The sequence below is a fragment of the Actinomadura physcomitrii genome (genome assembly GCF_008923205.2).
In the GTDB taxonomy this organism is placed as follows: domain Bacteria; phylum Actinomycetota; class Actinomycetes; order Streptosporangiales; family Streptosporangiaceae; genus Spirillospora; species Spirillospora physcomitrii.
In genome coordinates this window covers 1-56,701 of sequence record NZ_WBMS02000021.1, presented here as the reverse complement: position 1 = coordinate 56,701, position 56,701 = coordinate 1, and the positions used below count along the sequence as shown (strand labels likewise).

Here is a 56,701-nt window from a genome sequence, read left to right as displayed (position 1 = left end):
GTGCTCATGCTGGCGGCCCAGGCCATGCGCAACGCCCAGATCGGTGAACGGCTGCACATCTCCGAGGAGACCGTGAAGCGACATCTGCGAAACGTTTTCGTTAAATTGGACGCCGAATCCAGGATGGACGCCGTGAACAAGGCGATCGAGGCCGGCCTGATTCAGGGCGGCGGGGTGGCGGTCCGGGCGGGCTAGGGGCCGGCCTAGGGGTACCCCCTATGTTTCCTAAGGAATAGTCGGCTTACTCGTTGGCTGCAAGTGCCTGGCGTGCGGGTAAATGTCGTGGTTAGTCTGATTTCGAGTTCGGTCGGCGATAGTGCTCCTACGACCGGAAAGGAAGAGGACGGCCAATGAGGTTTGGCGTACTCGGAACTCTCGAAATCGTCGATGGGGACGAGGTCTACATGCCGAGTGCCCCCAAGGTGTGCCAGGTGCTGAGCCTGCTGCTCATGAGGGCCAATTCGGTGGTCGGCACCGACGCGGTCATCGAGGAATTGTGGGATCAGGCCCCGGTCCGCAGCGCGGTCACCACCGCGCAGACCTACATCTACCAACTGCGAAAGACGCTCATCGCCTACGAGGTGCCCGGCTCCGGTGAGTCGAAGCTCCTCACCCGCCCTCCGGGGTACGTCCTGCGCGTCAAGGACGACGAGCTCGACGCCCAGATCTTCGGCAGGCTCACCTCCCAGGGGCGGCGGCTGCTGGAGGAAGGGCGTTTCGAAGAGGCGCGGAACCGCCTGGGCGAGGCGCTCGCCCTGTGGCGCGGTCCCGCGCTCGCCAACGTCGCACGCGGCCCGCTTCTGGAGGGGCACGTCGCGCGGCTGGAAGAGCTGCGCGTCGAGGCGCTGGAGATGCGCGTCCGCGCCGACCTGGAGCTGGGCCGGCACCGCGAGCTCATCCCCGAGCTGCGCACCATCGTGGCCTCCCACCCGTTGCACGAGTGGTTCCACGGCCGGCTCATCGAGGCGCTGCACCGCTCCGGCCGCCGCGGCGAGGCGTTGCGGGCCTACGAGGACACGCGCCGCATCCTGGACGAGCAGCTGGGCCTGGAGCCGTCATCGGAGCTTCAGGATTTGCAGCTCCAGGTGCTGACCTCGGAACGACCGCGCTCCACCGGCAGCTTCGCCGGGGTGGGCTGAACCGGCCCGACCGAACCGCCCGCACCCCGCACCGTGATCCCGCGACCGTCCTGGACGGCCGCGGGATCACGGTTTCGGCGGGGGTGCGTCGTACTCGCGGGTCACCAGGTCGTGGGCAGGGCGGCCACCAGGCTCCTGGCCTGGACGTTGAGGTAGTTGCCGTGCCGCAGCAGCCCCATGGCCTGGTCGACGGTGATCCAGACGAAGTCCTCGGGAACGTCCCGCGGAGCGAACCCGGCGGGGGCCTCCACGATCATGTAGCGGTTCTGCGCCCGGTAGAACCGGCCGCCCTCCTCGGACTGGATCGAGTCGTGCCTGATCCGCTCGGCCGGCGCGGCCAGCACCTCGGTGAGGTAGGGCGGTGCCGGGCGCCCCTTGTAGTTGCCCGGGATGCACTGGACGGTCGGTGCCAGCTCGGCGCCCGCCAGCGATCCCGCCTCCGTCCGCGCCTGCATGAGGATGTGCAGCACCCCGTCGATCGGCCGGACCAGGAACGCCGACACCCCGGTCGCGTGCGGGTCCAGCAGCGGTTGCGACCAGCTGGCCACCTCGCGGTTGGTCGCCGTCACCTCCGCGCCGACGATCCGGAAGTACCGGCCGTCCTCGTGCGTGATCTCCTCGTAGGACCGGCGCCAGTGCTCGACCTCGTCCAGCGGGATCGTGCGCTGGACGAGCCGCTGGCGGATCCGCGCCTCGGTGAGCAGGCTGAGCACCTCGTCGTCGGTGTGCCGGCCGGGGGCGCCCAGCATCGACCGGCAGAGGGCGGCCCGGTAGCCGTCCCCGTCCGCACCCCGGTCCGCGCCCGCGGCCGCCGCATCGGAGGGGGGTGCGGCGAACGGGACGCAGGACAGGACCGTGCGCGAGTCCATGTTGACCACATTGTCGGCGGTCAGCAGGCGCCGGATCTGGCCGAAGGTGAGCCAGCGGAAGTCCTCGTGCCCGGGGACGTCCTCCTCGGTCTCCACGACGATGTTGCGGTTCCGCTTGTGCAGGAACCACGAGCCCTGCTCGGACTGGAGCGTGTCGACCAGCACCCGGCCCGCCCGCGGAGCGCGGAAGAACTCCACATAGCGGGTGGGGCGCCCGCCGTGCACCCCGGTGTAGTTGCTGTGGGTCGCCTGCACGGTGGGGGACAGCTGGATAGTGTTGACGTTGCCGGGCTCCATCTTCGCCTGCATGAGGCAGTGCAGGACCCCGTCGAACTCCTTCACCAGGATCCCGAGGATCCCGATCTCCGGCTGGTTGATGATGGGCTGTGCCCACCGCCGCTCGTCCACCTGCACCCGCAGGCCCTCGATGGAGAAGAACCGGCCGCTCTCGTGGGACAGGTCGCCGCGTTCGGGATCGATCCGCCAGCCCGCCAGCTCGGAGATCGGGCCGATCGAGACCTCGAAGCGGTTGGCCTCGGTGCGCTCGGCCAGCCACGCGTCCAGCTCGTCGTTGGGCGTCACGCGGCTGTCCCCGGTGAGCGCCGAGAGCGTGAAACGCCGCGGATCGTCCTCGTTCGCGCCGGGCAGGGTCTGTGCGCCCGGCAGGACTCCGGGAGCGGGCCGGTCGATCGTGGTGGTCGTGTCGTCGGTCATGCGGGGCTCCGAATCACTCGTTCCTCAGGGGCTTCCACCAGGCCGGGTTGCTCCGGTACCACTCGACGGTCCGGGCCAGGCCGGTGGCGAAGTCCATGGCGGGCGCGTAGCCGAGCTCGCGGCGGATCTTGGAGTCGTCGATCGCGTACCGCAGGTCGTGGCCCTTGCGGTCCTCGACGTGCTCCACCCGCTCCCAGCCGGCGTCGCAGAGCTCGAGCAGCAGCCCGGTCATCTCCCGGTTGCTGAGCGCCGTCCCGCCGCCGACGTTGTAGACCTGCCCCGCGCGCCCCCGGGTCAGCACCAGCTGCAGGGCGCGGCAGTGGTCGTCGACGTGGATCCACTCCCGCACGTTCGTGCCGTCCCCGTAGAGCGGGACCGTGCCGCCGCTCAGCAGGTTGGTGACGAAACGCGGGATGAGCTTCTCGATGTGCTGGTAGGGGCCGTAGTTGTTGGAGCACCGCGTGACGCGGACGTCCAGGCCGTGGGTGCGCCAGTAGGACCGTGCCACCAGGTCGCTGCTCGCCTTGGAGGAGGCGTACGGCGAGTTCGGCTCCAGCGGCCATTCCTCGGTCCACTGCCCCGTCTCGATCGAGCCGTACACCTCGTCGGTGGACACGTGCACGACCGTCTCGATCCCGGTGCGCAGGGCGGCGTCGAGCACGCTCTGGGTGCCGAGGACGTTCGTGCGCATGAAGTCGGCCGCGCCCACCAGAGACCGGTCGACGTGCGACTCGGCCGCGAAGTGCACGACGGCGTCGTGCCCGCGCATCGTCTCGCGCAGCATGGCCTGGTCGCAGATGTCGCCGCGGACGAGCCGCATCCGGGCGTCGCCGCCCGGGAGGTTGGCGGTCCTGCCGGAGTAGGTGAGGAGGTCCACCACCGTGATCTCGGCGTCCTCGAAGCCGGCGTAGCCGCCCGCCAGCATCGTCCGCACGTAGTGGGACCCGATGAACCCGGCCCCGCCGGTCACGAGCACCCTCATGCCGACCCCTCCACCCGCGAGTGGTCGCCGACCAGCAACCGCCGGTCCGTTCCGCCGAACCGGCCGGCGCAGGCCTCCTCGGCCTCCGCGCGGACCCGCGCCCAGCGGCCGACGAGGGAGCCCCGCAGGCCCTGCACGCCCTGGACGGACGCGCCCTCGAGGATGATCGAGTCGCCCAGCGAGGAGTCGGTGAGCGCGCAGTCCGGGCCGACGGCGGTGTAGGGGCCGATCCGGCAGCCGCTGATCCTGCTGCCGCGGCCGATCACGGCCGGGCCCGCGACGCGCGAGCCGGTCACGACCGCGCCCGGCTCGACGACCACGGTGCCGGTGAGCACGCTGCTCTCGTCGACCTCGCCGCGGACCTCGGCCTCCAGGCGGTCGAGCACGACGCGGTTGCACTCCAGCAGGTCCTCGATGTTGCCGGTGTCCTTCCAGTAGCCGTCGTAGCGGTGGCCGACGACGTCGCCGCCCCGCTCGACCAGGTGCTGGATCGCGTCGGTGATCTCCAGCTCGCCGCGCGCGCTCGGCGCGATCGCCCGGGTGGCGGCGTGGATCTTCGAGGTGAAGAAGTAGACCCCCATCACCGCCAGGTCGCTGCGCGGCCGCTCCGGCTTCTCCACCAGCGCGCTCACCCGGTCGCCGTCGGTCAGCTCGGCCACCCCGAACGCCTGCGGGTCGGGGACCTTGGTGACCAGGATCAGGGCGTCCGGGCGCTCCTCGCGGAACCGGTCGGCGGCCGGCTCGATCCCGTCGGGCAGGACGTTGTCGCCGAGGTACATGACGAAGTCCTCGTCGCCGAGGAAGTCCTCGGCGATGGTCACGCAGTGGGCGAGGCCGAGCGGCGCCTCCTGGTGGATGTAGGTGATCCGCACGCCGTGCCCGGCGCCGTTGCCGAGGGCGGCCTCGATCTCCGCGCGGGTGTCCCCGACGATGATCCCGATCTCGTCGATCCCGAGCCGCCGGAGGTTCCGCAGCACGTGCACCAGGACCGGCGTGTTGGCCACCGGTATCAGCTGCTTCGGAAGGGAATGCGTGAAGGGACGGAGCCGTGAGCCCGTCCCTCCGGACAACACAAGCGCTCTCATCTGTCCTCTTTCATCTGTCCGCTTTCGCGACCGCCGGAGCGGATGGGAGGGGGAGCACCTGATGGTCGGGCGCCGTGCTGGAGGACCGTTCGAAGCCGATTGGTCCCCGCACCGCACCCGTCCGCGGCGGCCCCCGGGCGACCTTGAGCCGGACCGGACGGGGTCTCGAGCCGGCCGCGTGACGATCTGCGGACACCAGCGACCCCGGCGAACGGAGATCTCGGCATGCGTGCGGTCGTGCTCGGCGCGGGCGGTTTCGTCGGACGCCATCTCTGCGGCGTCCTGGCCGCTCGCGGCGCACCACCGGTGGCGGTGGTGCGGAACGCCCCCGGCACCCCGGTGGAGGGCGCCGCACGGACGAGGGTGCTCGACGCGGCGGCGGCTCCGGGCCCGCTGGCCGACCTGCTGCGGCAGGAGGCCCCGGACGTGATCGTCAACGCGGCCGGCGCGGTGTGGGGGGCGGGCGAGGCCCAGATGCTCGAGTCGAACGCGGTGCTCGTCGAGCGGTTGCTCGCCGCGCTGCGCGGCCTCGACCGCCGGCCGCGGCTGATCCAGCTCGGCACCGTCCACGAGTACGGCGCGGCGCCCGCGGGCGGCGCGCTCACCGAGGACGCGCGCGCGGCCCCCGTCAATCCGTACGGCCGCACGAAGCTCTGCGCCACCGAGGCGGTGCTGACCGCCGTACGCGAGGGCGCGGCGGACGCCGTCGTGCTGCGGGTCGCCAACGTCGTCGGGCCCGGAGGGCCGCCGGGGAGCCTGCTCGGCATGGTCGGCGGACGGCTCGCCGAGGCGCACGCCGAGCACCGGCGCGCCCGCGTGCGGCTGGCCACGCTCGGCGGCCATCGCGACATCGTCGACGTGCGCGATCTGGGGCAGGCCGTCCTGGCGGCGATCAAGGCCCGTCCCGCGCCGCCGCTGGTGAACATCGGAGGCGGCCGTGCCGTCGCGGTCGACGGACTGGTGCGGCGGCTCATCGAGATCAGCGGCGTACCGGCCGACCTCGTCATCGAGGACCGGGAACACGAGGACCGGGAACGCGCGGACCGTGCGGCGCACGCGGCGGGCGGGCTCTCGCCCGGGTCGGGTGCGCGCCGGCAGCAACTGGACATCTCCCTGGCCGCCGAGGCGCTCGGCTGGCGGCCGGTGCACTCGCCCGAAGAGTCGCTGCGCGGACTCTGGGCTTCCCTGGCAGAGCCGACCAAGGCGGCGATATGACCGGTGAGAAGGCAGTGCTCGGAGTCGGCGTGATCGGCTGTGCGGACATCGCCCGGCGGCGCGCGATCCCCGCTCTGCGGACGGATCCGCGCGTGCGGCTGGTGGCGGTGGCGTCGCGGAGCGAGGCGAAGGCGCGGGAGTTCGCGGCCGAGTTCGGCTGCGCGGCGGTCGTCGGATACGCGGACCTCCTCGCGCGGCCCGACATCGACGCCGTCTACGTCCCGCTGCCCAGCGGCCTGCACGACGAATGGGCCGGCAAGGCGCTGCGGGCCGGCAAGCACGTGCTCTCCGAAAAGCCCCTGACGACCGGGGCCGCGGCGACCGGACGGCTGGTCGCGACGGCCCGCGACCGCGGGCTGGCGCTGATGGAGAACTTCATGTTCGTCCACCACGCGCAGCACCGGAGGGTGCTGGGGCTGGTGGCGGACGGGGCGATCGGAGAGGTGCGGGCGCTGCACGCCGCGTTCACCATCCCGCGCCGTCCCGACGACGACATCCGCTACCAGGCGGACCTCGGCGGGGGAGCGCTGCTGGACGTCGCCGGGTATCCGATCCGGGCCGCCCGGATGCTGCTGCGAGGGCCGCTGTCGGTGGCCGGCGCGGTGCTGCGGCACGACCCGGAGCTCGGTGTGGACCTGGGCGGCGCCGCGCTGCTGCGGTCGGTGGACGGCGTCACGGCGCATCTCACCTTCGGCCTGGAGAACGCCTACCGCTGCTTCTACGAGCTGTGGGGCACCGAGGGAACGCTGCGGCTCGACCGGGCCTTCACCCCGCCCGCCGACCACAAGCCGCTGGTCCGCGTCGAACGGGCGGACGGGGTCGAGGAGATCGTCCTGGAGCCGGACGACCAGTTCGCCGGTTCCGTCCGCTGCTTCGCCGATCTGGCGCTGTCGGGCGAGGGCCGTGCCCGGTGGGCGCGGGACGCGCTCGAACAGGCGGAACTGGTGGAGGAGATCCGGCGGTCCGCGACGGTCGTGACCGGCGGGAGGCGGGGCGCCTGATGAGGATCATCGGAAACGGCTTCCTGGCCCGGCATCTCGCGCCGCTCGCCGGCTCCCACCAGGGCGTCACGGTGATCGCCGCGGGGGTGTCGGCCGCCGGGGACACCCCGCAGCGCGCCTTCGACCGGGAGGCGGCGCTGCTGTTCGACGTCATCCACGAGTGCGAGCCCGGGGAACGCCTGGTGTTCTTCTCCACGGCCTCGACCGGGATGTACTCGATCCCGGGCGACGAGCCGGGCACCGAGGACGGCCCCGTCTTCCCCGCCACCGCGTACGGCAGGCACAAGTTCGCGCTGGAGGCGGTGCTCGCGGCCTCGGGCGTGGACTATCTGATCCTGCGGCTCGGGCACGTGGTCGGCCCGCACCAGCCGCCGCACCAGCTGCTGCCCGCGCTGGCCAGGCAGGTCCAGGCGGGGGAGGTGCGGATCTACCGCAACGCCAGCCGCGACCTGATCGACATCAGGGACGTCGTGACCATCGTCGACGCGCTGCTGGCCGGCGCCCCCGAGCGGCTGGTCGTGAACGTCGCGTCCGGCGTCCCGGTGCCGGTCGAGAGCATCATCGACCGGGTCGAGACCCTGCTCGGGACGGCGGCGCGGCACACCTATGTGGACGCGCCCGCCGCCGCCCAGCCGGTGTCGACCCGCCGGCTGCGCCGCCTGGTCCCGGCCGTGACCGGGATGGGCTTCGGCCCCGGCTACTACGAGGGGCTCCTCGACCGGTACCTGCCGTACTACGCCGAGGGCGACCTGAAGCTGGAGGCGACACCCGGCTGAGCGGCGGCGGCGCGGGGCGGGAGCGCGCGAGAAGAGGGCCGGGCGGCGATCACCGCCCGGCCCCTCGCGTCCCGGAGTCCCGGATCAGGAGCGCTACCGGATCAGGTGGCCGCGAACACCGAGTCGGACATGACCTCGAAGACGGCGGGCCTCACCGCGGCCACCGCGGCGGTCTTCTGGACGTCCTCGGCGAACTCCGGCTTCCGGAAGGAGGCCTGGAGGGCGCCCATGTCGCGCCACCAGCCGAGGTTGACGTACCCCCCCGCCTGCGACTTGGACTGCAGGAACTCCTGGGCGACGAAGCCGTCCTGCGCGCGCATGAAGTCGGCCTTCGAGGCGAAGCCGCGCTGGAAGCCCTCGGCGGACGCGGGGTCGTCGAGGGTGAAGTCGGTGTAGGCGACGATCCCGGCCTCCGCCGGGTCGGCGCCGGGCGCGACGTACCCGTCCAGCGTCACCGCCTTCGCCGCGGTGAGGTCGCCGAGCAGCATCAGCTCGCCGGTGACCTCGACGAAGAAGCTGAGCTCGCCGATCACCGAACGGTGCGCGTCGGCGTCGCGCCACCAGGTCAGCAGCGCGTACTCGCCGGGCTGCCCGGCACCGCGCAGCAGCAGCGTCCGCCGCAGGCCCGCCGCGCCCGCGACCGCCGTCCGGAACCGGTCCATGGCCTTTTCGAACCGCTCGGTCTCGGCTCGGTAGGCCTCCTTCAGGGAGAACCTGGCAATCGCGATTATCGGCTCGTCCATCGGTGCGACCTTTCGCTGGCTTGGTTGGGCAGCCGAATCGTCACAAGAGCGCTTGGAATGCGGCTCGAACCGGAATCCAGTGAGGCGGCACGGGCCCACCGGCCCGGCCGGCGCGCCGGGTAGTGCATCTGTCAGGTCGAGGTCCTGATTTTCTGCTCTGTTGAGCGTCGAGCCGCGGTTTATATCGTCTCTGCCATGACCAAGTCTGCTGTTTCCGAGGCGGTCGCCACCGACGCCGGAGCACCGGCGGTGAGCTGCGAAGATCTGGTGAAGTCGTTCGGTCGGGTCGAGGCGGTGCGCGGCGTGCGGTTCGCGGTGCGGCCGGGCGAGACCGTGGCCGTGCTCGGCCCGAACGGGGCGGGCAAGTCCACCACCGTCCACATGATGCTCGGCCTGTTCCCGCCGGATGCGGGCTCGATCGAGTTGTTCGGCATGGCGCCGGAGAAGGCCGTGCGGGCCGGCCGGGTCGGCGCCATGCTGCAGGAGGGCCAGCTCGTGCCGCGGGTGACCGTGGGCGAGCTGGTGGGCTTCGTCGCCGGCACGTACGGCTCCCAGGCTCCCGCCGTCCCGCACACGCTCGAGCTCGCGCAGATCGCGGACCTGGCGGGACGCCGGGTGGACAAGCTCTCCGGCGGCCAGATGCAGCGCGTGCGGTTCGCGCTCGCGCTGGCGGGCGGCGCGCGGCTGGTCGTGCTGGACGAGCCGACGGCGGCGCTGGACGTCGAGTCGCGGCGCCAGCTCTGGAAGGCCATGCGCGACTACGCCGCCAAGGGCAACACGGTGGTCTTCACCACCCACTACCTCGAAGAGGCCGATGACAACGCCGACCGCATCATCGTCATCGCCAAGGGGCAGGTGATCGCGGACGGCCCGGCCGAGGAGATCAAGAAGGCCGCGGGCGGCCGCACGGTCGCGTTCCGCCACGAGGACCAGGACCCGGACGAGCTGGCCGCGCTGCCCGGCGTGAACGAGGTGAAGGTCCTGCACGGCAGGGTCGTGCTGACCACCACCGACTCCGACGCCACCGTCGCGGCGCTCGCCGGCGCCGGCCTCCCGATGCGCGACCTGGAGGTCGCGGGCGCCGACCTGGAGGACGCCTTCGTGGCCCTCACCTCGGCGAGCGCCGAAGGGGGCGCGGGCTGATGCCCGCCTACCTGCGGCTGGAGCTGCGCCGCCTCGCGCGCGACGGCGGCTACCTGATGGCGAGCCTGGTGGTGCCGGTCGCCATCTATCTCTTCCTCGGCCAGGGCTCCCACGGCGACCTGGTGCAGAACCTCGTCGGAACGGCCGGGTTCGGCGCGCTCGGCGTCGTGGTGACCAACGGCACCAGCATCGCCGAGGACCGTTCGCGCGGCTGGCTGCGGCTGCTGCGGCTGACGCCGCTCAGCCCGCTGGACGTCGTCGTCGCCCGCGGGCTGTGCGCGATGGTCCTCGCGGTGCTCCCCATCGCGCTCATCAGCCTGCTCGGCGCGTTCTACAAGCACGTCCCGCTGGGCGCCGGAGAGTGGGTCGCCACCCTGCTCGCCCTGTGGTTCGGCATCGCGCCGCTCGCCCTGCTCGGACTCAGCGTGGGCTACCTGTGCGAGGCCCGTATGGCGCAGGTCGTCGGCACGCTGGTGTACGTGGGCCTCAGCCTGCTCGGCGGGCTGTTCGTCGGGCTGGACTCCTTCCCCGGATGGTTGCGGGCCCTCGCCAAGTTCAACCCGGTCTACGGCTACGGCGAGTTCACCCGGAAGGTCGGCGAGGGCGGTGCCCCGCCCGCGCTCTCCACGTTCGTCCTGCTCGCCTGGACCGCGGCCTTCGCCGCCCTCGCGGCCTTCGCCTACCGCCGCAGCGGCCGCTACAGCTGACCGTGGCGCCCCGGGCCGCACCGGCGGGCACCGGGGGCGGCTCGGAATCAGGTCGGCTCGGACGAGCCTCCAACCGTCCAAGACCGCGCGTTGAGCGGTGACCGTCACGCTCTCTCGGCAAGGGTTACGTCCCATCGAGATGAGGTGACGTCATGCGTGTCCTCGTTGTGGCGCACGGCCCGGCCCACGTTCCCTGGATCATCCCGCTGAGCTGGGCGTGCCGGCTCGCCGGGCACGAGGTCCGGGTCGCGGCGCGGCCGGAGTGCGTCGGGCTGGTCACCCGGTCCGGCCTGCCCGCGGTGTCCATCGGCGACGACGACGCCAGCCGCACCGCCTCGGCGGTGCCGGTGCGGCCCGCCCTGGCGCGCCGCCGGGCGCCGGTGCCGCCGACCCGCGAAGGCCGCCCGGCCGGGCTGACCCCCGAGATCCAGGCCGCGCTGACGGCCAAGATGATCGGCATCGCCGACCTGGTCGCCGACGACCTGGTCGCGTTCGCCCGTTCCTGGCGGCCCGACCTGGTGCTGCACGACACCGCGGCGGCCGCCGGGCTGGTCGCCGCGGCGGTGACCGGGGTCCCGGCGGTCGGCAACTCCTGGGGGCTCGCCGCCGGGGTGGCGGTGGAGAAGCCGGAGGACGTCACCCCCGAGTACGCCCGGCTGTTCGAGCGGTTCGGCGTGGAACCGCTGGTCGGTCCGGCGACCTGGATCGACGCCTGCCCGCCGCGGCTGCGCCCCGACCATCCGGTGCGCCGCGTCGACATGCGCTTCGTGCCGTACGGCGGCCCGGGGATCCTCCAGGACTGGGTGGGCGCCCCGCGCACCCGCCCCCGGATCTGCGTGACCGGCGGCGTGACCACCGCGTCGCTGGAGGGCTTCCTCGGCCGGACGATCCACGCCGTCCAGGAGCTCGGCGCGGAGGTCGTGGTGGCCGGGCACGGCGGCGAGGGGCTGCCGGACGGCGTGCGCGCCGTCGAGTCGTTCCCGCTGGACGTGCTGCTGCCCACCTGCGACGCCGTCGTGCACCACGGCGGGTTCGGCACCGGGATGATCGCGCTCGACGCCGGGATCCCGCAGGTCGTGGTGCCGCAGAACAGCGCGCAGGAGCACTGGGGCGACCTGGTCGAGTCCGCGGGCGCCGGGATCAGCCTGAACGACCCGGAGCTGCCCGGCGCCGCCGCTATCGGCACGGCCGTCTCCGCCGTGATCGGCGGCAGCGGCTACGTCTCGCGCGCCCGCCTGGTGCAGGCGGAGATCGCCGTGATGCCCGATCCGGCCGACGTGGTCGGCTTCCTCGAAGAGCACGCCGGTGAGCCGGCCTAGCGGGCCGGACGGATCGGGACGGAGAGATCAGATGGCTGCCACGCGCTACACGCGGGGTCAGACGATGCACGAGCTGTTCCAGTGGTGCGCGCGCCGCCGGCCCGACGCGACCGCGATCGTCCACGGCGACCGGCACGTCACCTACGCCGAGCTCGACGCCGCCTCCGACGACCATGCCGCGGAGCTGGAGGCGGCGGGGGTCGGCCCGGGCCGGTTCGTCGCCGTGCTGATGAACCGCTCGCCGCAGATGATCGCCGTGCTGCTCGCGATCCTGAAGCGGGGGGCCGCCTACGCGGCCCTCGACGGCCGGTGGCCGCCGAGCAGGCTGGCCAGGCTGGTGGCCCGCCTGGAGGCGCCGCTCGTCGTGACCGACACCGCGACCGAGGCCGCGGTGGACGGACTGTCCGCCGCGGTGGTCGCCGGCCTGCCCGCGCCGGTCTGGCACCTGACCGAGCCGGACCCGGAAGCGGCGGCGGCGCGCGGCCGCAGGCCCGGGCCGGTGCGGGTCGGCGCGGCCGACCCCGCCGTGGTCTTCTTCACCTCCGGCTCGACCGGCACGCCGAAGGGCGTGGTGTGCCCGCACGCCGGAATGGTGCGGCTGTGGGACGACTGCGCCTTCCTCGACATCGGCCCCGGCGTCGTCATGCCGCAGGCCGCGCCGGCGACCTGGGACGGGTTCGTGCTGGACTGCTGGAGCGTGCTGCTCACCGGCGGCACCACCGTGCTGCTGGACGAGCCCGTGCTCGTGCCCCGCATGCTGCGGCGGCTCATCGAGCGCGACGGTGTGAACGCCGGTTTCCTCACGACGTCGCTGTTCAACTCCCTGGTGGGGGCCGACGTCGACGCGTTCGCGGGCCTCCGCTGGCTGATCATCGGCGGCGAGCGCGCCTCCGCCGCGCACGCCCGCCGGTTTCTGGACCGGCACCCGCGGGCGCGCCTGCTGAACATGTACGGGCCCGCCGAGTGCTCCGTCGGCGTGACGATCGGCGACATCCGGCCGGAGGACTGCGCGGACCCGGCGGGCATCCCGCTGGGCGAGACGGTGACCGGCACCGAGATCCACGTGCTGGACGGCGACCGGGTCTGCGCCCCGGGGGAGATCGGGGAGATCTGCCTCGGCGGCGCCGGGCTGGCCCACGGGTACGTGAACGACCCCGAGCTGACCGCCCGCCGGTTCCGGCACGTCGTGCTGGACGGCGAGCCGCGGCGGCTCTACCGCAGCGGCGACCTCGGGCACTGGTCGCCGGACGGGCGGCTCTACTTCGACGGCCGCGACGACCGGCAGGTCAAGATCCGCGGGCATCGCATCGAGCCGGGCGAGATCGAGGAGGCGGCCCTCGGCGTCCCGGGGATCGCCGAGGCGGTCGTCGTTCCGATCGCCGGGCCCGACGGCGCCTACCGGGAGCTGGGCCTGTGCTACGTCGCGGCCGGCTCGGACGCGTCGGGATCCGGCTCGCCGGAGTCGGGCTCGCCGGCGCCCGGTCCGTCGGAGGGGGCCGTGCGGGCCGCGCTGGCCGCCCGCCTGCCCGGCTACCTCGTGCCGGGGCCGGTCCGCGGCGTGGCGGCCCTGCCGCTGTTAACCAACGGCAAGGCCGACCTGACCGAGTTACGAGCTCTGCTGGACGAGGCCCGGGAACCGGTGGAGGCCGGAGCCGCGACGGATCCGGCCGACGGCACGGAGGCGGAGGTCGCGGCCGCGTTCTGCGAGGTCCTCGGCGTCCCCTCGGTGCCGCCCGACGTCTCGTTCTTCACCCTCGGCGGCAACTCGCTGGACGTCGCGCGGCTGTGCACCCGGCTGGATTCGGTCCTCGGCTTAGCCGTCCCCGCGTCGCGCGTGTTCGCCGCCCACACCGTGCGCGAGCTGGCGGCCTGGGCCGACTCGGTCGGCGAGGAGAACCCGCCGGCGGCGCGCCCGGCCGGCGCCGGTGCGGAGATTCCGCTCTGTCCTCAGCAGCGGCTCTTCCTGTGGTCGGCGGACGAGGATCAAAGCGACGAGTCGGATCTCTGCCGGATGGCCTGGTGGATCGACGGGGCCGTGGACACCCGCGCCCTGGAGGCCGCCGTACGCGACGTGCACCGGCGGCACGAGTCGCTGCACGCCGCGTACCGCGGCGGGCCGGATGCCACCGCGCTGCTGCCCGACGACCCCGGCGAGCCGGAGTTACACCATCTGCCCGAGGCGACCTCTCCGGAGTCCGCCGAGAAGCGGCTGACCGAGACGCTGTTCCGGCCGCTGCGCGTGATGGAGGGCAAGGTCTGGCGATGCGCGCTCGTGCGTTGCGGCGAGCGCGCGCTGTTCGGGCTCACCGTGCACCACGTCGCGTTCGACGGGCTTTCGGAGAGCGTCATGGCGCGCGAGCTCGGCATCGCCTACACCGCGCGCCTGCACGGGCGGGAGCCGGAGTTCGCCGGTCCTGGGACCGTTCTGCGCGACCTGTGGGCGGAGTACCAGCGCGGGCTGGACCTGGTGGACCTCGGCGGCCAGCGCCGGTACTGGCTGGACACCGTCCCGCACATGCGCGGCGTCTCCCTGGACTCCTTCCGTACGGGCACCTCCGAGGCGTCGGCCGGACCCAAGGCGGCCGTGCGGCGCGAGGTGGACGCCGGGCGCCTGGAGCCGTGGGACCTGCTCGCACGCAAGCAGGGCACGACCCGGACCGGCTGCCTGCTCACGGTCTTCGGCCTGGTGCTGCACCGGCTCACCGGCCAGGAGGACTTCACGGTCAAGATCCCCGTGGCCCACCGGGGCGGCATCCGGCAGGCCCACTCGGTCACCTGCCGGGTCGACCTGCTCTGCGTCCGGCCGAAGCCGTCGGGCGGCGGTCTCGACCACGCCCTCGCCGAGATCGGCGCGGCACTCGGCGCCCAGGACGTCCCGTTCGTCGACGTGGCGCGGCTGATGGCGGCGTCCGGCCGGATCGGCGAGCTGGCCGGGATGCCGAGCTTCCTCCTCCAGGACGACCCGCCGCCGGTGCTGTCCCTGCCCGGCTGCGAGACCGCGCTCCGGCGGCTGGACACCGCCACGATGAGCACCGAGCTGGAGCTGGACGTCCGGCCGGCCGGCGCCGGCGGGATCGCCGTGACGACCGCGGTCCGCACCGACCGCTTCCCGGCGTCGCTGGCCCGCCGCATCACCGACGAATACGTGCGGATACTGCACCAGAGCCCCGACGGCCTGTAGCCCCCGCCATGCCGGTCGCGGCCCCCACGCGGCCCGAGGCGGCCTTGAGGGGTGCTCGAGGGGCGCTTGAGCGCCGCGGCCGAAGCTTTGGGCACGACACCTTGGGAGGTGCCTGGCGTTGAAAGTGCTCTTCACCGCGGTTCCGATGGTCGGGCACTTCCATCCGCTCGTCGGACTGGCGTGGGCCCTGCGCTGCGGCGGCGACGAGGTGCTCGTCGCGACGCCGGTGCCGGGGTTCGCGCCGGTGATCACCGGTGCCGGGCTGCCGGTGGCGGTCGTGCCGAGCGGCATCGGGGACGGCGAGTACGCCGCCGCCAGCGGGGTGGACTTCGCGTCCGGACCGGTGGACGCCGCACTCGAGGCGAGCGGCCGCGGCTGGGGAATGCTGGCCGGGCGGGCGCTGGCGGGGATGCGCGGGCTCGTCGGCGCGTTCGGTCCGGACGTGGTCGTCAGCGAGCCGTGCGAGTTCGCCGGCCGGATCGCGGCCGCCGAGGCGGGCGTCCCGTGGATCGAGCACGCCTGGGGGCTGCCGCCGCTGGAGCGGCACGCGGCGGGCGGGAGCGAGGCGCTGGGGCGGCTGCCGCGGCCGATCGCGTCCGTCCATCCGTCGCCGCCGAGCCTGTGGCCGGGCGGGACGGCCGGCATGGCGATGCGGCCGACCGGCTACCACGGGCCGACCCGTCGCCGGCAACCGCCGGCGCCGGCGGCCCCGCGGGTGCTGGTGACCTTCGGCAGCGTCGTGGTCGAGCACGGCAGGGCGGGCGACCTCGTCGAGATCGTCCGGCGGCTCGCGGCGGGCGGGCTGGAGGTGATCGTCGGGCTGGCGGACGCGCTCGTCCCGGAGCTCGGGAGGCTCCCGGACGGGGTCGTGCACGCCGGCTGGACCCCGCTGCACCCGACGCTGGACACCTGCGACCTGGTGGTCCACCACGGCGGCACGGGCACGGCGATGGCCGCGGTGGCCGCCGGCGTCCCGCAGGTGATGCTGCCGCAGATGACCGATCACTTCCCCACGGCCGGCCGGGTCGCGGCGCCCGGCTGCGGTGTCGTGCTCGCCTCCCGCGCGGCCCCGGCGGAGGTCGAGCGGGCGGCCCTGCGGGTGCTGAACGAGCCGTCCTACGCGCGGGCCGCGCGCCGGCTCGCCCGGGAGGTGCGGGAGCTGCCGTCGACGGCCGCGGTGGCGGAACGGCTGCGGGCCGAGGCGACCGAGACCGAGGTTCGAGCGGCCGAACCTACGCTCCGCGAGCATGGAGATCACGCCGCTCAAGGTCCCGGACAGCTTCCTGATCGAGCCGCGGCAGCTGCGCGATGAGCGCGGCTGCTTCTACGAGTCCTTCAAGCACGAGGCGCTCGCGGAGGTGGGGCACCGCTTCACGCCCGCCCAGGTCAACCATTCGGTGTCGCGGCGCGGCGTCGTGCGCGGCATCCACGGCGTCCTGATCCCGCCCGCCCAGGCCAAGGTGGTCGGCTGCCCGCGCGGCGCGGTTCGCGACTTCGTCGTCGACCTGCGCGTCGGCTCGCCCACCTTCGGCCACTACGACACGTCGGTGCTGGACGCCGAGTCCGGGCGGTCGGTGTTCATCGCCGAGGGCCTGGGGCACGGGTTCGTCGCGCTCACCGACGACGCGTGCGTGAGCTACCTCTGCTCGACCGCCTACGTGCCCGGCACCCAGCTGGACATCAACCCGTTCGACCCGGCGCTCGCGCTGCCCTGGGGCATCGACGGGGAGCCCATCGTGTCCCCGAAGGACGCCTCCGCGCCCACCGTCGAGGAGGCGATGCGCGACGGGCTGCTGGCCTCATATGAGGAATGCATCGCGCTGTACGGACAGCTTCCCGTCGGTTAGCGCGGCACCACAGTAGTTCTGTCACACGCGATCGGTGACGGACCGATCTGGCGAACAATCCGGCACCCGGCGATGCTGAGAACGCGGGCTTCCACAATGGGAAGGAAATGGGACGGTGGAACCATACTGGTACGTTGTCGTGGTCATCGGGATCGTGCTTTTCCTGTACAGCAATGTCAAGAACAACAGGAACAAGAAATAGCCGGTCCCGCAGAGCCCCTCGGCCACCGCGCCGGTCCCCCCGTCGGGCGCGGTGGCCGAGGTCCGGCGGACGCCGCGGCCTCTGTCGCCGCTCGAGATGACCTCGAGCAGCGGCGGGCAGGGTGGGACGGCAACCCGGCGGAGGGAAGGCGATGACGACCAAGGAGCTCCTGCTGGAGCTGGCCCGCAAGTACCACCAGGAAGTGGCCGCTGAGGACGATTTCAAACCGGGCGTGACGCCGCTGCTGCCGGCCGGGGCCGTGCTCGCCGAGGACGACCGGATCGCGCTCGTCGAAGCGGCCCTGGAGCTGCGCATCAACACCGGCGGCGCGTCCCGGAAATTCGAGAGCCGATTCGCGCGGTACTACGGCCTGCGCAAGGCCCATCTGGTGAATTCGGGATCGTCGGCCAATCTGCTGGCCGCGTCGGCGCTCACCTCGCCGCTGCTCGAGGACCGCCGGCTGGAGCCGGGCGACGAGGTCATCACGGTGGCGGCGGGCTTCCCCACGACCGTGAACCCCATCGTGCAGAACGGGCTCACGCCGGTCTTCGTGGACGTCGAGCTCGGCACGTACAACGCCACGGCCGAGCGCGTCGCCGAGGCGATCGGGCCGCGCACCCGCGCCATCATGATGGCGCACGCGCTCGGCAACCCGTTCGAGGTCGCCGAGATCGCCGCGCTCGCGGAGGAGCGCGAGCTGTTCCTGGTGGAGGACAACTGCGACGCGGTCGGCTCGACCTACCGGGGCAGGCTCACCGGGACGTTCGGCGACTTCGCGACGGTGAGCTTCTACCCGGCCCATCACCTCACGATGGGCGAGGGCGGCTGCGTGCTCACCGACAACCTCGCGCTCGCCCGCATCATCGAGTCACTGCGCGACTGGGGCCGCGACTGCTGGTGCGAGCCGGGCGAGGACAACAAGTGCATGAAGCGGTTCTCGTACCAGATGGGCGATCTGCCGCACGGCTACGACCACAAGTACATCTTCTCGCACGTGGGCTACAACCTGAAGGCGACGGACCTGCAGGGCGCCCTGGGGCTCACGCAGCTGGAGAAGCTCCCCGACTTCGTGGACGCCAGGCGGCGCAACTGGCGACGGCTCCGCGAGGCGCTGGACGGGCTGCCCGGCCTGCTCCTGCCGTCCGCCACGCCCGGCAGCGACCCGAGCTGGTTCGGGTTCGTGCTCACCGTCCGCCCGGACGCCCCGTTCACCCGCAAGGAGCTGGTGGACTTCCTGGAGGCGCGCCGGATCGGCACGCGGCGGTTCTTCGCGAGCAACCTCACCCGCCACCCCGCCTACCTCGACCGGCCGCACCGGATCGTCGGCGACCTGACCAACAGCGACACCATCACCGAGAGCTCGTTCTGGATCGGGGTGCACCCCCGGCTCACCGGCGAGATGGTCGACTACATGGCCGGCTCGATCAAGGAGTTCGTGTCCGGCCGCCACTGATCCGCACGGCCGTGCGGACATGACGCGGGGCAGGAGATGATGCGGGCCGCCCGGGGCGGCCCGCATCATCGTCGTCCGCGCGTTCCTCAGCCGGTGAACGAGGCCAGGAAGCCCGTGTCGTGCGCGGCCTCCTGGAACCGCCGGTCGGCCAGTACCGAGTCGAGGAAGCCGATGGTGGTGCGGACGCCGCGACCCGTCACGGTGAACTCGCCGAGCGCCGCCCGCATGCGCGTCAGGGCCGCGTCGCGGTCCGGGCCCCACACGATGAGCTTGGCGAGCAGCGAGTCGTAGGCCGCCGGGATGCGATAGCCCGGATGGGCGTGCGTGTCCACCCGCACGAACGGCCCCGAGGGCGGCGCGAACTCCTCCAGCGTGCCTGGCGTCGGAGCGAACGCGCGCGCCGGGTCCTCGGCGTTGATCCGGCACTCGATCGCCGCGCCGCGCGGCCGGACGTCCGCCTGGGTGAACGCGAGCCGGTCCCCGGCGGCGATCCTCAGCTGCTCCTGGACCAGGTCGATCCCGGTGACCGCCTCGGTGACCGGGTGCTCGACCTGGATGCGGCAGTTGACCTCCATGAAGTAGAAGCCGCCGTCCGGCGCGACCAGGAACTCGAAGGTGCCCGCGCCGACGTAGCCGGCCGCCAGCGCCGCCCGGACCGCCGCGGCCGCCATCCGCTCGGTGAGCTCGCGCGGCAGCCCCGGGGCCGGGGTCTCCTCGATCAGCTTCTGGTGGCGGCGCTGCACCGAGCAGTCGCGCTCGCCCAGGTGCACGCCGTTGCCGTGCCCGTCGCACAGCACCTGGATCTCCACGTGCCGCGCGCCCGCCAGGTAGCGCTCCATGTAGACGCGGCCGTCCCCGAACAGGGTCAGCGCGTTCGCGGTGGTCTCCCGGTACGCGGCGTCGAGGCCGTCCATCGACTCGACGATGCGCATGCCGCGGCCGCCGCCGCCCGCGACCGCCTTGATGATCAATGGGAGGCCGATCTCGTCCGCGAGCCGCCGGGCCTCGGCCAGGTCGCGCACCGGCTCGACCGCGCCGGGCAGCAGCGGCAGGCCCGCCTCGGCCATGGCGGCGCGCGCGGTCGACTTGTCGCCGAGCCGCCGCATCACGCCGGCGGGCGGCCCGATGAAGGCCAGCCCGCTCTCCGCGCACGCCTCGGCGAAGTCGGCGTCCTCGGACAGGAACCCGTAGCCGGGATGCACCGCCTCGGCGCCGGTCTGCAGCGCCGACTGGATCACCGCGGCGGCGTTCAGGTAGCTGCGCCGGGCGGGCGCCGGGCCGATCTGCACCGTGGCGTCGGCCAGCCGGGTGACGGCCGAGCCGCGGTCCTCGGTCGAGGCCACGGCCACCGTGCGCACGCCGAGTTCGCGGCAGGCCCGGGCGACCCGGACGGCGATCTCGCCGCGGTTGGCGATCAGGACGGAGGAGAACATCTCAGCCCACCTCGACGGGGGCCAGCAGGAACAGCGGCTCGGCGTACTCGACGGCGTCGCCGTCCGCGCGGAGCACCCGGGTGACCGTCCCGGCGCGGTCCGCCTCCACCGGGATCATCAGCTTCATGGCCTCGACGATCCCGAGCTGCTGCCCCGCCGCGACCGTCTCGCCCTCGCGCACGAACGGGTCGGCGCCGGGCGAGGGCGCCCGGTAGAAGACGCCCACGGTGGGCGCCGTCACGGGTTCGCCCTCCTCGGCGGGCTCCGGCTCGGCGGCGGCCTCGGCCTCCGGCGCGGGAGCGGGAGCGCCGGCGGGAGCGGGCACCGCGGCCGGGGCCGCGGCCGAGGCCGCCGCGGCGGCCGGTGGCGGCGGAGCCCAGCCCAGTTCGATCGAGACGTCTCCGATCCGCACGTTGAACGTCGTCGGCCGCTCGCCGCGCAGCGCGAGCAGCTCGGCGACCACGGCGGCGGCCTCCCGCAGGAGCTGCCTGGGGCTCGTCTCGCCGCCCCGGTCGAACACCGGCAGCCATGCGTCGGCCAGTTCCGTGGTCAGTAGCCGGCCGTTGTCGCCGCCGCCATCCACCATCATCGCGCGGGTCCTCCTTCCGTCGGGTTCGCGCCGAACGCGCGAAATCGGGCGTACCTGCGTGCGCCGCGCTCGGCGGCGGGGGTACGGGTCAGGTCGGCGAGGACCGTCAGCAGCGCGTCCCGCAGCCGTTCGGCGGTGGCGAGGGCGTCGTCCGGCGCGCCGGGCCCCGGCTCCGGGATCACCGCGTCGACCACGCCCAGCCGCAGCAGCCGCGCCGAGTCGACGCCCAGCGCGGCGGCGGCGCGCGGCGCCGCGGCCGCGTCGTTCCAGAGGATCGCCGCGCATCCCTCCGGGCTGATCACCGAGTACACGGCGTCGGCGTGCATCAGCACCCGGTCCGCGACGGCGAGCGCGAGCGCGCCCCCGCTGCCGCCCTCGCCGGTCACCACCGCGACCGACGGCACCGCAAGCCCGGCCATGAGCCGCAGGTTCTCGGCGATGGCGAACGCCTGCCCGTTCTCCTCGGCCTCCAGGCCCGGATGCGCGCCCGGCGTGTCGATCAGGGTCACCACCGGCAGGCCGAGCTTGCCCGCCAGCCGCATCAGCCGGGCGGCCTTGCGGTACCCGGCGGGCGAGGCCATGCCGAACTCGCGCGCGGTGAGCTCGCCGACCGTGTGGCCCTTCTGCGTGCCCACCAGCATCACCGGCGTGCCGCCGAGCAGCGCGGGGCCGCCGACGATCGCGGGGCAGTCCTTGCCGAGGCGGTCGCCGTGCAGCTCGAGGAAGTCGTCGAAGGCCAGCCGCGCGTAGTCGAGCGTGCTCGGCCGGCCGAGGTCGCGGGCCCGGCGGACGGTCTCCCACGGGTCGCGTTCGGGCAGCTCGGCGGGGTCGGTCACCAGCGCGGCGGCCCCTGCCCGGCCGGGCCGGGGGACCGGCTCGGGCGACGGCCGCCCCATCTCCACCAGCCGCGCGAGCGTCGCCCGCAGCTCGCCGCGCGGGCAGATCAGGTCGATGAGCCCGCGCTCCAGCAGGAACTCGGCGGTCTGGAAGCCGGTGGGCAGCGGCCGCCGGATGGTCTGCTCGATCACCCGCGGCCCGGCGAAGCCGAGCCGGGCGCCGGGCTCGGCGACGACCACGTCGGCCAGGGTCGCGAACGAGGCGGCCACGCCGCCGAACGTCGGGTCGGTGACCAGCGAGACGGTGAGCAGGCCCGCCTCGTCCAGCCGCCCCAGCATCTGGCTGGTCTTGGCCATCTGCATCAGCGACAGAGCGCCCTCCTGCATGCGCGCGCCGCCCGAGGCGCTCACGATCAGCAGCGGGCGGCGCTCGCGCAGGGCCAGCTCGCCGGCCTGGGTGATCAGCTCGCCGACGCCGCCGCCGAGGCTGCCGCCCATGAACCGGAAGTCCATCACCGCCGCGACCACCGGCCTCCCGCCCAGGGTGCCGGTGGCGCACAGCACGGCCTCCGTCAGCCCGGTTCTGGCCCGCGCCGTCGCGCGCCGCTCGCCGTAGGGGAGCGTGTCGGTGAAGCCGAGCGGATCGGTGTCGGCGAGCTCGGGCTCGAACGTGACGACCGACCCCTCGTCCAGCAGCATGGCGAGCCGTTCCGGGGCCGTGAGCGGCTGGTGCCGCCCGCACTCCGGGCAGACCCGCAGGTTGCGTTCGAGCGTCCGCCCGTACGTCACGCTCCGGCAGCCGGGGCAGCACCGCCAGCCGGCCGCGGGGGAGCCCGCCCCCGCGGCCGGGGGACCGCCCGTCAGCGTGTCGGTCATGGTCGTCTCCGTCCTGCGCAGGGTCGTCCGAGCCGAGCCGGCCACCCAGCGTCCGAGCGGCCGCTCGAAGCCCGATCCACCGCCGGTCGAGCGCCCGTTCGGCGGTGCTCGTCCAGCGTGCTTCTAAGCCCGCTCTAGGCGGCCCGGTGATGCTTCTGGCCGTGACGGCGCCGGCCGGCCGCCCGCCGGTGGGGTGGGCGCGCCGGCCGCAGAGGGAGACGTTGTGCCAGGAATCAGCGAGCAGCGACCCCGCGAGCCGCGGCGGGTCGTGGTGACAGGCGTCGGGGTGGTCGCCCCGGGGGGCATCGGCACCAAGCAGTATTGGGAGCTGCTCACCTCCGGGACCACCGCCACCAGGACGATCTCACTGTTCGACGCGACGCCGTTCCGGTCCCGGATCGCGGCGGAATGCGACTTCGACCCGATCGCGGCCGGCCTCAGCCGGCGGGAGATCCGCCGCTGGGACCGGACGACCCAGTTCGCCGTCGTGGCGGCGCGGGAGGCGCTCGCCGACAGCGGCGCGGTCGGCGAGATGGACCCGCACCGGACGGGCGTGATGCTCGGCACCGCCTGCGGGATGACCCAGAGCCTGGACCGCGAGTACGCCGTGGTCAGCGACCAGGGCGCGACGTGGCTCGTGGACGAGGAGCACGCGGTCCCCTACCTGTACGACTACTTCCTGCCCTCCTCGATGGCGACCGAGATCGCCTGGATGGCCGAGGCCGAGGGCCCGGTGGGCGTGGTCTCCACCGGGTGCACCTCGGGCCTCGACGTGGTCGGCCACGCGGTGGACCTGGTGCGCGACGGCATGGCGGACGTGATGGTGGCCGGGGCGTCCGACGCCGCGATCTCACCGATCACCGTCGCCTGCTTCGATGCGATCAAGGCGACCTCGCCGCGCAACGACGAGCCGGAGAGCGCGTCCCGGCCGTTCGACCGGACCCGCAACGGGTTCGTGCTGGGCGAGGGCGCGGCCGTCTTCGTCCTGGAGGAGTACGAGCACGCCAGGCGCCGCGGGGCGCACGTCTACGCCGAGGTCGCCGGCCACGCCTCGCGCTGCAACGCCTACAGCATGACCGGGCTGCGCTCGGACGGCAAGGAGATGGCCGACGCCATCGGCGCGGCCCTCGGACAGGCCCGGCTGAACCCGCACGACATCGACTACGTCAACGCGCACGGGTCGGCGACCAAGCAGAACGACCGGCACGAGACGGCCGCGTTCAAGCTCAGCCTCGGGCGGCACGCCTACGACGTGCCGGTCAGCTCCATCAAGTCGATGATCGGGCACTCGCTCGGAGCGATCTGCTCCCTGGAGGTGGCGGCCTGCGCGCTCGCCATCGAGCACTCGGTGATCCCGCCGACCGCCAACCTCAACGAGCCCGACCCCGAGTGCGACCTGGACTTCGTGCCGCTGGTCGCGCGGGAGCGCGAGCTCGGCGCGGTGCTGAGCGTCGCGAGCGGCTTCGGCGGCTTCCAGAGCGCCATCGTGCTGACCTCGCCCGGGAGGAAGGCCGCATGACCACGAGCACCCGCACCGTGAGCGGCGACGCCGGAACGGGCTCCGGGCCGGTCGTCGTCACCGGACTCGGCGTCGCGGCGCCGAACGGGCTCGGCGTCGAGGAGTACTGGCGGGCGGCGCTCGCCGGCCGGAGCGGCATCGCACCGATCACCCGGTTCGACCCGGCGGGCTACTCGGTGCGCATCGCCGGCCAGCTCGACATCGAGCCGAAGAAGCACCTGCCCGGCCGGCTGCTGCCGCAGACCGACCACATGACGCGGCTCGCGCTGATCGCGGCCGAGGAGGCGCTGGCGGACGCCGGCGCCGACCCGAAGGAGATGCCCGCCCACGCCGCGGGCGTGGTGACGGCGGCGTCCGGCGGCGGCTTCGAGTTCGGCCAGCGCGAGCTCGAGGCGCTGTGGAGCAAGGGCGGCAACCACGTCAGCGCCTACCAGTCGTTCGCCTGGTTCTACCCGGTCAACACCGGCCAGGTGTCGATCCGGCACGACATGCGCGGGCCGGGATCGGCGCTGGTCGCCGAGCAGGCGGGCGGGCTGGACGCGATCTCCAAGGCGTGCCGGAACGTGCGCGCCGGCACCGCGCTGATGCTGGCGGGCGGCGTCGACGGATCGCTGTGCCCGTGGTCGCTGGTGTGCATGACCAAGTCGGGCCGGCTCAGCAACGCCACCGACCCGGACCGCGCCTACCTGCCCTTCGACGCCGCCGCTTCGGGGCACGTGCCGGGCGAGGGCGGCGCCCTCCTCGTGCTGGAGGCGCGGGCGGCCGCGCGGGAGCGCGGCGCGCGGATCCTCGGCGAGATCGCGGGATACGCCTCGACCTTCGACCCGCGCCCCGGTTCCGGCCGCGAGCCCGGACTGCGCCGCGCCGTCGAGCTGGCCCTCGCCGACGCGCGCATCACCGCGGCGGACGTGGACGTGGTCTTCGCCGACGCGGCCGGCGTCCCCGACCTCGACCGGATCGAGGCCGCCACGCTCGCCGCGGTCTTCGGCCCGCGCGGCGTCCCGGTCACCGCGCCGAAGTCGCTGACCGGCCGGCTGCTCGGCGGCGGCGCCTCGCTCGACGTGGCGAGCGCGCTGCTCGGCCTGAGGGACGGGGTGATCCCGCCGACCGCGGCGGCGGTGCACTGCGCCTACGCCGACGAGATCGACCTGGTGACCGGTGCGCCACGGGAGGCCCGTCTCGGCACCGCCCTGATCGTCGCGCGCGGCTACGGCGGCTTCAACTCGGCGCTCGTCGTGCGCCGCTGAGCGACCCGCAACCCACAAGGAGGAGACACCATGCCCACCACCACGTTCACCATGGACGACCTCACCCGCCTGCTGCGCGAGTGCGCCGGGGAGGACGACTCCATCGACCTGGACGGCGACATCGCCGGGACCGAGTTCGAGGACCTCGGGTACGACTCGCTGGCCCTGTTCAACACCGTGAACCGGATCGAGCGCGACTACGGGATCCGGCTCTCCGACGAGATCGTCGCCGAGGTCAGGACGCCCGGCGAACTGCTCGCCGAGATAGCCGAGCACCTCTGACCGGCATCACACTCCAGAAGGGCTGCGGCAATGTGCGGAATCGTCGGATGGGTCGACTACACGCGCGACCTCACCAGCGAGCGCGCGACGGCACAGGCGATGACGGACACGATGGCGTGCCGCGGACCGGACGCCGAGGGGCTGTGGACGTCTCCGCACGCCGCGCTGGGCCACCGCAGGCTCGCGGTCATCGACCTCGAGGGCGGGCGCCAGCCGATGGCGGCGGAGGCGGACGGCCGCACGCAGGCGGTGATCACGTTCTGCGGCGAGGTCTACAACTTCCGCGAGCTGCGGGCCGAGCTCGGCGGCCGCGGCCACGCGTTCCGGACGGCGAGCGACACCGAGGTGGTGCTGCGCGCCTACCTGGAGTGGGGGGCGGGCTTCGCGGAGCGCCTGAACGGCATGTTCGCCGTCGGGGTGTGGGACCCGCGCTCGCAGGAGCTGCTGCTCGTGCGGGACCGGATGGGCGTCAAGCCGCTCTACTACCTGGTCACGCCGGGCGGGATCCTGTTCGGCTCCGAACCGAAGGCGATCCTGGCCAACCCGATGGCGCCGCGGCGGGTCGACGCCGACGGCCTGCGGGAGATCCTCGACATGGTCCGGACCCCGGAGGCCGCGGTCTTCTCCGGCATGCGCGAGGTGCGGCCCGGGCAGCTCGTCCGGCTGAACCGCGGCGGCCTGACCAAGCGCCGCTACTGGACGCTGGAGGCCCGCGAGCACACCGACGACCGCGAGACCACGATCGCCACGGTCCGCGGCCTGCTGGAGGACATCGTCGCCCGCCAGCTGATCTCCGACGTGCCGCTGTGCACGCTGCTGTCGGGCGGGCTCGACTCGTCGGCGGTGACCGCGCTCGCCGCGCGGACGCTCGCCGCGCAGGGCGGCGGGCCGGTGCACTCGTTCTCGGTCGACTTCGACGCCGCCCAGCGGGACTTCCAGCCCGACGCGGTGCGCGGCGCCGCCGACGCGCCGTTCGTCCGCGAACTGGCCGCGCACGCCGGCACCGACCACACCGAGGTGCTGCTGGACAGCGGCGACCTCGCCGATCCCGGCGTGCGGGACGCCGTCCTGCGGGCGGTCGACCAGCCGCCGGCGTTCTGGGGTGACATGTGGCCGTCCCTGTACCTGCTGTTCCGCGCCGTCCGGCAGCGCTCCACCGTCGCGCTCTCCGGGGAGGCGGCGGACGAGCTGTTCGGCGGGTACCGCTGGTTCCGCAACCCGGGTGCGATCCGGGCGCGGACGTTCCCGTGGCTCACGTCCGGCTCGGCCCGCTACTTCGGCGGGCTCGGCCTTTTCGACGCAGGACTGAAGGAGAAGCTCGACATCCCCGGCCACCGGCAGCAGCGGTACGCCGACGCCGTCGCCGAGGTTCCCGTGCTGCCCGGCGAGGACGCCGTCGAGCGCCGCATGCGCGAGATGACCTACCTCAATCTCACCCGCTTCGTGCAGACCCTGCTGGACCGCAAGGACCGGATGAGCATGGCCGTCGGCCTGGAGGTCAGGGTCCCGTTCTGCGACCACCGGCTCGTGGAGTACGTGTTCAACGCGCCGTGGGAGCTGAAGTCGTTCGACGGCCGCGAGAAGAGCCTGCTGCGCGCCGCGGTCGCCGACCTGCTGCCGCGCGGCGTCCTCGAACGGGTCAAGACCCCCTACCCGGCCACCCAGGACCCGGCCTACGAGCGGGCGCTGCGCGTGGAGCTCGCCGAACTCGCCGCCGACCCGAACGCGCCGGTGCTGCCGCTGCTGGACGGCGAGAAGGTGCGGCGGATCGCGGACCGGCCGCTCGGCGAGGTCAGCCGGCCCTACGACCGCGGGGGGCTCGAGCTGGCGCTCTGGTTCAACCGCTGGCTGACCTCGTACGGCATCACGCTCGACTTGTGACCATCACCGAAAGGGACATCCATGGCACCGACCGGCGGCGCGCCGCTCGACAGGCAGGCGCTCGCGCGACTGAACACGGCCTACGCGCAGTCGAGACTCCTGCATTCCGCCGTCCAGACCGGCCTGTTCGAGTTCCTGCGGCGAGGACCGGCGACCCTCGCGGGGATCTGCGAAGGGCTGGACCTGAACCCCGCCCTCACCGGTGACTTCCTGAACGCCCTGGTCGCGCTCGGGCTGCTGGAGCGGGCGGACGGGGAGCGGTACGGCAACTCGGTCGCCGCCGGCAGATTCCTGGTGCCCGGCGGAGACATCTACATGGGCGCACGGGTCCGCACGACGGCGGACAAGCACTACCACCTGTGGGGCAGGCTGACCGAGGCCCTGCGGGACGGCCTGCCCAAGTCCGGGGGCGGGGCGGGCTCGTTCGACACCCTCTACGACGACCCTGAGCGGGCGCGCGGCTTCCTCAAGCACATGGACGCCAACAACGCGCTCGTGGCCCCGCAGCTCGCCGACGCCGTCGACTGGGCCGCCTACGGCTCGTTCGTCGATGTGGGCGGTGCCCGCGGCAACGTGGCGGGCACCCTGGTCAAGGCGCACCCGCACCTGTCCGGCGGCGTGTTCGAGCTGCCGAAGGCCGAGCCGTTCTTCCACGAGCTGATGGACGAGATGGGACTGACCGGCAAGGTCGACTTCCACCCGGGCGACTTCTTCGCCGACCCGCTCCCGGCGGCCGACGTGCTGGTGTTCGGGCACGTGCTGCACGACTGGTCGGTCGAACGGCGCCGCATGCTCCTCGGGCGGGCCTTCGAGTCGCTCGCCCCGGGCGGGGCCATCGTGGTTTACGACCAGATGCTCGACGGGGAGGACCCCGATCTGGCGAGCCTCATCGGCAGCCTGAACGTCGGCCTGATGCTGGGCGGCTCGGAGTACACGGCCGAGGAATGCCGCGGCTGGGCCGAGGAGGCGGGCTTCCGCTTCCAGTACGCCAAGCGCCTCCCCAAGGGCAACGACACCGTTCTCTACGCGACCAAGGACTGATGCGGGGGTCGGCCCAAGAGGCGAGACAGGCCTGGACCTCCTGACCGCGCATCGCGGCGGGAGGCCCAGGCCTGTTCGTGTCGGTGAAGGTCGGGTCGGGTCGCCGGCCGTCAGGGCAGGGCGTCGAGGGCGTCCAGCGCGGCGGTCCAGAACTCCCACGTGCCCTTGGCCGTGGACGGCAGCATCGGGATCACGGTGCTGCGGCCCGAGCGCAGGGCCGGATGCCTGCGCGCCGGAGTGGACAGGCGCCTGCCGGGGCCGACTTCCACGAGGGTGAAGTCGCCCTCGGCGAGCAGGGCCTCCAGCGCGGGCCAGAAGAGCACCGCCCCGGCGATCTGCCCGGCCCAGAAGCCGGGGTCGGTCGCCTCGTCCGGCCGGACGGTCCGCGCGGTCCTGGTGGACTGGATCCGCAGGGAGGGCGGCCGGAGCGACTCCTGGGCGAACGCGGCGGTGAAGATTTCGGCCGCCTCGGCCATCGCCGGCGAGTGGAAGGCCTGGAGCGCCGGAACCCGGCGGCCCGGGGTGCCCGCGTCCGCGAGCGCCCGCTCCACCTCGCCGAGGCGCGGCTCGGGACCCGCCAGCACGGTCTGGCGCGGCGCGTTGACCGCGCCGACCACCACGCCGCCGGGACGGCCGGGCGGATCGATGAAGCGGGTCAGTTCCCCGGGCGCGGCTCCGACCGCGAGCATGCCGCCCGCGGGGGAGCCGTCCAGCGCCAGCGACCGGGCCTGCATCAGGCGCGCGCTCGCGGACAGGTCGAAGACCCCGGCGAACGCGGCCGCGGCGAGCTCCCCGACGCTGTGCCCCAGCAGGACGCCGGGACGGACGCCGCGCGCTTCGAGCGTCTGCGCCAGGGCGTATCCGAGGATGAACAGCAGCGGCTGGGCACGGCGCCCCTCGTCGAGCGGCACCGCCGGATCGTCGGTGAGCCAGTCGTCGCGCAGCCGCTTCCCCTCGCCCCCGAGCAGCTCGAAGAACTCCTCCAGGACCTCGGTGAACACGGGCTCGCGGCCGAACAGCTCGCGCGCCATGCCCGGGTGCTGCGCGCCCTGCCCGGGGAACAGGAACACGATCTCGCTCATCGCCCGCCGTCCGCCGGGTCCGCGCCGCCGGCGTACCGCTCGCGCATCTGGCGGCGGAGCGGCTTGCCGGTGGCCGAACGCGGGATCGCCTCGACCAGGTCGACGTACTTCAGGTGCTCGTAGTACGGGCATCGCTCGGCCACGAACGCGGCCAGCTCGGCGGCCCGCACGCCGTCGCGCGCGGGCACGACGATCGCGTGCGCGACCGCGCCGCTCACCTCGTCCGGATGGTCGAACACCAGGCATTCGGCGACCCCGTCATGGCCGAGCAGGACCCGTTCGATCTCGGTCGGCGACACCAGCCAGTTGTCGCACTTGAAGACGTCCTTCACCCGGTCGAGCACGAACAGGTGGCCGTCGGCGTCGATCCGGCCGATGTCGCCGGTGGAGAACCAGCCCTCGGCGTCGGTGACCTCGGCCACCGGCCGGTCGTGGTAGCCCTTCATCAGCTGCGGGCCGCGCACCTGGATCTCGCCCTCGGCGCCGGCGGGCAGGACCCGCCGGGTGTCCAGGTCGACGATGCGGCAGTCGGTCCCGGCCACCGGCCGGCCCGAGGAGCGGATCTTCGGATTGTCCAGGTTCTCGAAGTGGGTGGACGGCGAGGTCTCCTGCAGGCCGTACCCCTGCACCACCGGGACGCCGAACCGCTCGGTGAGCGCCCGCGTCGTCGGGGGCGGCAGCGCCGACCCGCCGCACAGGACCGTGCGCAGGGTGGGGACGGCAAGCTCGGCCAGGCGCGGGTGCGCGCCCAGCTTGATCAGCCGCATCGGCAGGCTGTAGAAGTGCGTCGCCGCGTGCTCTGCGGCGACCTCGACGGCGTCCGCCGGGTCGGGTTCGGCGCAGAGCACGAGCGTCGTCGCCGCGGTGACGGCCATCGTCAGGTGCATCAGATGGAACGACGGCAGGTAGTTGAACAGCACCGCCGACCCGTCCACCCGGTGCGCGTGCGCGCTCTGCGCCGCGTTCACGGTGATGTTGCGGTGCGTGAGCAGCACCGCCTTGGCCGGTCCCGTGGTGCCGCTGGTGAACTGGAGGCACGCGACCTCGTCCACGTCGGTGCGCTCGGGGCGGTTGAGCTGCAGGTCGGGAGCCTGTTCGATCAGGTCGCCCAGCACCGGGACGCCGGCCGGGCCGTCTGCGGCGTGGGTGAGGACCACGGTCTCGAGGTCGGGCAGCCGGTCCCGGACCTTCTCCAGGTGCCGGTGCATCGCGGGGGAGACGATCGCGACCCGCGCGCCCGCCAGGCCGAGCACGTGCGCCAGGCCGTCCTCCCGCAGCAGCGGGTTGACCAGCGCGGGGACGTTCCCGGACCGCAGGATCCCGAAGTAGGCCACGGGGAACGCGGGCTCCAGGGCGAGGGCGAGCGCGACCCTGGCGGGCCGCTCGCCGAGCAGGGCCTTCAGCGCGCGGGCGCAGCGTTCGGCCGCCGCCTCCACCTCCGCGTAGGTCAGATCGCCGGACAGCGCGCCGGTGAAGCCGGGGGAGCGCAGGGCGATGCGGCCGGGACGGCGCTCGGCGGCGCGCCGCAGCAGGTCGTCGATGCGGGGGCCGCCGAGCAGGTCGCCGAGCACCTCCAGCGGAGGCCCGGACACCAGGCTGCTCGCCCGGACGTCGAGGTCGGGTGCCGCCATCGTCAGGACCCCTGGAGGTCGTCGCGGCTCACCGACCGGTGCTTCACCTGGAGCCGCCCGTCGACGCGGACGAGCACGTCGTCGCAGGTCGTGCTGAGATGGACGGCCGTCGGCCCGCCCTTGGGCGTGCGCAGGACGAGCGCGTAGGTGCGGGCCTCGACGGACCCGTCCGGGCGCTCGTTCACCTCCAGCATCCCGAGCCAGTGCCGGGTCTGCACGCCCTCCTCGGCCAGCCGTGCGCCGGCCTTGCGCGAGGCCGCCTCGATCTCCTCCCGGCCCCGCTGCGGCTCCGGATGGGCGTTGGCGGCGAAGACCCCGTCCTCGGTGAAGGTCTCGGCCCACGCGCGGTGCTCGCCCTGGTCGAGGTGGCGCATCTGGCGGCCGTAGAAATGCTGGACCTCCTGGTACAGCGATGGCGACATGGCTCTCCCTCTCCGATGGGTGTGTACGCAGGCGAGGGTCATCCCCGCCCCTCGAACCCGGGTTGAGACCGCGTCGAGACCTCTGGCTCCAGTCGCTCTCCGATGAGAATCGAGGGCCCGCGCCCAGGCTGTCGGCATCGCGAAGGGTCCGCCGGGATGGGCGGGCGCCACTGTCGAACCACCGGAGGAGCTGGCGATGACCACAGGCGAGGACGCGATCACCGGGGTCGCGCTGGTCACCGGCGCCACGAGCGGGATCGGCCGGGCCGTGACCGAGCGGCTGGCCGAGCGCGGCATGCGGGTCTTCATCTGCGCGCGCACCGCCGAGGACGTGACGACGACCGTCAAGGAGCTGCGCGACCGGGACCTGGCGGTGGACGGGGTGGACGCCGACGTCCGCTCCGCCCGCTCGGTGCGGCGGCTGGTCGGCGCGGCGCTCGACCGGTTCGGGCCGATCCGGGTGCTGGTCAACAACGCCGGCCGCAGCGGCGGCGGCCCCACCGCGAAGATCACCGACGAGCTGTGGGACGACGTGATCGACACCAACCTCAACAGCGTCTTCCGCGTCACCCGCGAGGTCCTGGCGGGCGGCGGGCTGATGGACGCCGGCAGTGCGGGCCGGATCATCAGCATCGCCTCCACGGGCGGCAAGCAGGGAGTCCCGCTCGGCGCGCCCTACTCGGCCTCCAAGGGCGGCGTGATCGCCTTCAGCAAGGCACTGGCCAAAGAGCTGGCCCCGAGCGGCGTAACCGTCAACACGGTCTGCCCGGGCTACGTCGAGACGCCGATGGCGGTGCGCATCCGCGAGGCGTACGCGTCGACCTGGAACAGCACCCCGGAGGCGGTGCTGGAGCAGTTCGAGGCCAAGATCCCGCTGGGCCGCTACTCCACTCCCGAGGAGGTGGCGGGCCTGGTCGCCTACCTGGCGACCGACACCGCCGCGTCGATCACCGCGCAGGCGCTCAACGTCTGCGGCGGCCTCGGCATCTTCTGACGCGGCCGATGGCAGCTCTGCCGGCATCCTCGACCTCATCTACCGAAGGACGGTTTGCAGTGCCCCCGAAAGGACGCCACACGACCTCGCACGAGGTGGACATCAAGGCTCCCGCGGAGCGGGTGTACCGGATCGTCGCCGACGCCGCCGACTGGCCGCAGCGCTTCGTTCCGACCATCCACGTCGAGCACACCGGCCTCGGCGCCGGCGCCGAGCGGCTGGAGATCTGGGCCACCGGGAACGGCGAGGTGAAGCACTGGACCTCCCGGCGCGAGCTCGACCCCGCCGCGCGCCGGGTGGAGTTCAGGCAGGAGGTCTCCTCGCCGCCGGTCGCCTCGATGGGCGGCACCTGGATCGTGTCGCAGGAGCCGAACGGGGTGACCCGGCTGGTCCTGGAGCACGACTTCGAGGCCGTGGACGACGACCCCGAGGGCGTCGCGTGGATCACCAGGGCGACCGACCGCAACTCCGCGACCGAGCTCGGCAACATCAAGGCGCTCGCCGAGGGCTGGGACCGGCTGGCCGAGCTGACCTTCTCCTTCGAGGACTCCGTCGTGGTGAACGGGGCGCCCGAGGAGGTCTACGACTTCCTCTACCGGGCCGATCTCTGGCCGGAGCGGCTGCCGCACGTGGCGAGCATGAAGTTCGCCGAGGAGGAGCCCGGCGTCCAGGAGATGGCGATGGAGACCCGGACCAAGGACGGGTCCACGCACACCACCGAGTCGGTGCGGGTCTGCTTCCCGCACGAGCGCATCGTCTACAAGCAGCTGGTGCCGCCGTCGCTCATGACCGCCCACCTGGGCGAGTGGACCTTCACCGCCGAGGGCGAGGGGCGGGTGCGCGCCACCTCCCGGCACACCGTGACCGTCAAGGAGGACGCGATCACCACCGTGCTCGGCGAGGGCGCGACGGTCCAGACCGCCAAGGAGTTCATCCGCAAGGCCGCGGGCGGAAACAGCACGGCCACGCTGAACCTGGCCAAGGAGTTCGTCGAGGCCCGCCGCGGCGAGGCCCGCCATGGCTGAGCCGGAGGTCCTGGTCGTCGGCGCCGGCCCGGTCGGCCTCACGGTCGCCCACGAGCTGGCGCGCCGCGGCGTCGCGATCCGCGTGGTCGACAAGGCCGAGGGGCCCGCGACCAGCAGCCGCGCGCTGGCCACGCACGCCCGCACCCTGGAGATCCTCTTCCAGATGGGCCTGGTGGACCGGCTGCTGCCGCTCGGCCAGAAGGTCGAGCACTTCTCGATCCACCAGCGGGGCCGCTGCCTGCTGGCGTTCGACACCAACTACACCAAGATGCCGACGCGCTTCCCGTTCAGCCTCATGGTGGACCAGGTCCGCACCGAGGGCATGCTCCGGGAGGCGCTGTCCGAGCAGGGCGTCGAGATCGAGTGGGGCGTCGCCCTGGTCCGCTTCGACGCCGATGAGGACGGCGTCCTCGCCGAGCTGCGGCACGCGGACGGCGGGACGGAGAAGGTCGCGGTGCCGTGGATGGTCGGCACCGACGGCGGCAGGAGCACCGTGCGCAAGGCGCTCGACCTGAAGCTGCTCGGCGACACCACCGAGACATGGCTGAACGCCGACGTCGTCATCAGCGGCTCCGACCTGCCGCGCGACAGCAACCACCTGCTGCACACCGGCGGCGGCTCGCTGCTGCTGGTGCCGTTCCCCGACCCGGGCAAGTGGCGGGTGGTGGACACCCTCGACATCGAGGGGGCGCACGACCCGGAGATCATCCGGACCCGGCTCGAGCACAAGATCTCCAGAGCGCTGCGCCGCCGGGTGGAGGTCGCCGAGCCGACCTGGATCTCGGTGTTCACCGTGCAGCAGCGGATGATCCAGCGGATGCGGGTCGGCCGCTGCTTCGTCGCGGGCGACGCCGCCCACGTGCACAGCCCGGCGTCCGGCCAGGGCATGAACACCGGCATCCAGGACGGCTACAACCTGGCGTGGAAGCTCGCCGACGTGGTGCGCGGGCACGCGGGCGACGCGCTGCTGGACACCTACGGAGCCGAGCGCGTCCCGATCGGCAGGGTGCTGCTCGGCTCGACCGAGAAGGCCACGGCGCTGGTCAAGCTCCGCAACGCCGCGCTGCCGGTCGTGCTGCCGGTCGGGCTCGGACTGCTGAACGCGCTGAAGCCGGTGAAGCGCAAGGTGGAGGGCAAGGTCATCCGCGGGTTCTGCGGGCTGCCGCTGAACTACGCCGACAGCCCCCTCACCACCTGCGACCCCGGCTACGACAAGGCCGGGATCAAGCCGGGCCACCGGGTGGCCTGCGACGGCGGGAGCGAGCGGGCGTCCGCCGGCTGGCGCGCGATGTGCACCGAGCTGACCGACCGCAGGTGGAGCCTGCTGGGCTTCGCGGGCGACGGCTCCCCGGCCGGCCTCGCCGCGATGCTCGGCAAGGCGGAGGAGCGGCACGGCAGGGCCGTGTCCGTCCGCACCGTCTTCCGCGAGGGCGGCGACCCGGCGGGGCCGAACCCGATGGCCGACCCCGGCGGGGGGCTCGCCGCGGGGCTGGGCCTGCGGCCGGGCGACTACGCACTGGTCAGGCCGGACGGCTACCTGGCGGCCAAGGGCCGGATCGTGGACGCGGAGCAGCTGCTGTCGGTGCTCGCGGACGCGCATCTGATCCCGAGCCGCGAGCCCGCCGACACGCGATCGCAGAGCGGAGAGTAGGCATGCGCGTCATCGATCTGTCGTCCTCGGTGGACGCCGCCGGCTGGGAGCCGAACGAGGTCGTGCACGAGGTCATGTCGGCGGTCGAGGGCGCCGAGCACATGGCGACCCGGATGCGGGAGAACTGGGGCGTGGACTTCGACCCGTCTGTGCTCCCCGGCGGCGAGCTGCTCACCCTCGACACGATCACGCTCACCACGCACACGGGCACGCACGTGGACGCGCCGTCGCACTACGGGACGCCCGCGGGCGGCGGGACGGCGCGGCACATCGACGAGATGCCGCTGGACTGGTTCCTGCGGCCCGGGGTGGTGCTCGATCTCACCGACGCGCCGGTCGGCCAGGTCGGCGCGGACCGGCTCCGCCGCGAGTTCGACCGGATCGGCCACACGCCCGAGCCGATGGAGATCGTGCTGCTGAACACCGGGGCGGACCGGCTGGCCGGGTCGCCGAAGTACTTCACCGACTTCCCCGGCCTGGACGGGCCCGCGACCGAGCTGCTGCTCGACCTCGGCGTCCGCGTCATCGGGACCGACGCCTTCAGCCTGGACGCGCCGTTCGGCCACATGATCGAGGCCTACCGGCGGACCGGCGACGAGGCGGTGCTCTGGCCCGCGCACTTCGCCGGGCGCTCCCGCGAGTACTGCCAGATCGAGCGGCTGAGCAACCTCGGCGCCCTGCCGCCGACCGGCTTCACCGTCTCCTGCCTGCCGGTGAAGATCAAGGGCGCGGGCGCGGGCTGGACCCGCGCGGCGGCGCTGATCGAGGACGGCGCGTCATGACGGGCGCCGCGTTCACCCGCAAGGACCTGGTGGAGACCGCCCAGGCGTTCAAACGGACCGCGCTGCTGCGCGCGGCGGTCGAGCTGAAGGTGTTCGACGCGCTCGCCGGCGGGCCGCGGGACGCGGCGGCCGTGGCGGCCGCGGTCGGCGCCGACCCGCGCGGCGTCCGCGTGCTGCTCGGCGCGCTGGCCGCCGTGGGGCTGCTCGGCTCGGACGGCACGGCGTTCAGCCTCCCCGAGGGCGGCGACCGGCTGCTGGTGAGCACCAGCCCCGACTACGCGGCGGACTCCGTGCGGCTGCTCGCCGGGGACGCGGAGTGGGCGGCGCTCGCCGACCTCGCCGGGGCCGTGCGCGGCGGCGGCACGCTGCTGGAGCACGGCGCCGACTCGCCAGCCTTCGCCTACTGGCAGGACTTCGCAGGCCAGACCACCTTCGTCGCCGAGGCCGCGGCCAAGGCGTTCGTCGAGGCGGTGCTGGACGCCGGACCCGGCGACAGCCCGCGCGTGCTGGACGTCGGCTGCGGCCACGCCCTGTTCGGCCTGCGGCTCGCCGAGCGGATCCCGGGGGCGCGGGTCTGGGCGCAGGACGGCGAGTCCGTCCTGCGACTGGCCCGCGGACGCGCCGCGAGCATGGGCCTGGCCGACCGGGTGACCTACCTGCCGGGCGACGCCTTCGACGTGCCGCTCGGCGGCCCGTACGACGTCGTCGTCGCGGCGAACCTGCTGCCGCTGTTCTCGCCGGAGCGGGGCGCGCTGCTGCTCCGCAGGCTCGCCGAGGTGACCGCGCCCGGCGGCCGCGTCATCACCGTGGGGTTCACCACGGGAGAGCGCCCGCCCGCCGCCGAGCACGCGGCGCACATGCTGTCGCTGATGCTGCTCGCCTGGACGCCGGGAGGCGAGGCCCACTCCGTGGCGGCCTACCGGCGGATGTTCGGCGAAGCGGGCTTCGCCGACGTCGAGGTGCGGCCGGTGGGCGGGGCCCCGCTCCATCTCGTCGTGGCCGGGAAAAGCTGAGGAGGACGATCACCATGCAGTTCGCCCCGCTCGGGAACAGCGGGCTCGTCGTGAGCAGGATCGCCTACGGCAACTCCCTCACGCACGGCGACCAGGTGGACGATGAGACCGCGGGCCTCTGCCTGAAGACGGCCCTGGACGCGGGCGTGAACTTCCTGGACACCGCGGACGTGTACGCGGCGGGCCGGGCCGAGGAGGTGCTCGGCCGGCTGATCGCGGGCATGCGCCGCGAGGACCTGGTGATCGCCACCAAGGTCGGCCGGTCCAAGCGTCCCGGGCCGAACGAGGGCCGCCTGTCGCGCAAGCACATCATGGAGTCGGTGAACGCGTCCCTGCGTCGCCTCGGGACCGAGTACGTCGACCTCTACCAGGCGCACCGCTACGACGCGCGGACACCGCTCCGGGAGACGATGCAGGCGTTCGCCGACCTGGTGCGGGCGGGCAAGGTCCTCTATGTCGGGGTGTCGGAGTGGCCCGCCGGGCCGATCCGCGAGGCCGCCGCGCTCGCCGCCGAGCTCGGCGTCCCGCTCGTGTCGAACCAGCCGCAGTACTCGCTGCTGTGGCGTGTCATCGAGCAGGAGGTGGTCCCCGCCTGCGCCGAGGTCGGCCTCTCCCAGGTGGCCTGGGCTCCGCTGGCCGGAGGGGTGCTCACCGGCAAGTACCCGCCCGGCGGCGCGGCGCCGGAGGGGACCCGCGCCGCGAGCAAGGGCGGCGCCATGTCGATCGGGCGGTGGGACTACCTGAACGACATCGTGCTGAGGGCGGTGCACCGGCTCGTGCCGATCGCGGCCGAGGCCGGGCTCACGATGCCCCGGCTCGCGCTGGCGTGGGTGCTGCGCAACCCGGCGGTCGCCTCGGCCGTCGTCGGGGCCTCCCGGCCCGAGCAGCTGACCGAGACCCTCGCCGCCGTGGACGAGGTCCTGGACGACGACCTGGTCGAGCGGGTCGAGGCGGTGGTCGAGCCCGCGGTCCGGCGCGACCCGAGGCTGACCGAGGACCCGCTGGGCCCCGCCTCCCGGCTCGCCCGTTCCGAGGAGGAGGCGTGATGATCGAACTTTCCCACGAGACCACCGTCGAGGCCGCGCCGGACGCGGTGTACGAGCTGATCGCCGATGTCGTCGCCGCGCCCCGCTACTTCCCGCCGCACCTGCACGCGGAGATCCTCGCCGCCGAGGGGGGCCGGGACCTGGTGGAGCGCTGGGTGCTGGACGGCGGCTCTGTCCGCAGCTGGCGGTTCCACCGGGAGGCGGACGAGGCGGCGCGCCGCATCGTCTTCGAGCACGCGCCGCCCAGGCCGCCGCTCAGCCGCCTGCGCGGGGAGTGGACCTTCGAGGAGAAGGGCTCGGGCACGTTCGTCCGCGTGCGCCACACGCTGGAGGCGCCCGCCGGCGCCGCCGCGGCCGCCGGGCGGATCGGCGCGGACCTGGACGGGAAGGTGCCGATGCAGCTGCGGCACCTGGCGAAGCTGGCCGCGGGGATCGAGGGGCTGCGCACGCGGACGGTCGGCTGCACGGTCGAGGTGCGGACGGACGCCCCCCGGCCGGCGGTGTACGCCGCTCTGCTGGACGGTGCGACGAGCGATGCGGGGATCTGGGCGCGGGCCTGCCTTCCCGAGCACACGCTCGCCTACAAGGCGCGCAAGGCAGGGGAGGACGCCCATTCTCTGACGGGCACCTACCGCCTGACGGACGGTACGGTGATCGCGACGCGTGCGGCCGTCCTCGCGGACGGTGCCGATCTCGAGGCGGCGCGGGCCTCGCTGGCGGACGATCTCGACCGGGAACTGGCGTCATTGCCCGGGCGCTGAAGGGCGCTCACGGGTGTGCCGGCGGCCGGCGGAGCCGGCACGGACCCGACTCCCCGCCCTGACCGGGCAGGAGGGTGGGCGTCGGCCGGGCGATTCATATCTGACGCATTTCCTTGACACGTAAAAGCGCCGGATACGAGGGCGGTGCGAAAACGTGAAAATTCAACTTGTTCCGGCTATTCGAATCGGGGTCGAGTTTCCGTCGCCGTCGTGTTGCGTTCTCATCACACTCTGCAGCGCATGATGTGCGGGACGCCGGTCTTGGCATTTGTTCTGTCCGCTACCGGCCAGCCCGCCGAGTAGGCTTGCGCTATGATCAATCCGGTCTTGTGATCTCGGAGGCTGAATCGGCGGGGGGTAATCGCCTTGTGGGCTCTTGAAAATCGTATCGCGATACTCCTGGTCGACGCTCGGACGCTTTTTCGCGAGGCACTCGCCCAGGTGCTTCTCATGGAGGACGATTTCGCCGTGGTCGGTGAGGCAGGGGATCTGGCCACGGCTCTCGCCATCGTGCTCTCGGTGCGCCCGGAGGTGATCCTCGTCGATGCGGAGTTGCCCGTCGAGGAGGTCGCCGACCGGGTGCGCCGGCTGAGGCAGGCGGCGCCCAGAAGCAGGATCATCTTGCTGTCCATGAATGACAATCCGCGTTTTGTTCAGCAAGTATTGTCCCTTGACATCAACGGATATCTGCCCAAGGACACCAATCGCCACGAGCTCGCGAGCGCGATCCGCGGCGTCTACGGAAACGAGGGCAAGATGGTGCTGTCGGTGTCGGCCGACAGCCTGCTGAGCGTCGAGGAGCCCGAGGACGGGCCGCTGTCGCCGCGGGAACGCGAGGTGCTGGAGTTCGTGGCGCAGGGCCTCAGCAACGCCCAGATAGCCTCGCGGCTCTCGATCGTCGAGGGCACCGTCAAGCGCCATCTGCGCAACATCTTCGCCAAGCTCGGGGCCCAGTCGCGGATCGACGCGGTCAACAAGGCGGCGGCCGCGGGGCTCATCTCCGGCACCCGGGGCGATCCCGCCGATCGCCGGTTCGGCGCGGCGGGCGGGGCCGGCGCCAATGTGGCACGGTCCAAAACCGCCCTGAGCCCGCCTCGGGCGGGCTGACCCGGAGCCTCGCGCGGAAGGGCGGAGGCCTGCCCGGGACCAACGTCCCGGGCAGGCCTCCTCTGGCTCGCCCTGGGGGCGATCAGGCGGCCAGCTCTTCGAGGGCGGGGACCAGCGCCGCGGGGGCGGGCATGCCGCGGGCCGCGACGCCGAGCCGGTGTGCGGCCTCGGCATGGCCGGGGCCCGCGAGCAGGGCGCCGAGCCGTTCCGCGAGGACCTTCGGATCGTCCTGCTCCCGCGCGGTGTCGAGCGCCAGCGCGGCACCGGTCGCCACGAGCCGCCGCGCGGTCGCGAACTGGTCGATGATCTGCGGCAGCACCAGCTGCCGCACGCCCGCGTGGCACGCCGTGAGCGAGGTCCCCGAGCCCCCGTGGTGGACGATGGCGTCGCAGCCTTCGAGGAAGCCGGTGAGCGGCGTCGGCGCGACGACCCTGACGTTGCCGGGGATCTCTCCCAGCTCGGCGTGGTGGTCGGTGGCGGCGGTGACGATCGCCTCGACCTCGGGCAGCGTCGCGAGGGCCGCGACGATGCTCTTCAGCAGCGGCACCCCGTTGAGCGCGAGCGTCTGGTTGCCGAGGCTCACGCACACGCGGTGCGCGCGCCCCTTCGGCTCGTGGATCCAGTCCGGCAGCGGGCCGGTGCCGTTGTAGGGGACGGGCCGGATCGGCCGCGCGGCGGGAAGGCCGGGCAGCTGGAGGCCCGGCGGGCAGGGATCGAGGATGAGGTCCGGGTCGGGCAGGCCGTCGTCCAGCCCCAGGCGCTCGCACATCGGCCCCATGAAGAGCTTGACCAGCCGGTCGCCCGCGCCGGTGTAGGGGTCGACGCCCCAGCGGAACTGGAGCGACGGAACCCCCAGCACGGCGCCGACCACCCGTCCGGAGAACTCCATCTGCTCCGACACCACCAGGTTCGGCCGGTACGCCCGGGCGAACTCCAGGTAGTCGTCGAGGTAGTAGGCGACATGGTTGCGCCAGACCTGAGGGGTGCTGTTCAGCTGGTCCGGCGTGGGCTCCCCGAACTCCTGCAGCGGTCGCCGGCCGGGACGCAGCCCGGCTCTGAAGAGGTCGACGGCGTGGAAGCGGTCGCCGAAGACGGCGGTGGTCAGGCCGGCGGCGTGCGCGGCGTCGGTGACGTCGGGCTGCCCGGCGACCACGACGTCGTGGCCCGCCCCGCGCAGCGCCCAGGCCAGCGGCACCATCGGCGTGAAGTGGGTGGCCAGCGGAGTGCTCAGCATCAGGACGCGCATCAGCGCTCCTCCTCGTGACGGGCGGTCGCAGCGAGCGCCTCGAGCCGCGGCACGACCTGCGCGGGGGAGGGCATCTCGTCGGCGGCGGCCTTCAGCTCCGCGGCCGACGCGGCCCGGGCGGGTTCGGTGAGGAGTTCCGTGAGATGCCCGGCCACGACGTCCGGGTCGTCCTGCAGGGCCGCGGACTCGACCGCGATGGCCGCGCCGCTGTCGGCCAGCCGCTGCGCGTTCGGGAACTGGTCGACCATCTGCGGCAGCACCAGCTGCGGCACGCCCATGGCGGTCGCGGTCAGCGAGCTGCCGGCGCCGCCGTGGTGGACGATGGCGTCGCAGGTGCGCAGGAACTGGTTGAGCGGCGTCGGCGGCACGACCCTGACCCGGCTCGGTACCTCCGCCAGCTCCGGGTGGAACTCGGTGGCCGCGGTGACGATGGCCTCGACCCCGGGCAGGCGGGCGATGCCGGCGATGATGTTCTTCAGCAGCGGCATCCCGTTCAGGGCGATGGTCTGGTTGCCGAGGCTCACACAGACGCGGTGCTCCGCGGCGCGCGGCCGGTGGACCCAGTCGGGCAGCGGCCCCGACCCGTTCGACGGGACGGGCCGGATGGGCACCCCCTCGGGCAGGTCGGGCACCTGCAGCTTCGGCGGGCACGGATCGAGGACGAGGTCGGGATCGGGCAGCCCGTCCTCCAGCCCGAGCCGCGTCGAGGCGCCGTGCAGGAACGCCCGCACCGAGCCCGCCGTGGGGCCGCTGAGCGGATCGATGAACCAGCGGTGCGTCACCACGGGCACGCCGAGCACGCCGCCCATCATGCGGCCGGCGAACTCCATCTGCTCGGTGACGATGAGGTCGGGGCGCCAGTCCCGGGCGAACTCCAGATACCGGGGCACCAGGTAGCGGGCGTGGATCTCCCACATCCGCGAGGTCGACGCCAGCAGCTCGGGCGTCGGCGGCCCCATCAGCTCCAGCGGTCGCTTCCCGGCGGGCAGCTTGCGGCTGAAGATGTCGGACGCGTGGAAGCGATCTCCGATCACGACCGTGGCCAGGCCGGCGGCGTGCGCGGCGTCGGTGACGTCGGGCTGCCCGGCGACCACGAGGTCGTGGCCCGCCCCGCGCAGCGCCCAGGCCAGCGGCACCAACGGCGTGAAGTGGGTGGGGAACGGCGTGCTCAGCATCAGTACGCGCATGTGGACTCCTAGCCGGGCCGGACCGGTCACGACCCGGCGAGCTTCTCGAGCTGGGGAACGAGCTGGGCGGGCGACGGCATGGCGCGGACGGCGTCCCGCAGGGCGGCCGCGGCCTCGGCGCGGTGCGGCTCGCCGAGCACGGCGCGCAGGCGGTCCGCGACGATGTCCGGGTCGTCCTGCTCCTTCGGGTCCCGGAGGCTGACCGCCGCTCCCGTGGCGACCAGCCGCTCGCCCGCCAGGTCCATGACCTGGGGCAGGACGAGCTGCGGCAGGCCGGTGGCGAGGGCGGTGAGCGTGGTCCCGGCGCCGCCGTGGTGGACGATCGCGTCGCAGGTGTGCAGGAAGTGCGACAGCGGCGTCGGCGGGACGATCAGGACGTGCTCGGGCACGGTCCCGATCTCCTCGCGGTACTCGGGCTCGGCGGTGACGACCGCCTGCACGTCGGGCAGCCGGCCGAGCGCGGCGATGATGTTCCTCAGCAGCGGCACGCCGTTCAGCGCGAGGGTCTGGTTGCCGAGGCTCACGCACACCCGGCGGCTCTGCGGGCACGGCTCGTGCACCCAGCCGGGCAGCGACCCGGTGCCGTTGAAGGGCACGGGACGGATCGGCTGCGCCGGGGGCAGCTCGGGCAGCTGCAGCTCGGGCAGGGTCGGGTCCAGGATCAGCGCGGGCTCGGGCAGCCGGGCGAGGCCGAGCCGTTCGCACGCCCCGGCGAGCAGTTCCTCGGCCGCCGGGCGCATCGCCGACGCGAGCATGTCCACGCCCCAGCGGTGCTGCACGACCGGGACTCCGAGCGCCCCGCCGATCACCAGCCCGGCGAACTCGAACTGCTCGGACAGGACCAGGTCGGGCCGCCACGACCGGGCGAACTCCAGGTAGCGGGGGAGCAGGTAGCGGCTGTGCAGCACCCATGGCCGGGTGCCGCCGGCCAGCGACTCGGCCGTCGCGGGCCCGAGGATCTGGAGCGGCCGGGCGCCGCCGCCGAGGAAGGGCAGCAGCAGGTCGAGGGGGTGGAAGGACGGTCCGAAGACCGCGTAGTTCATGCCCGCGTCCCGTACCGCGCCGGCGATGTCGGGCTGCCCGGCGACGACCAGCTCGTGACCGGCCGCGCGCAGCGCCCAGGCGACCGGCACCATCGACGCGAAGTGTGTGGACACGGGCGTGCTCAACATGAGGACGCGCAACGCAGGCTCCTAGAGGTGGGGGGCCGAGTCGGGCTCGGTCATGGTCGGCTCGGGCACGTCCGGCTCGCGCTCGTCCGGCTCGCCCGCGTTCACGCGGATGTCGCGGACCAGCACGGCGAGCAGCACGGCGAGCGCGATCATGACGGCGGAGGTGACGAACACCGCGTCCGAGGCGGCGGCGTAGGCGTGCACGAGCCGGTCGCGCACCGGGCCGGACGCCGTGCGCAGGTGCTCGAACAGCGCGTCCTCGTCCGTCGCGCCGACCGACGTGCCGGCGAGCGCGCTCGCGAACCGGGTGTTCAGGATCGCGCCGAGCACCGCGCTGCCCACCGCCGAGCCCAGCGTCGTGGCGAACCGCGCCGCGGTGGTGATCACGCCGAGCCGTTCGGCCGGGGCGGCGGCCTGGGTGGCGAACAGCGCCACCTGCGTGACCCCGCCCACCCCCACGCCGAGCAGCACGAGGCAGCCGTCCAGGAACAGCGGGTCGGTGTCGATCGGGAGCAGGGCGGCGAGCGCGGCGGCCGCCGCGCTGATCAGCGTGGTCGCCACCAGGACGGGCTTGCACCGGCCGGTGCGGGTCAGCACCCGGCCCCAGATCCAGAAGACCAGCGCGATGCCGATCGCCATCGGGACGATGTGCACGACCACCGATCCGGCCGTGTCGTCGCGGATCACCCGCAGGTAGGTGATGACGAACATGGGCAGCGTGAGCAGCGCGAACCCGCCGATGAACTGCAGCGGAGCCAGCAGCCTGAACACCGGGTCGCGGAACACCGACAGCGAGATCAGCGGCTCCGCCGTGGTCGCCTGGCGCACCACGAAGGCGACCGTCAGGGCCAGCCCCACCGCGCCCGGCACGAGCAGCCCGGACGTCGACACGTGCGGTTCCCCGGCCTCCTTGGCGGCGAGCAGCAGCCCGCTCGCGCCGCCGCCGACCAGGGCGGCGCCGATCAGGTCGAGCCCGCGGCGCGGGCCCTTGGGCGGAGCGAGGCGCAGGGACAGGGCGATGAGGGCGAACGCGCCGACGCAGATCGGCAGGTTGACGTAGAAGATCCACCGCCAGGAGAAGCGGTCGCTGAGCCAGGAGCCCAGCGGCGGCCCCGCGACCAGCGAGATCGCGATGAGCAGCCCGCCGATCCCCGCACCGGTGCTGCGTTCCTTGGGCGGGTAAAGGGTCGCCATGACGATGAGGCCCATGCTCATCAGCCCGCCGCCGCCGAGGCCCTGCACCGCCCGGAAGGCGATGAGCTGCGGCATGCTCTGGGCGAACGCGCAGAGCACCGAGCCGAGCAGGAAGACCCCGAGGGCGCCGAGGTAGATGCGCTTCGGGCCGAGGTTGTCGCTGAGCCGCCCGTAGAGCGGCTGCGCGGTGGTCGCGGCCAGCATGTACGCGGTGATCAGCCAGGGGAACTGCCCGACGCCGCCCACCGGATGCAGGTCGGTGAGGATCTGCGGGGCGGCGGCGGCCACGATGCTCTGGTCCAGCAGCGCCAGCACCATCGTCAGCATCATGCCGATGGTGAACAGCAGGACCCGGACCTCGGTCATCCCTGGCGGCAGCGGTCTGTCCTCGCGGACCTCTTCCTCGGCGGGCGCCTTCGCGTTCATCATTCTCTCCGTCCTGCCACCTCGAGGGAGCCGAGCTGTTCCAGGCGGCGGGTGGTCTCGATGGGACTCGGCATGGTCCGTACGGCGTCCGCCAGCCGGGCCGCGGCCGCCGCGGCGCCGGGCTCGTCGAGCAGGCGGCGAAGGCGGGCCGCGAGGACCGCGGGGTCGTCCTGCTCGGCGGCCGTCGCGACGGAATCGGCGACGCCGGCGGCCACGAGCCGGCCGGCGTTGGCGAACTGGTCGGCCAGCTGCGGGAGGACGAGCTGCGGCAGTCCGGCGACCGTGGCGGTGAGCGCGGTCCCGGCCCCGGCGTGGTGAACGATCGCGTCGCAGCCGTCCAGCAGGTGCGCGAGGGGGGTCGGCGGGATCACCGTGACGTTCCCGGCCACCGGGCCGAGGTCGGCACGGTACGCCTCGTCCACCGTGACGACGGCTTCGACGTCCGGCATCCGGGCGAACGCGGCGAGGATGCCGCGCAGCAGAGGCATGCCGTTGAGGGCGAGGGTCTGGTTGCCCAGGCTGACGCAGACGCGGTGGTCGCGCGTGGTCGCGGGCTCAAGGCCGGTCGGGAAGGGTTCCGTGCCGTTCCACGGCACGGGCCGGATCGCCTGCACGCGGGAAGCGGCGCGGGAGCCGGCGGGAGCCGGGCACGGGCAGGGGTCGAGGGTCAGATCGGGCTCGGGCAGCCCCGCCAGATGCTCGCCGTACGGGTCGGCGAACCAGCGGTGCCGCACGACGGGGACGCCGAGCCGCTCGCCGATCCGCACCCCCGCGAACTCCAGCTGCTCGGAGATGATCAGATCGGGCCGCCACGACCGGGCGAACTCCAGGTACGGCGGCAGCATGAACTCCGCGTGCCGGCGCCACACCTTCGCCTCCAGGGCCGCGGTCTCCGCGGTGCCCGGACCCATGACCTGGAGGGGGCGGGTGCCCGGGGGCAGGTGCAGCGCCATCATCGCCGTCCCGCCGTAGCGTTCGCCGATCGGCGCGCCGCACAGTCCGGCCGCCCGCACACCGTCCGCCACGTCCGGCTGCCCGGCGACGATCACCTCGTGGCCGGCCGCCCGCAGCGCCCAGGCCAGCGGGATCAGCGGGGCGACATGCGAGACGAAAGGCGTGCTCAGCAGCAGTGCGCGCATCGGCGATCCTCAGGCGGACGGCGGTGGCCCGGCGGGGCCGGGTCGGTCGCCTCCACCCTGGATCGGCCGATTCGCGTTCTCCTCGGAGACCGCTCAAGTCAGCGCGGTGGGAAGCCGGTTCGGGCAGCCCGCGCCGGTGTTCCGCGCCTGAATTAGGTCCGTTACCTGGGAGCGGGCCATTCCTCGGCCAGGAGCGCGTACGAGAGGCCGTCGAGCCATCCCTTGGTGCGGTGGAGAGAGTCCTTCACCGCGTGCTGTTCGCGGCGCATCCCGACCCGCTCCATCAGCCGCCACGAGGCTTCGTTGTCGTAGAAGCAGTCCGCGTGCAGGCGGCGAAGGCCGAGACTCCTGAACGAGATGTCGATGAGGGCGCGTACCGCCTCGGTGGCGTAGCCCTTGCCGCCGTAGCCGGGGTCCAGCGTCCACCCGAGCTCTCCTTGGACGCCTTTCGCCTGGTCGGCGACCTCCTCCTGGGCCCAGGCGTCCTGGACCTGCAGCGTCAGATCGCCGATCACCCGGCCGTCCAGTTCGACGATGAGCAGGTCCGCGAGCCGCTCCTCGCGGAGGAAGCGCTCGCGGTGCTCGGCGTACGTCGTCGTGGCGGCCATGGTCCATTCGTGACTCTCCGGCAGCCGCCGGTAGGCCCAGGTCGCGTCCAGGTCGTCGGGGGCCGCCCGGCGCAGCAGCAGCCGGTCGGTGGGGATCGGCCAGTCCAGGGTGTCGAGAGGGTGACGCATGGGCTTCATGCTGGCAGAGAGCCGTGGAGACGCACAAAGCAGATAGCGCGTGATCATCGGGGGGTGCATCCGAGCGCACCGCGCGCGTCCCCGCGGCTCGGGGCGGCTTACCGGGGCGGTGGGCGGAGGCCGTCCATCAGGAGGTCCAGCAGGCGGCCGGCCTGGGCTTCGCGAACGGGCCGGGGTGCGACGGTGAAGATGCCGATGAGGGAGGCGGCGATGTCCTCGGCGGTGACGTCGGAGCGGAGGTCGCCCGCCGCGCGGCCCGCGTCGAGGAGCGCGGTGATGGCCGTCAGCAGCTCGGTCCGGGTCCGCGCATGGGTGATCTCACCCGATTCGATCATCGCGAGCAGCGTGTCGAGCATGCCGTTCTTGGCCGCGATCCAGTCCCCGAACAGGTCCATCCAGCGCCGCATCGCCGCGGCCGGGGGGAGCCGGCCGAGCAGCTCGCGGGCGCCGGCCGTCAGCCGCACGACCTGGTCCTGGTAGACCGCGTCGACCAGCGACTCGCGGGTCGGGAAGTGCCGGTAGAGCGTGGCGATGCCGACCCCGGCCTCGCGGGCGATCGCGCGCATCGACGGCTCGGCGCCGGCCGACATGAACACGCGGGTCGCCACGGCGAGCAGCTGGTCGCGGTTGCGGGCCGCGTCCGCCCGTGGTGCGCGGGCCTCCGCGCGGTCAGAAACGGATCGTGTTCCGCTTGTGCTACGGTGCCGCATATAAACGGAGCATAGTCCGTTTCGATGCGTTCTTAAGGAGACAGGCGCATATGCAGGTACAGGGCGAGCAGCCACCCGCGGTCGGCAGGGCGGTCCGGCTGGAATCGTTCGGCGGCCCCGAAGTCCTGGACGTCCGCGAGGTCCCCGCCCCGCAGGCCGGTCCGGGGCAGGTCCGTGTGCGGGTCACCGCGGCCGGCCTGAACCCGATGGACTGGATCATGACCGCCGACGCGGACACCGCCGCCCGGTTCGGCCTGGCCCCGCCCGCCGGGTTCGGGACCGACTATGCGGGAGCGGTCGACCAGGTCGGTGACGGGGTGACCGGCTTCGCGCCCGGCGACCGGGTGTTCGGGGGAGCCCTGTCCCGCGCGGTCGCCGACTTCGTGGTGGTCCACGCGGGCGGGGAGACCGCGGCGGACGAGGCGCACCACACGCCCGACGGCGTCGACGACCGCACCGCCGCCGCCCTCACCATCGCGGGCCGCACGGCATCCGCCGCCCTCGCCGCGGTCGCCCCCGGCCCGGACGACACGGTGCTGATCGGCGGCGCCGGGGGCGGGGTCGGGGTGTTCGCCGTCCAGCTGGCCCGGATCGCGGGAGCGCGCGTGATCGGCACGGGATCGGCGGCATCGGCCGGCCATCTGCGCGATCTCGGAGCCGAGCCGGTCGCCTACGGCGACGGCCTGGCCGACCGGGTCCGGGCCCTCGCTCCCGGCGGCGTCACCGCCGCCATCGACCTGCACGGGGTGGAGACGGTCCACGCCGCACGGCGGCTGGGCGTCCCGGACGGCCGCATCTGCACCATCGCCGCGCAGGTCGACGGGGTGGCGGCGGCCAACGGTGCGAACGCGGCGCCCGGCGCCCTGGAAGAGATCGCCCGCCTGGTCGCGGCGCGCCGGCTGCGGGTGCCCATCGCGGCGGCTTTCCCGATCGGGCAGATCCGCCGCGCGGTCGAGGTCCAGGCCGCCCGGCACGTGCAAGGCAAGGTCGTCATCGACCTCTAGCAGAACACGGCTCCGGCCTTCCTAGTCGGTCGCCGGACGCGGCCTTCGGCAGCGCGTCGGCTCCCCGGACAGGTGCGCCACCGCGTCCGTCCAGGCGATGGAGCCCGCACCGAGCAGATCGCGGACGATCTCGACGACCATGAGCGGCCGGCCGCCGGCCTGCCGGAGCAGGGCGAGGAGGTCCTCGCCGGGTGCTGCGCCGAGCAGGTCGCGGGCCATCCGGGCGACGGCGTCCTCGGGCAGGCGGCCCAGGCGCATCGTGCGGGCGCCCGCGGCGGCGAGGCCGTCGACGACCGCCTGGGCTCAGCACCCGGACGGCGGAGGCCTCCGCGATGGCCTGCGCCTCCCTGGCGAGGCGGCTCCTGCCGATGCCCGGAACGCCTTCGAGGAGCAGGACGGCTCCGCGACCCCCGTGCAGCCGCGCGATCCGGCCGGCCAGGTCGGAGACCTCGGCGACCCGCCCGTACAGCTCGAACTCGCCCCTGCGCGGGTCCGCCCCGCGGCCGTGCACCGCGAAGCCGGCGGCGGGGCCGGACGCGCGCCCCGCGCCTCGGAATCGCCTCCGCGCCATCCCTTCGACACCATGTCCCCTCCGTTCGCCGTGTCGGCGAGCCTCTCGCCGACACGACGAACACTCGCCGGACGCGCACGTCGTCCGCATCAGGGGGACCCTGGCCGGGATCCCCGGGGAACGGCCGACGCGGCGCTTGGCCGGCGCACGCGGGGCGCGCGGCTCCGAGGACGTTCTCGCTGGTGACCCCTCGTCCTCGCCGCGCCCGTGATGGCCGGGCTCCCAGATGCCCGCTGCGAACCCGACGTATCGGGCGTCCGGTGTCACAGATCGGGCCGCTGCCCTGTCTTTCAGCCCGACCGCACGGTCCTTCAGTGAGGCCGCACGGACTCAAGGCAACCACGGGAGCGAGACCATGCCGCCGGCAGACGCCAGAAACCGGATCCGGATCCGGATGACCGCCCGCGCGATCGACGAGCCGCACCGCACCGCGACCCAGCTCGAGCTGCTGTTCGACCTCACCTTCGTGGTCGCGGTCGCGGCCGTGACCGCCCAGTACGCCCACCACATCCCCGATGGGCGCGCCCTGTCCGGACTCGTCCCGTTCCTCCAGGTCTTCTTCGCCATCTGGTGGGCGTGGATGAACTTCACCTGGTTCGCGTCGTCGTACGACACCGACGACGCGCCCTACCGGCTGCTGACCATGGTCCAGATGGCGGGCGTCCTGGTCCTCGCCGCCGGCGTACCGGCGGCGGCCGACCACGGCGACTACCGGGCCGTCGCGGTCGGCTACATCATCATGCGGATCGCCCTCGTCGTGCAGTGGGTGCGCGCCGGTGTCGAGGACCCGGCGGGCCGCCGCACCGCTCTGCGCTATGCCCTCGGCATCGCCGTCGCACAGGCCGCCTGGATCCTGTGGCTCGTCTCGGCGGAGGCGGGCGTCCTGCCGCCGGCGGCTCAAGAGCCGTGCTTCGTCGCGCTGGCCCTGCTGGAGCTCGCGGTGCCGCGGTGGGCGGAACGCACCAGCCCCACCAACTGGCACCCGCACCACATAGCCGAACGTTACGGCCTGTTCACGATCATCCTGTTCGGCGAGAGCGTCCTCGCCGCGTCCAACGGAGTCGCCGGAGCGCTCGAGGACGCCGAGATCAGCCGGCGGCTGGTCGTCATCGCCGGGTCCGCCCTCGTCCTGCTGTTCGTGCTGTGGTGGCTGTACTTCCTGCTGCCCGCCGGCGAAGGGCTCGACGACCGCCGCCGCCTGTCCTACCTGTGGGGCTATGGCCACTACGGCGTCTTCGCGAGCCTCGCCGCGCTCGGTGCCGGGCTCGAGGCGGCGGTCGGGCAGACCGGCCGCGATGCCGAGGCCTCGCCGATCGCGATCTGCTACGCCATGGCGATCCCGACGGCGGCGTTCGTCCTGCTGCTCTGGATCGTCCACGCGCCCCTCTTCGCGAAGCCGGCGCTGCGTCCCCGCGCGGTGCTGCCCGGCGCCACCGCCATCCTCCTCCTGCCGCTCGCGGCACCGCGGATCGGAGTCGTCGCGTTCGTCGCCGTGCTCGCCGCCGTCTGCGTCCTGCTGACCGCCGTCACGATCGTCGGCGGTCGGGGCGGCGCCTCGCGCCGGGCGGCCAAGACGGCTTGGACGGCCGACGAGCGCACCGGATAAGCCGGATCAGTGCGAGCGGCCGGCGTCCAGGCGCTCCCAGGCGGCGTCCCAGAGCCGGTCGCGTTGCCGGTCGTAGCGGTACCGGACCAGCAGGTAGGCGGCCAGGAGCGGCAGGCCGGCGGCGGTCGCCGCGCCGAGACCCGCGCCGACGGCCTCGGCGACGGTCCGGGTGTGCCGCCGCGGTGCCACGTCCGACACCCCGGCCGGATCCGCCCACAACCTCAGATGCTCACCCGCGGCGGCCTGGTACGAGGTCTCGTAGGAGTCGATCCGTGATCGCCCGCCCGCTTCGCGCCACATCACGGTGACGCGGTGACCGGACGGAAGCTCGTCCACCTTCAGCACGACGGCTGGCCGGTGCCTACCCGAAGACCGGCGGCCCGTACGCCTACGCGCGGAAGGCGTTCGGCGACTTCGTCGGATTCCAGACCGCGTGGGGCTACTGGATCGCGGTGTGGGCGGGGAACGCGGCGATCACGGTGGCGTTCGTGGGCTACCTCGCGCACTTCTGGCACGCGCTGGGCGACGACAAGGTACTGGCCGCCTGCGTGGGGGTGGCGACGATATGGCTGCTGACCGCGATGAGTACGGCCCGGACCCGGACCTGCCCGACACCCCCGAACCCCCCGTCCACGCCGCCTGAAGGGATCGAGCGGGCCGCGAGGGCAGGCCTCCGCCGGCGGAGCGGACCGCCCCTGACGACCGGCCCGCGGGGCGGCGGGCCGGTCACCGCTCACGGGCCGCCTCCCCGCCGTCCCGGAGCCGCGGCGCGCCGTTTCTTCGGCCATTCCAAAATAACTTCAAGTAAATATTCTGTGCCCATCAGGCCTCGAATTATCTTCCTCCACGAGACCGTCGCGCGACCCGAGCAGGAAACGGATTCAGTGCGCCTTTCTCGGTCGGCCGGTCCGGGTCGCGACCCCGTCTTCCGCACGTCCGCCGTGCCTCTCCGCCGACACAGCGTGCACGCGCCGTCGCGGTGGCCGTCGGCGCGCCGCCCGGTCGGTTCCCCGCCGTCTTTGGGGCCGTGGAGGGGATGCGGACGTTCGCATCTCGATATAGTCAGGGCCTTATCGGCGGGTCTTGATCGAGGTCGGACGGAAGTGGCATTCTGGCAGAATGCGCCCGATGGCCGCTGACCTGGCTGCGCCGACGGGTCGGTGCTGAACGGGAGCATTGAGGGGCATGGGGACGCTGTCGGCGCGGACGCCGCTGCTGAATCGGCACCGAGAGCGTGCCGAACTGGACGGCCTGCTGGGGGACGTGCGCGCCGGACGCGGCCGGGCTCTGGTGCTGCGCGGAGAGGCGGGCGTGGGCAAGTCGGCCCTGCTGCGGCACACGGTGGGGCAGGCGTCCGACATGCAGGTGGTCCGCACCGCGGGGACGGAATCGGAGATGGAGCTGGCGTTCGCCGGCCTGCATCTGCTGCTCACGCCGCTGCTGGACCGGATCGAGAAGCTGCCCGTCCCGCAGCGCGACGCGCTCGCGGTCGCGTTCGGGCTGCGCGAGGGGGACGCGCCCGACCGGTTCATGATCGGGCTGGCGGTGCTGACCCTGCTGGCGGAGGCGGCGGAGGAGCGCGCCCTGCTCTGCGTGGTCGACGACGCGCAGTGGCTGGACCAGTCGTCGGCCCAGGTGCTGGCGTTCGTCGCCCGGCGGCTGCTGGCCGAGCCGGTGGGGCTGATCTTCGCGGCGCGCGAGCCGGGCAGGCAGTTCCACGGGCTGGTGGATCTGGAGGTCCGCGGCCTGGCCAGGAAGGACGCGCAGGCGCTGCTGCGCTCGGTGGTCCGCTTCCCGCTGGACGAACGGATCAGGGACCGGATCCTGGCCGAGACGAACGGCAATCCGCTGGCACTGATGGAACTGCCGCGCGGGCTGAGTCCCGCGCAGCTCGCGGGCGGGTTCGGGCTGGTGGAGGCCCGGGCGGTGCCGGCGCGGGTCGAGGAGGGCTTCCGCCGGCGGCTGGCGGCGCTGCCCGCCGAGACCCGGTCGTTCGTGCTGGTCGCCGCGGCCGAGCCGACCGGCGACCCGGTGCTGATCAGGCGCGCCGCCGGGCATCTCGGCCTCGCGGGTTCCGCGGTGGAGCCCGCGGAGTCCGACGGGCTGCTGGAGATCGGTGCGTGGGTGCGGTTCCGCCATCCGCTGGTGCGGTCGGCGGTGTACTCGGCCGCGTCGCCGGCGGAGCGGCGGGCGGCGCACGGCGCGCTGGCGGAGGCGACCGATCCCGCGTCCGATCCCGAACGCCGGGCCTGGCACCGCGCGTACGCGGCGCTGGAGTCCGACGAGTCGGTGGCCGGGGAGCTGGAGCGGCTGGCCGGCCGGGCGCAGGTCCGCGGCGGCATCGCGGCGGCGGCGGCGTTCCTGAGGCGCGCGGCCGAGCTGACGCCCGATCCGGCCGCGCGCGGGGCGAGAGCGCTGGCCGCGGCCCAGGCCGCGTTCGACGCCGGCGCCCCGGACATGGCGCTCGAACTGCTCGTCTCCGCGGAACTGGGCCCGTTGACCGAACTCCAGAGCGGGCGGGTGGCCTGGCTCCGGGCCCAGATCATCCTCGCGCGCAAGCGCGGCGGCGACGCCCTCGAGCCGCTGCTGGAGGCGGCCGGCCGGCTGGCCCGGGTCGATGCGGCGCGGGCACGCGAGGCCTTCCTCGACGCCCTGGGATCGGCGGTCTTCGCCGGCAGGCTCGGCCGGCCCGGCCTGCTGCGCACGGTGGCCGAGGCCGCGCGCACCGCGCCCGCGGGACCGCTGCCGGCGCGGCCGGCCGACGCGCTGCTCGACGGCCTGGCGGCACGGTTCACCGAGGGCTTCGGCGAAGGGGCGCCGCGGTTGAGGCCCGTGCTGGAGGCGTTCCGGCGGGAAGCCCGGCGCAGTCCGGACGACAACATGCGCTGGCTCTGGCTGACCTACCTGGTCGCCGCGGACATGTGGGACGACCGGACCCTGCACGAGCTGGCCGAGTCCGCGGTCCAGGCGGCTCGCGAGGTGGGAGCGCTCCACTTCCTTCCCCAGGCCCTCACCTACCGCGCCGCGGTGCACGTCTACGCCGGCCAGTTCGACGCGGCGGCCACGCTGGTCGAGGAGTCCGACGCGATCCTGAAGGTGACCGGCAACTCCTACTTCGGTTTCGCCGTCAACCTGCTCCGGGCCTGGCGCGGAGGAGCCGAGGCGCCGGCGCAGCTGGAGGCCGCCGCCGAAGCGGCGGGCGCCTGGGGCGAGGGGCGGGCGATCAGCCTGTGCCTCTACATGAACGCGCTGGTGCACAACGCCTACGGCCGGTACCAGGACGCCCTGGACTATGCGGAACGGGCGTGCGGGCACGACGATCTGGGGGTCACCGGGTTCGCTCTCATCGAACTGGTCGAGGCGGCCGCCTACGGCAAGGAGACCGAGGCGGCCGCGGCCGCGCTGCGGCGGCTCGAGGACCGCACCGCCGCCGGCGGCACCGACTGGGCCCTCGGCGTGCTCGCCCGGTCGAAGGCGCTGCTCGCCGACGGCGAGGCCGCCGACTCGCTCTACCGGGAGGCCATCGAGCGGCTCCAGCGCAGCCGCGTCGCCGTGTACCTCGCCCGCACCCATCTGGTGTACGGGGAATGGCTGCGCCGGCAGAACCGGCGCCTCGACGCGCGGGAGCAGCTGCGTACCGCCTACGACATGCTGGACAACTTCGGAGCCGCGGCCTTCGCCCAGCGTGCCCAGCGCGAACTCAGGGCCACCGGCGAGACCGTCCGCAAGCGCACCGCCGGCGCACCCGGCGGTGGCCTCACCGCTCAGGAGGGGCAGATCGCCCGGCTGGCCCGGGAGGGCCTGTCGAACCCGGAGATCGGTGCCCGGCTCTTCCTCAGCCCGCGCACCGTCGAGTACCACCTGAGCAAGGTGTTCACCAAGCTCGCCATCACCTCCCGCCAGCAGCTCGCGGAGGCGCTGCCCGACGCGGCCCACGACCGTGCGTGAGCCGGTGTGGGCCGGTCATTTCCTGTTACCCGCGAGCGACTTCGCGCGCAGGACCATTTCCATTTCGAACTTCCAGTCCGCGTCCTCCATGTCGTCGCCGAACAGATCGTGCAGGCGCCGCAGCCGGTACCGCACGGTCTGCGCATGGACGTGCAGCGACTCGGCGATCCTGGGGACCCTGCCGCCGGTGACGATCCACGCGTGCAGGGTCTCGGTCAGCCGCGCGCGCTGGGGCGGCTTCAGCGTGGCGAGCGGTTCGTCGAGACGCTTGGCCATGAGGGCGATCACGTCCTCGTTGCGGAAGAGGACCAGCGTCGGCAGTTCGTCGGAGCACAGCACGTACCGGTCGAAGGCGATGATGCCCCTGCGCATCAGTGATAGCGTCTGCAGCGCCAGGCGATGCGAGACCGCGGCGCGCGCGAGCGGAACGCTGGGGCCGATGGCGAAGGGGGAGCCCCGCAGCGCGCGGGCGAGCATCTCGTGCCGTCCCGGCGCGTCCGGATCCGGGACGACGAGGCAGGCGTCCTTGCGGGTGAGGTCGGCGAGCACGTCCTCGGCGACGGCCGGCGGCAGGTGCGGCTCGGCCCGGTCGTCAGGGGCGACCGCGACGCAGGCGACCGTGGCCGGTATCCGCCACCGCGCCTCGTGGGCCAGGTCGGCGAGCGTGTCCGCCTGCTCCGCGTCGAGGCCGGCGAGCACGAGCTCCAGGAGCTTGCCGCGGATCGCCGTCAGCCGGTCCGCGCTCTTCCTCCCGGCCTGGGCATGGCCCTGGACCGAGTGCTCGGCGAGTTCCTCGACGTAGGCGAAGACCGCCTCGGCGAGCCGGGACATCGTCTCGGCGGACCATCCCGCGCGCCGGCCGGCCTCGGCGATGCGCCGCCACGCGACCCGGGCCCCGACCCGGTAGGCGGACTGCAACGCGTCCAGCCCGGTTCCGGTCCGGTAGGCCTCCCGGCCGATCCGCCGGTAGACCCTTATCCCCTGATCGCTTGTGCCCCGGGGGTTCGCGATCTGATCGATGAACTGGTGCAGCGTGCGCTCGACGGCCGCGACGACACGGCCGTGCGAGGTCCTTTCGGGCAGCTCGCCGAAATCGCCGACGGATCCGCGGATCTCCCTGACGATCTCGACGGCGAGCGACGGCACCTCGGGGCCGAGCGCCGCCGCCAGGTCGGAAGGGGCGTCGCCGGCTTCGCGGAGCGCCGTCCGGAACGTTGAGACGGTGACTGTGCTGGCAGAGGCCATGTAACGGACTCCCTCGCAAAGCGCGGAGGCCGGGAGCGGGCCTCCGGCGGGCGACCCGGTCGGGTGCGGACTCGGGCGGACCCAGCGGCGATGGTGGGGCGGTACCAGGCGGCTGCGTTCCACAGGCCCGGGTGGGGCCTCGACCTGCGGAACGGCTTGAGGGGGGTGGGGTCGGTGTTCCGCGGATCGACGCTTGCGACTCCGGAGAGCCGGCCTGATCGATTGAGAAGGTACTTCTCGCGAGCGAAGCATAGCATTTCCAATTCAAGATCATCGAAGGCGGCGGATCTCGCCGCGGGCGGGGCGCGCCGGCGCATGCTCCCCGACGTGCAAGGCGCCTCGGGGCAGGTCAACGCCGAGCAGGCGAGACGGCCGCTCTCGGTATTGCGATATTTCGAATGCGAGAATAATATTCTCGCACCTCGCAGCATGAATCTTCGCTGAGCGGTCTCGGACCCGTTGGACGGCACGAGCGGCCGCCCCTCGTGCGGTGGCTCACCCGGTCGCCGCACTGGGCGGACGGGCGCCGGCCGCAGGAGAGCACCCCCTCCTCCGCAGAAAGGGAACCGGTGGCGAAACCCGAACACGTCCATGGCTCCCACGGCCGGCCGCGTACGCGCCCCATCCGCCGCCGGATCGGCCTGCTGCTGGTCATCCCGCTGGCCTCGCTGGTCGCCATCTGGTCGTTCTCCGCGGTCACGGCGCTGACCTCCGCGCTGCACCGGCTCGATTTCGGCACCGCCTACGACCGGGTCGGCGGCCCCGCCGGCGCCATGATCGGCGAGGTGCAGGCGGAGCGCGCCGCGGCCGTGACGGCGCTGAGGACGCGGAGCGGCGAGGACCTGGAGCGCTTCCGGGACGCCGGTCCGAAGACCGACGCGTCCATCGGCGCCTTCCGGTCCCAGACGCTGTC

At 73.4% G+C, this 56,701-nt stretch carries 49 protein-coding genes and 1 pseudogene (1 of these 50 cut by a window edge); 30 read left to right on the top strand and 20 right to left on the bottom strand.

All coding sequences use genetic code 11. The features are described from left to right. Positions 1-195 carry the 3' portion of a response regulator transcription factor gene (locus F8568_RS25465; RefSeq protein WP_202125328.1) on the top strand. The gene continues 465 nt to the left of window position 1, outside the view, so the window shows 195 of its 660 coding nt (coding positions 466-660); its start codon lies off the left edge, out of view; the stop codon is at positions 193-195. A 155-nt stretch (positions 196-350) separates the two neighbouring features. Then, entirely contained in the window at positions 351-1,139 is a 789-nt protein-coding gene (locus tag F8568_RS25460) for an AfsR/SARP family transcriptional regulator (protein WP_151596219.1), read from the top strand. Positions 1,140-1,240: 101 nt separating this feature from the next. On the opposite strand, the gene F8568_RS25455 is transcribed toward F8568_RS25460, so the two are convergent. From F8568_RS25455 to F8568_RS25445, 3 genes are read right to left on the bottom strand one after another with little or no spacing between them, the layout of a single operon-like run. Further along, entirely contained in the window at positions 1,241-2,722 is a 1,482-nt protein-coding gene (locus F8568_RS25455) for an NDP-hexose 2,3-dehydratase family protein (protein ID WP_151596218.1), read from the bottom strand. A gap of 13 nt (positions 2,723-2,735) precedes the next feature. Next, positions 2,736-3,704 carry a dTDP-glucose 4,6-dehydratase gene (gene rfbB / locus F8568_RS25450; RefSeq protein WP_151596217.1) on the bottom strand — a complete coding sequence of 323 codons (969 nt, stop codon included), beginning with the start codon at positions 3,702-3,704 and terminating at the stop codon, positions 2,736-2,738. Continuing rightward, positions 3,701-4,789, bottom strand: coding sequence for a glucose-1-phosphate thymidylyltransferase (locus F8568_RS25445; protein WP_151596216.1), 1,089 nt, complete (start codon positions 4,787-4,789; stop codon positions 3,701-3,703). The genes rfbB and F8568_RS25445 overlap by 4 nt, the downstream gene beginning before the upstream one ends. Before the next feature lie 225 nt (positions 4,790-5,014). Between F8568_RS25445 and F8568_RS25440 the strand changes: the two genes are divergently transcribed. The 3 genes from F8568_RS25440 to F8568_RS25430 are packed head-to-tail and all read left to right on the top strand — an operon-like array spanning position 5,015 to position 7,781. Then, a complete protein-coding gene (locus tag F8568_RS25440) occupies positions 5,015-6,004 on the top strand; it encodes an NAD-dependent epimerase/dehydratase family protein (RefSeq protein WP_151596215.1) in 990 nt (329 codons plus the stop codon). Further along, complete coding sequence (locus tag F8568_RS25435) at positions 6,001-7,005, top strand: Gfo/Idh/MocA family protein (protein WP_151596214.1); 1,005 nt, start codon at positions 6,001-6,003, stop codon at positions 7,003-7,005. Before F8568_RS25440 ends, F8568_RS25435 begins: the two co-directional genes overlap by 4 nt. Continuing rightward, positions 7,005-7,781 carry an NAD-dependent epimerase/dehydratase family protein gene (locus F8568_RS25430; protein WP_151596213.1) on the top strand — a complete coding sequence of 259 codons (777 nt, stop codon included), beginning with the start codon at positions 7,005-7,007 and terminating at the stop codon, positions 7,779-7,781. Before F8568_RS25435 ends, F8568_RS25430 begins: the two co-directional genes overlap by 1 nt. Positions 7,782-7,882: 101 nt before the next feature. On the opposite strand, the gene F8568_RS25425 is transcribed toward F8568_RS25430, so the two are convergent. Then, a complete protein-coding gene (locus F8568_RS25425; RefSeq protein WP_151596212.1) occupies positions 7,883-8,524 on the bottom strand; it encodes an antibiotic biosynthesis monooxygenase family protein in 642 nt (213 codons plus the stop codon). A 195-nt stretch (positions 8,525-8,719) separates the two neighbouring features. Between F8568_RS25425 and F8568_RS25420 the strand changes: the two genes are divergently transcribed. The 7 genes from F8568_RS25420 (at position 8,720) to rfbH (ending at position 18,376) form a co-directional block, all read left to right on the top strand. Then, the gene (locus tag F8568_RS25420; RefSeq protein ID WP_151596211.1) at positions 8,720-9,667 is read left to right on the top strand and encodes an ABC transporter ATP-binding protein; all 948 of its coding nucleotides are present in this window, start codon (positions 8,720-8,722) and stop codon (positions 9,665-9,667) included. Continuing rightward, positions 9,667-10,374 (top strand): ABC transporter permease, encoded by a 708-nt coding sequence (locus F8568_RS25415; RefSeq protein WP_151596210.1) that lies wholly within the window; start codon positions 9,667-9,669, stop codon positions 10,372-10,374. The genes F8568_RS25420 and F8568_RS25415 overlap by 1 nt, the downstream gene beginning before the upstream one ends. Before the next feature lie 152 nt (positions 10,375-10,526). Continuing rightward, positions 10,527-11,693: a nucleotide disphospho-sugar-binding domain-containing protein gene (locus F8568_RS25410; RefSeq protein ID WP_151596209.1), complete on the top strand. Its 1,167-nt coding sequence runs from the start codon at positions 10,527-10,529 to the stop codon at positions 11,691-11,693. 31 nt (positions 11,694-11,724) lie between these two features. After that, on the top strand, positions 11,725-14,874 hold the full coding sequence (locus F8568_RS25405) for a non-ribosomal peptide synthetase (protein WP_151596208.1): 3,150 nt from the start codon (positions 11,725-11,727) through the stop codon (positions 14,872-14,874). 124 nt (positions 14,875-14,998) lie between these two features. After that, positions 14,999-16,186, top strand: a complete 1,188-nt coding sequence (locus F8568_RS25400; protein ID WP_328601011.1) for a glycosyltransferase — start codon at positions 14,999-15,001, stop codon at positions 16,184-16,186. Beyond that, a complete protein-coding gene (locus F8568_RS25395; RefSeq protein WP_151596206.1) occupies positions 16,122-16,721 on the top strand; it encodes a dTDP-4-dehydrorhamnose 3,5-epimerase family protein in 600 nt (199 codons plus the stop codon). Before F8568_RS25400 ends, F8568_RS25395 begins: the two co-directional genes overlap by 65 nt. A gap of 353 nt (positions 16,722-17,074) precedes the next feature. Further along, entirely contained in the window at positions 17,075-18,376 is a 1,302-nt protein-coding gene (gene rfbH / locus F8568_RS25390; RefSeq protein WP_151596205.1) for a lipopolysaccharide biosynthesis protein RfbH, read from the top strand. Between the two features lie 86 nt (positions 18,377-18,462). Here the strand turns inward: rfbH and F8568_RS25385 are convergent, their stop codons facing one another. The 3 genes from F8568_RS25385 to accD are packed head-to-tail and all read right to left on the bottom strand — an operon-like array spanning position 18,463 to position 22,110. Next, the gene (locus tag F8568_RS25385) at positions 18,463-19,809 is read right to left on the bottom strand and encodes an acetyl-CoA carboxylase biotin carboxylase subunit (RefSeq protein WP_151596204.1); all 1,347 of its coding nucleotides are present in this window, start codon (positions 19,807-19,809) and stop codon (positions 18,463-18,465) included. A gap of 1 nt (position 19,810) precedes the next feature. Then, positions 19,811-20,398: an acetyl-CoA carboxylase biotin carboxyl carrier protein gene (locus F8568_RS25380; RefSeq protein WP_236009140.1), complete on the bottom strand. Its 588-nt coding sequence runs from the start codon at positions 20,396-20,398 to the stop codon at positions 19,811-19,813. Continuing rightward, positions 20,395-22,110: an acetyl-CoA carboxylase, carboxyltransferase subunit beta gene (gene accD, locus F8568_RS25375; RefSeq protein ID WP_151596203.1), complete on the bottom strand. Its 1,716-nt coding sequence runs from the start codon at positions 22,108-22,110 to the stop codon at positions 20,395-20,397. Before accD ends, F8568_RS25380 begins: the two co-directional genes overlap by 4 nt. Before the next feature lie 223 nt (positions 22,111-22,333). Here accD and F8568_RS25370 point away from each other — a divergent pair, with 223 nt between their 5' ends. The 5 genes from F8568_RS25370 to F8568_RS25350 are packed head-to-tail and all read left to right on the top strand — an operon-like array spanning position 22,334 to position 28,080. Continuing rightward, positions 22,334-23,629 carry a beta-ketoacyl-[acyl-carrier-protein] synthase family protein gene (locus F8568_RS25370; protein WP_328601003.1) on the top strand — a complete coding sequence of 432 codons (1,296 nt, stop codon included), beginning with the start codon at positions 22,334-22,336 and terminating at the stop codon, positions 23,627-23,629. Further along, positions 23,626-24,876, top strand: a complete 1,251-nt coding sequence (locus tag F8568_RS25365) for a ketosynthase chain-length factor (protein ID WP_151596202.1) — start codon at positions 23,626-23,628, stop codon at positions 24,874-24,876. The genes F8568_RS25370 and F8568_RS25365 overlap by 4 nt, the downstream gene beginning before the upstream one ends. Positions 24,877-24,906: 30 nt before the next feature. Next, the gene (locus tag F8568_RS25360) at positions 24,907-25,158 is read left to right on the top strand and encodes an acyl carrier protein (protein ID WP_151596201.1); all 252 of its coding nucleotides are present in this window, start codon (positions 24,907-24,909) and stop codon (positions 25,156-25,158) included. Positions 25,159-25,188: 30 nt separating this feature from the next. Next, positions 25,189-27,039, top strand: a complete 1,851-nt coding sequence (gene asnB / locus F8568_RS25355) for an asparagine synthase (glutamine-hydrolyzing) (RefSeq protein WP_151596200.1) — start codon at positions 25,189-25,191, stop codon at positions 27,037-27,039. Between the two features lie 21 nt (positions 27,040-27,060). After that, entirely contained in the window at positions 27,061-28,080 is a 1,020-nt protein-coding gene (locus tag F8568_RS25350; RefSeq protein WP_151596199.1) for a methyltransferase, read from the top strand. 110 nt (positions 28,081-28,190) lie between these two features. On the opposite strand, the gene F8568_RS25345 is transcribed toward F8568_RS25350, so the two are convergent. From F8568_RS25345 to F8568_RS25335, 3 genes are read right to left on the bottom strand one after another with little or no spacing between them, the layout of a single operon-like run. Continuing rightward, positions 28,191-29,162, bottom strand: a complete 972-nt coding sequence (locus F8568_RS25345) for an acyltransferase domain-containing protein (protein WP_160573757.1) — start codon at positions 29,160-29,162, stop codon at positions 28,191-28,193. Continuing rightward, on the bottom strand, positions 29,159-30,793 hold the full coding sequence (locus F8568_RS25340) for a class I adenylate-forming enzyme family protein (protein WP_151596197.1): 1,635 nt from the start codon (positions 30,791-30,793) through the stop codon (positions 29,159-29,161). The genes F8568_RS25345 and F8568_RS25340 overlap by 4 nt, the downstream gene beginning before the upstream one ends. Positions 30,794-30,795: 2 nt before the next feature. Next, a complete protein-coding gene (locus F8568_RS25335; RefSeq protein WP_202125327.1) occupies positions 30,796-31,215 on the bottom strand; it encodes a nuclear transport factor 2 family protein in 420 nt (139 codons plus the stop codon). Between the two features lie 196 nt (positions 31,216-31,411). Between F8568_RS25335 and F8568_RS25330 the strand changes: the two genes are divergently transcribed. The 8 genes from F8568_RS25330 (at position 31,412) to F8568_RS25295 (ending at position 39,594) form a co-directional block, all read left to right on the top strand. After that, positions 31,412-32,209 (top strand): SDR family NAD(P)-dependent oxidoreductase, encoded by a 798-nt coding sequence (locus F8568_RS25330; RefSeq protein WP_151596195.1) that lies wholly within the window; start codon positions 31,412-31,414, stop codon positions 32,207-32,209. 59 nt (positions 32,210-32,268) lie between these two features. Next, positions 32,269-33,234 carry an aromatase/cyclase gene (locus tag F8568_RS25325; protein ID WP_328601002.1) on the top strand — a complete coding sequence of 322 codons (966 nt, stop codon included), beginning with the start codon at positions 32,269-32,271 and terminating at the stop codon, positions 33,232-33,234. Next, a complete protein-coding gene (locus F8568_RS25320) occupies positions 33,227-34,885 on the top strand; it encodes an FAD-dependent oxidoreductase (RefSeq protein ID WP_151596193.1) in 1,659 nt (552 codons plus the stop codon). Before F8568_RS25325 ends, F8568_RS25320 begins: the two co-directional genes overlap by 8 nt. A 2-nt stretch (positions 34,886-34,887) precedes the next feature. Beyond that, positions 34,888-35,667, top strand: a complete 780-nt coding sequence (locus tag F8568_RS25315) for a cyclase family protein (RefSeq protein WP_151596192.1) — start codon at positions 34,888-34,890, stop codon at positions 35,665-35,667. Then, on the top strand, positions 35,664-36,680 hold the full coding sequence (locus tag F8568_RS25310) for a class I SAM-dependent methyltransferase (RefSeq protein ID WP_151596191.1): 1,017 nt from the start codon (positions 35,664-35,666) through the stop codon (positions 36,678-36,680). The genes F8568_RS25315 and F8568_RS25310 overlap by 4 nt, the downstream gene beginning before the upstream one ends. A 14-nt stretch (positions 36,681-36,694) precedes the next feature. After that, entirely contained in the window at positions 36,695-37,726 is a 1,032-nt protein-coding gene (locus F8568_RS25305) for an aldo/keto reductase family protein (protein WP_151596190.1), read from the top strand. Beyond that, positions 37,726-38,487, top strand: a complete 762-nt coding sequence (locus tag F8568_RS25300) for an SRPBCC family protein (protein ID WP_151596189.1) — start codon at positions 37,726-37,728, stop codon at positions 38,485-38,487. Before F8568_RS25305 ends, F8568_RS25300 begins: the two co-directional genes overlap by 1 nt. Positions 38,488-38,853: 366 nt before the next feature. Beyond that, the gene (locus F8568_RS25295) at positions 38,854-39,594 is read left to right on the top strand and encodes a LuxR C-terminal-related transcriptional regulator (RefSeq protein WP_268896376.1); all 741 of its coding nucleotides are present in this window, start codon (positions 38,854-38,856) and stop codon (positions 39,592-39,594) included. A gap of 82 nt (positions 39,595-39,676) precedes the next feature. Here the strand turns inward: F8568_RS25295 and F8568_RS25290 are convergent, their stop codons facing one another. The 7 genes from F8568_RS25290 to F8568_RS25260 form a co-directional block, all read right to left on the bottom strand. Next, a complete protein-coding gene (locus F8568_RS25290) occupies positions 39,677-40,840 on the bottom strand; it encodes a nucleotide disphospho-sugar-binding domain-containing protein (protein ID WP_151596188.1) in 1,164 nt (387 codons plus the stop codon). Beyond that, a complete protein-coding gene (locus F8568_RS25285) occupies positions 40,840-42,027 on the bottom strand; it encodes a nucleotide disphospho-sugar-binding domain-containing protein (RefSeq protein ID WP_151596187.1) in 1,188 nt (395 codons plus the stop codon). The genes F8568_RS25290 and F8568_RS25285 overlap by 1 nt, the downstream gene beginning before the upstream one ends. Positions 42,028-42,053: 26 nt before the next feature. Then, positions 42,054-43,184, bottom strand: a complete 1,131-nt coding sequence (locus F8568_RS50595; RefSeq protein WP_202125326.1) for a nucleotide disphospho-sugar-binding domain-containing protein — start codon at positions 43,182-43,184, stop codon at positions 42,054-42,056. Positions 43,185-43,220: 36 nt separating this feature from the next. Then, the gene (locus tag F8568_RS25275; RefSeq protein ID WP_151596185.1) at positions 43,221-44,822 is read right to left on the bottom strand and encodes an MFS transporter; all 1,602 of its coding nucleotides are present in this window, start codon (positions 44,820-44,822) and stop codon (positions 43,221-43,223) included. Next, on the bottom strand, positions 44,819-45,958 hold the full coding sequence (locus F8568_RS25270) for a nucleotide disphospho-sugar-binding domain-containing protein (RefSeq protein WP_151596184.1): 1,140 nt from the start codon (positions 45,956-45,958) through the stop codon (positions 44,819-44,821). Before F8568_RS25270 ends, F8568_RS25275 begins: the two co-directional genes overlap by 4 nt. Before the next feature lie 161 nt (positions 45,959-46,119). Beyond that, positions 46,120-46,695, bottom strand: coding sequence for a GNAT family N-acetyltransferase (locus F8568_RS25265; protein WP_151596183.1), 576 nt, complete (start codon positions 46,693-46,695; stop codon positions 46,120-46,122). Between the two features lie 107 nt (positions 46,696-46,802). Further along, entirely contained in the window at positions 46,803-47,414 is a 612-nt protein-coding gene (locus F8568_RS25260; RefSeq protein WP_151596182.1) for a TetR/AcrR family transcriptional regulator, read from the bottom strand. A 50-nt stretch (positions 47,415-47,464) separates the two neighbouring features. Here F8568_RS25260 and F8568_RS25255 point away from each other — a divergent pair, with 50 nt between their 5' ends. Next, positions 47,465-48,418: an NADP-dependent oxidoreductase gene (locus F8568_RS25255; protein WP_151596181.1), complete on the top strand. Its 954-nt coding sequence runs from the start codon at positions 47,465-47,467 to the stop codon at positions 48,416-48,418. Between the two features lie 21 nt (positions 48,419-48,439). Here the strand turns inward: F8568_RS25255 and F8568_RS25250 are convergent, their stop codons facing one another. Beyond that, a complete protein-coding gene (locus F8568_RS25250; RefSeq protein ID WP_151596180.1) occupies positions 48,440-48,676 on the bottom strand; it encodes a hypothetical protein in 237 nt (78 codons plus the stop codon). Positions 48,677-49,344: 668 nt separating this feature from the next. Here F8568_RS25250 and F8568_RS25245 point away from each other — a divergent pair. Next, positions 49,345-50,595, top strand: coding sequence for a low temperature requirement protein A (locus F8568_RS25245; RefSeq protein ID WP_151596179.1), 1,251 nt, complete (start codon positions 49,345-49,347; stop codon positions 50,593-50,595). Between the two features lie 6 nt (positions 50,596-50,601). On the opposite strand, the gene F8568_RS25240 is transcribed toward F8568_RS25245, so the two are convergent. Continuing rightward, positions 50,602-50,931, bottom strand: coding sequence for a hypothetical protein (locus tag F8568_RS25240; RefSeq protein ID WP_151596178.1), 330 nt, complete (start codon positions 50,929-50,931; stop codon positions 50,602-50,604). Between the two features lie 14 nt (positions 50,932-50,945). On the opposite strand from F8568_RS25240, the gene F8568_RS51135 reads away from it, so the two are divergent. After that, positions 50,946-51,734: an amino acid permease gene (locus tag F8568_RS51135; protein WP_202125333.1), complete on the top strand. Its 789-nt coding sequence runs from the start codon at positions 50,946-50,948 to the stop codon at positions 51,732-51,734. 46 nt (positions 51,735-51,780) lie between these two features. Then, positions 51,781-54,543 (top strand): helix-turn-helix transcriptional regulator, encoded by a 2,763-nt coding sequence (locus tag F8568_RS25230; protein ID WP_151596177.1) that lies wholly within the window; start codon positions 51,781-51,783, stop codon positions 54,541-54,543. 15 nt (positions 54,544-54,558) lie between these two features. Here F8568_RS25230 and F8568_RS25225 read toward each other — a convergent pair whose 3' ends face one another. Next, positions 54,559-55,788 carry a PucR family transcriptional regulator gene (locus tag F8568_RS25225; RefSeq protein WP_160573756.1) on the bottom strand — a complete coding sequence of 410 codons (1,230 nt, stop codon included), beginning with the start codon at positions 55,786-55,788 and terminating at the stop codon, positions 54,559-54,561. A 569-nt stretch (positions 55,789-56,357) separates the two neighbouring features. On the opposite strand from F8568_RS25225, the pseudogene F8568_RS25220 reads away from it, so the two are divergent. Next, positions 56,358-56,701, top strand: a pseudogene (locus F8568_RS25220) (hypothetical protein); the annotation flags it as partial.

Coding starts and splice junctions, on each gene's coding strand:
- F8568_RS25365 (WP_151596202.1), top strand. CDS start 23,626: ATGACCACGAGCACCCGCACCGTGAGCGGCGACGCCGGAACGGGCTCC.
- F8568_RS25395 (WP_151596206.1), top strand. CDS start 16,122: ATGGAGATCACGCCGCTCAAGGTCCCGGACAGCTTCCTGATCGAGCCG.
- F8568_RS25350 (WP_151596199.1), top strand. CDS start 27,061: ATGGCACCGACCGGCGGCGCGCCGCTCGACAGGCAGGCGCTCGCGCGA.
- F8568_RS25425 (WP_151596212.1), bottom strand. CDS start 8,524: ATGGACGAGCCGATAATCGCGATTGCCAGGTTCTCCCTGAAGGAGGCC.
- F8568_RS25410 (WP_151596209.1), top strand. CDS start 10,527: ATGCGTGTCCTCGTTGTGGCGCACGGCCCGGCCCACGTTCCCTGGATC.
- F8568_RS25285 (WP_151596187.1), bottom strand. CDS start 42,027: ATGCGCGTACTGATGCTGAGCACGCCGTTCCCCACCCACTTCACGCCG.
- F8568_RS25245 (WP_151596179.1), top strand. CDS start 49,345: ATGCCGCCGGCAGACGCCAGAAACCGGATCCGGATCCGGATGACCGCC.
- F8568_RS25265 (WP_151596183.1), bottom strand. CDS start 46,695: ATGCGTCACCCTCTCGACACCCTGGACTGGCCGATCCCCACCGACCGG.
- F8568_RS25250 (WP_151596180.1), bottom strand. CDS start 48,676: ATGCGCCTGGGCCGCCTGCCCGAGGACGCCGTCGCCCGGATGGCCCGC.
- asnB (WP_151596200.1), top strand. CDS start 25,189: ATGTGCGGAATCGTCGGATGGGTCGACTACACGCGCGACCTCACCAGC.
- F8568_RS25320 (WP_151596193.1), top strand. CDS start 33,227: ATGGCTGAGCCGGAGGTCCTGGTCGTCGGCGCCGGCCCGGTCGGCCTC.
- accD (WP_151596203.1), bottom strand. CDS start 22,110: ATGACCGACACGCTGACGGGCGGTCCCCCGGCCGCGGGGGCGGGCTCC.
- F8568_RS25440 (WP_151596215.1), top strand. CDS start 5,015: ATGCGTGCGGTCGTGCTCGGCGCGGGCGGTTTCGTCGGACGCCATCTC.
- F8568_RS25340 (WP_151596197.1), bottom strand. CDS start 30,793: ATGGCGGCACCCGACCTCGACGTCCGGGCGAGCAGCCTGGTGTCCGGG.
- F8568_RS25435 (WP_151596214.1), top strand. CDS start 6,001: ATGACCGGTGAGAAGGCAGTGCTCGGAGTCGGCGTGATCGGCTGTGCG.
- F8568_RS25310 (WP_151596191.1), top strand. CDS start 35,664: ATGACGGGCGCCGCGTTCACCCGCAAGGACCTGGTGGAGACCGCCCAG.
- F8568_RS25275 (WP_151596185.1), bottom strand. CDS start 44,822: ATGATGAACGCGAAGGCGCCCGCCGAGGAAGAGGTCCGCGAGGACAGA.
- F8568_RS25420 (WP_151596211.1), top strand. CDS start 8,720: ATGACCAAGTCTGCTGTTTCCGAGGCGGTCGCCACCGACGCCGGAGCA.
- F8568_RS25255 (WP_151596181.1), top strand. CDS start 47,465: ATGCAGGTACAGGGCGAGCAGCCACCCGCGGTCGGCAGGGCGGTCCGG.
- F8568_RS25290 (WP_151596188.1), bottom strand. CDS start 40,840: ATGCGCGTCCTGATGCTGAGCACTCCGCTGGCCACCCACTTCACGCCG.
- F8568_RS25460 (WP_151596219.1), top strand. CDS start 351: ATGAGGTTTGGCGTACTCGGAACTCTCGAAATCGTCGATGGGGACGAG.
- F8568_RS25445 (WP_151596216.1), bottom strand. CDS start 4,789: ATGAGAGCGCTTGTGTTGTCCGGAGGGACGGGCTCACGGCTCCGTCCC.
- F8568_RS25405 (WP_151596208.1), top strand. CDS start 11,725: ATGGCTGCCACGCGCTACACGCGGGGTCAGACGATGCACGAGCTGTTC.
- F8568_RS25270 (WP_151596184.1), bottom strand. CDS start 45,958: ATGCGCGCACTGCTGCTGAGCACGCCTTTCGTCTCGCATGTCGCCCCG.
- F8568_RS25345 (WP_160573757.1), bottom strand. CDS start 29,162: ATGAGCGAGATCGTGTTCCTGTTCCCCGGGCAGGGCGCGCAGCACCCG.
- F8568_RS25260 (WP_151596182.1), bottom strand. CDS start 47,414: ATGCGGCACCGTAGCACAAGCGGAACACGATCCGTTTCTGACCGCGCG.
- rfbB (WP_151596217.1), bottom strand. CDS start 3,704: ATGAGGGTGCTCGTGACCGGCGGGGCCGGGTTCATCGGGTCCCACTAC.
- F8568_RS25300 (WP_151596189.1), top strand. CDS start 37,726: ATGATCGAACTTTCCCACGAGACCACCGTCGAGGCCGCGCCGGACGCG.
- F8568_RS25335 (WP_202125327.1), bottom strand. CDS start 31,215: ATGTCGCCATCGCTGTACCAGGAGGTCCAGCATTTCTACGGCCGCCAG.
- F8568_RS25385 (WP_151596204.1), bottom strand. CDS start 19,809: ATGTTCTCCTCCGTCCTGATCGCCAACCGCGGCGAGATCGCCGTCCGG.
- F8568_RS25315 (WP_151596192.1), top strand. CDS start 34,888: ATGCGCGTCATCGATCTGTCGTCCTCGGTGGACGCCGCCGGCTGGGAG.
- F8568_RS25380 (WP_236009140.1), bottom strand. CDS start 20,398: ATGATGGTGGATGGCGGCGGCGACAACGGCCGGCTACTGACCACGGAA.
- F8568_RS25415 (WP_151596210.1), top strand. CDS start 9,667: ATGCCCGCCTACCTGCGGCTGGAGCTGCGCCGCCTCGCGCGCGACGGC.
- rfbH (WP_151596205.1), top strand. CDS start 17,075: ATGACGACCAAGGAGCTCCTGCTGGAGCTGGCCCGCAAGTACCACCAG.
- F8568_RS25455 (WP_151596218.1), bottom strand. CDS start 2,722: ATGACCGACGACACGACCACCACGATCGACCGGCCCGCTCCCGGAGTC.
- F8568_RS25225 (WP_160573756.1), bottom strand. CDS start 55,788: ATGGCCTCTGCCAGCACAGTCACCGTCTCAACGTTCCGGACGGCGCTC.
- F8568_RS25330 (WP_151596195.1), top strand. CDS start 31,412: ATGACCACAGGCGAGGACGCGATCACCGGGGTCGCGCTGGTCACCGGC.
- F8568_RS25305 (WP_151596190.1), top strand. CDS start 36,695: ATGCAGTTCGCCCCGCTCGGGAACAGCGGGCTCGTCGTGAGCAGGATC.
- F8568_RS25230 (WP_151596177.1), top strand. CDS start 51,781: ATGGGGACGCTGTCGGCGCGGACGCCGCTGCTGAATCGGCACCGAGAG.
- F8568_RS25430 (WP_151596213.1), top strand. CDS start 7,005: ATGAGGATCATCGGAAACGGCTTCCTGGCCCGGCATCTCGCGCCGCTC.
- F8568_RS25360 (WP_151596201.1), top strand. CDS start 24,907: ATGCCCACCACCACGTTCACCATGGACGACCTCACCCGCCTGCTGCGC.